We start from the raw sequence: 40,591 nt of genomic DNA, 5'->3' as shown, positions 1-40,591 counted from the left end.
CAAAATTTCAATCCACTCCCCTCATGCGAGGGGAGACCGCAATTTTAGACAAAACTTTGATTTCTCTATCATAAAATCTTATCTAAAAACATCAATGCACATTATAGATACCCTGCTATTTACACAAAACAATCGTTCTAATATTATGCACTTTATTCAAAAGACAATGTGCGAACCCTCCAGAGGATTCATGTGCACATTACCCTCGCCTTAAATAATAATAGTGTCTTTCATATCAATTTTTTCTTTTGTCCCATAATGTTCTATTCTTTTCTTGTAATTATTTCCAAGATAGTACAATCGCAAACTGTCCTTCTTTTCATCAATTATTTCTAAAAGACTTGCTTTCAGTAGTTCACTCTGGCTTGCGTCCACATTACATTCGAAAACGGAATTCTGAACACGAATACCATAGTTTTCACATGTTTTTGCCACCTTGCGCAGTCTTGTTCCTCCTCCTGATTCCGAAACATTAACATCATATGTAATTAGAATCAGCATAAACTACCTCCATAAAAAAGGGGGATAACCGTCTAAATCGCCTCTAATGTAACGAGCTAACAGCAGTGCCTGAATATACGGAACAATTCCCCATTGAACCTTTTCTTTTAAATAAGGATGGGTAATCACCTCCTTTTTGTGATTCTGCCACTCTGTTAAGAATAGTTTCCGGCCACTTTCTGTAAATGTCACAGCACCACCTTCATTTAACACAAAATCATCTTCTTTAATCTGACGATTGTTTATCAATGTAAGGACAAAACGATCCACCAATACCGGGCGAAGTTCTTCCATTAAATCTAATGCCAAAGATTTCCGTCCCGGTCGATCTCTATGCAAAAAACCAACATATGGATCTAATCCCACCATTTGAAGAGCATTAAAGCACTCATTTGTCAGAAGTGAATAACCGAAAGAAAGCAGCGCGTTTACGTTGTCTAATGGCGGACGACGATTTCTTCCTTGAAAGTGAAACGACTCTTTCTGATTCAGAATCAACTCATCAAAGCAAGAGAAATAAACTTGCGCAGCCTCTCCTTCAACTCCTCGGATTTCATCTAAGGAACCAATGTTCAACGCCTGTTTGACGCGCTCGCTTAGAATCTCTTTTGCTTTTTTTAGTTTGTCTAAATCTATGCGAAGTTCATGATCCCGCATGGTTCTGTCAAGAAGCCATTTACAGTTATAAATCTTTCCTACAATGAAGTTCTTTACAATTAGCACACTCTGGTCTTCATTATCCGAAACATGATATTGAGTCTTTCTCAACAGAACATTTCCATTTTCATTGTCAATAACACGAAAAAGAAATTTCCCATACGGTGAAAAAAACGAAACACCAATCCCGCGTTCTGCGCACTTTCCTAATAATTGCGGCGATGCTCCTCTGTATGAAAAACACACGATCTCTTCAAAATTGATCAGCGGGAACTGCCCTACTTTTATTTTTCCCACTTCAACAATCACAGTCTCCCCTTTCAAGGAAAGATATGCATCCTCATTCGTAACAAACAAGGTATTAAGTAGTTTTCTCATTGATTTTTCAGCATCTCACGGATATAACTGTCAACAGTTTTCGCTTTTTCCAATTCCGGAATACATATATCCTTTAAAGAACAATCATAGCAACTCTTATCATCTCTCCCTTTTGGTGTCCACCCCCGTTTCCAGTATCCCTTCATTTCCTCGATCGTACGAATAACATGAGTTCGTAATTCCTGTGTGAACTCTACTTCTACCCGGTGCTTTATTCTTCCATAATACAATGCACCAACCGTAATTCTACAGGCCAGCATTTCTTCTAAACACATTGCCTGACCGCATAATTGCAGCATATCTGCTTCGTTATCCTTTGGCGATCCGTTTTTATACTCAACAGGATATGGTTGCCACAAGCCATCGTACTTATTCAGATGTATCCCTCGCGGATCTCTTTTGAATTCAACCACATCGCATACGCCTACAACTCCAAGTTTATCGGATTTAATGCGAAGCCCTCTCATTACGATCAAATCGCCTCTTTTTTCGTTTTTGCTCTCATCATGAGCATTTTTATGCAGCAATAAGCCCTTCGTCGTATGAAGGTTCTCCGCCCATTGCTGCTCAATATGAATCAACGCCCATTGTCTTCGGCAAAAACAGAAATGCTGCAATCCGGAAAGCATCAGATAATCATCTTCCCTGTCCATATCAATCACGTACAGTGACAGAAACACCGTTCGGAAGGTGATCCTTATCGATCATAATCTCATAATCAGAGAACACTCTTGCCGGTGAATCCGAATCTGACCCCGTACGACTCACTTTAACTAAGTCAAACAGTTTATGCGCCGGTGCATTCCCAAGTTCGGAATCATGCTTAAAAATGATCAATTTGCGTACTGCCATCTTTCCTCTTGCTGCCGAATGATCATTCTCAAACATGTTATATATCGCATCCCAAAGAAGGCTTAAATCATCTTCAGTAAATCCTGTTGTTTTTCTGGCCAAATTTGCAGAAACAAATCCTTCACAACGATATAATCCATATGGAATAATATACTTCGTTCCCATTTCATTGTTCTTTTTTTCGGCATCCTTCTCAGTCGTGATCGCAACTCGAGTAATGGTAATTTCCTGTGGAACAACCGGTTCTACTGATCTTGCAAATCCGATCTGAACCGGTCCGCGAACCTGCCCGCAATTAAGCTTATTCTTTACAAACGACGTCATAACAGCGCCAAAGGTACGAATGTCAAAGAAATTCTTGCACATCCAGTCTCGGATTTTCAGATCTAAATCGGCATCTTTCTTTTTCTGTTCTGCGACTTTATCCGGCGGAATCGAAAGTGCTGCATATGCCTCCTCATCATTCTTATTCAAAACAGCATGATCTTTAACATAAATACGATATCCTGTTGTGTCTTCTTTTACCAGTTCTACATAATTGCGGATCTTCCTTTTCAAACATACATCCGTAATTAATCCAAACTGAGTTTCCGCGTCCACTCTTGGCATATTACCGGAATCTGGATCTCCATTTGGATTTCCATTCTCCACATCAAATAACACCACAAAATCATAACGATTCTTAATCACTTCGCTCATGTTTAGTTGTCCTCTCTTTCCTTTTTCTTAAAAAACTCCTGCATCTGATGATAATAGCCTAATTGAAATGCTCCTCTCTCGGGCATATTGAGTTTTCTTGGAAGACGTTCATCTAATTTATCAAGAATCTCTCCCAACAATTTATCAAAATATACTTTTCTTCCGGCTTCCAGTTTCCGTAAGTGTTTTTGGGCAAGATCAATCAGCTTAGGCATAATTGTCGCAGGAGTCGATGATGCACCACCAAAGAATTTGTCCTTAATCGTTGCATTCAGCCCCGGATTTGCCGCACATTGAATTCGTTCCAAAACCGCAAACAACCTTCCCAAATTATAGGGAATATCGTCTGTCTCCTTGTTAAGTCCCACTGTTAGTACCTCCTTTGGAATATATTTATTCTCATTTTTTAAATAATATGCTTTTATCATCGCCGCCCTGTTCGGATTGATTTGATGATCCGCACGAATCCTTAAATCTACTGCATTGATCATTGTTGCAGGATATCGGCTGTTCTCTATGATAGAACGAGTTAATTCTCCTGCCAAAACCGGAGACATATCACCTTTTTCTCTGCATGTCTCCTGAAGCAACTGCCATGTAGTAAGGAATTTCCCAGTTGATTTTTCATCATTAACAATCCTTAAACGATCCTGATGATGTTTTATATTCCTTACAAACTGTCCAAACGTTGCTCTCTCAAAGAAACGAATGGATAATCTTGCATTATTGGGAGCAATTCCCAATAAATAGAATTCCATATTCGGATCCAATTTTTCATCTTCAAAATCAACCATTTTTCCTTCGCATATATCTTCGGTCAGCCGTGACAAATCCTGTTCTGAATAGTAATCCTCATCTCCAAGGAAAATTGCACTAAATGCATCCTGATAGACGGTTTCACCGCTTAATGCATAAAAAAGAACGGCCGTATCTCCTATGTAATTCTTGTATGTCAATTTGTTAGTTAGATAATTCAGCGCTTCTCCGTAGGCAAAAACGGCGTATTGCCCTGTTTGAGCATTCCAACCTCGCTCCTTTCCATAGGACTCAAAAGCTGGTGCATTAAACGATACCAACGAAGCCCCTGCCATCTGTGCATTCCGAATATTCTTGATCTTATTATGCAATTCTGCCAACTCATCATACTTTCCGGTCACACTGCAAAGACATTTCTCTTTTGATTCGCTCTGATAGTTCTTATTCCATTGTTGCTTTACAGCCTCATAATCTTGCGCAAACTTTCCTTCGTAAAGAAAGACAAAATTACCGCTTTTTAAAAAATCCTTTTTGTATTCCTGCAGTTCCGGGCAGTTATCCGCCCTACCAATATCCCAATTATCAAAAAAATTATTGACCGCTGTTGTAACATCCTCACCAGCCGGCATATTTTTCTTGTGTATCTCAGCCGCAGCCATGAAGCAATTCTTTGATCGTTCCGCTTTTCCCTTGCTGTCTAATCCCAAAAAATAGGATGAATTCTCACATAGATAGTTGGAATTTATTCCACTCGTTTTATTAACCTGTTGAGGAACCAGCATTTTTCGCGGCGACATCTTACCGTTCTGATTCTCCTGTTTTAAACATACAACTTGTTTGAGTCGTCCATGTATATCAATATCCAAAGCGTAACTGACATCAACCCGACTCCACCCAGGTGTTGACAACTCTCCTTTTTCTGCCAACGCCTCATAATATCTCACTAATGATTCCAGGATCACCTCAACACCTCCTCGCTGTCCTTTTGGGGAATCCGAATCATCCCGTTTACCATTTTCGCCCGAAAATACATAGGTTTTATATCCTCAACATCACTATAATCCATATCATACAGCATAAAACCAAGATCCTTTTCTCCCAAAAGGCTTTCCGACACTATGGTTTCACCCGTAGCTTCTTTAAAAAACGCAGGAAATTCCCGGCATCCCATACACGGCTGATGATAATACTGTCCGCGCTGTAATCGGCGTTTCATAATATCCTGAAACTTTCCCGGATTGTCACTTTTCGCTGCCTTATCCGTCATTTCAAAATGTGCCTCGATCACATAACGTACATCTTTCAGTAAGAGCGACGCTCTTTGTTGGATATCGTTCGATGCATCCAGATATAATTTCCCTTTTCCGGAATTCATCACCGTCTTCACAATTTTGGCACTGATTTTCGACTTTACCTCGTTTCTACGAATATTAGTGAACTGGATGGGATTACATACCTGAATTGCATCAATCACCCACATCAAGCCCGGATGCCAATAAATTGCTTCCAGGATTCCTCTTGCAGCAGACGGTGTTATAACGTCATATGACACTCGTTCTACCTTCATTTCCGGTCGCGTGAATAACGCGTAATCCCCCCATATTTCAACCTTTACTGCCATCGTTTCCTCCTCATATCATGATAGCTTCACCATTTTTAAAGATAAGATTGAGTCCCACTTCATCACTATACAGACTGCTATCAATCAATACACAATTTCCATTTTCTAAATCATCAACTGCACAATGTTCCTTCAGTTTCAAATACTGGTATTCATAAATATTCACACCATATTGGCCCAACTGCCGGTAATCATTTTTTCCAGCCACCCCCAAACGAGCTTTTTCAATCAGTCGATCACTTTCATTAACATCGATATACAAAGTTCTTGTGTTATTTTCAATCAGATTAAACTGATCTGAAATGTCCTTAAATGGAAGATTATTATTCTTGAGCTGAGTTATTATTTCATTTTGATCAAGCGCATTACTTCCCTTGAGATAAAACAATTCTTCAAAGTACAGACTTACTGCATCTTTGCTTGTGATATCAGCATATTTCTCCAATACATGTTTTGATGCGGCTATCTGCATAGAGAACATTTCCGGCGAACCACATTCCAAATCAAACACATGCACTATACTCTCAGTTTTATTCCTTTTTCCTTCTCTGTTACAGCGTCCACCAGCCTGAAGTAACGAATCCAAGCCCGAAATTTGTCTATATACGCAAGGAAAATCAACATCAACTCCTGCCTCGATCAGCGATGTGGATACCACTTTGCACTCCATTCCCTTTTTTAATCGCTGTCTTATTTCATTCAAAACTCGTTTGCGATGCGCCGGATACATATTAGTAGAAAGATGAAAGCAGCCATCTCCACGCATCGATTCGTATATCAATTGTGCAGCCGCTCTTGAATTTACAATGCAAAGATATTGTTCATTATTATTTAAACACGATACTAATTTCTCAACGGAATACGTCTGATCAAATTCAAAAGTTACTCTTCGAAACAAATCATTTATATAGTATTCTTCTGGGCACAGCTCATAATGCTCATATTCCGGATAAAGCTCTTTTATAATCTTATTTAAGGACGGCTGTGTTGCAGTACACAACACAACAGATGCAGAATACCTCCTGACCAATTCCGTCAATAACAAAATGCACGGTCTCATATACGGTACCGGTAGCATCTGTGCTTCATCAAATACGATTACACTGTTCGCCACGTTATGAAGCTTCCTACTGGAAGATGATCTATTCTTGTAAAATGATTCAAAGAACTGTACGCTGGTTGTCACTATAACCGGCATGTCCCAGTTTTCTGTCGCTCTTGAATAGAAAAGAGAATCCTCATCTTCTCCATAGTCAACACTCGAATGATGTTCGAGAACCCGTTCTTTCCCAAGTATTTCTCTAAAAATATCTGCGGTTTGTTCTATGATGGAAGTATATGGAATAACATAGATAATGCGGTTTAAGTTATTACGTTTCGCATGTTCTATCGCGAATGCCAGTGAAGCTACTGTTTTCCCTCCCCCTGTAGGCACTGTGAGTGTATATAACCCGCGTTTTAATTTAATCCCTTCTGAAATTACATGGTCTAAAATCTCACATCTCAACTTATTTAATTCAGTCTTAGCCGGATACCACGGAGAAATATAGTTCTTCAACGCTGCTTCCATGGCGGTAACATCAAAATCTCTTCCCCGATCTGTTATCCCTGTCATAAATTGCTCTGTGTCCAAGAAATCGGCATCTACCAGACAGGAATACACCATCCGAATGTCATATGATAATTCCAATAAATCATTGGAGCAGGCATCACATTCCGGAAGAGTTATTTCCCTTTCCCATTCTTTATCCGGTTCCAAACGCTCCTTATTTGCCCTTTTGATTCTTGCGTTCAATGAAGATCCCTGAATATCTGCTCGCCCACCGCCATTCGGCAAACCAGAATGATGTCCTGCGACGCAGAATGATTCTATGAGCATCCTTCTTTTATAGGCTTCCATCGCACCTGCTGTAGAATGATCTACCTTCGCTCCTCCGTGAAGTCTTTTCTGGAATCCATCGGTATATTTTCCGACATCATGAAGCAATCCGGAAATATATGCGTGTTTCTCCAAATGAATTGGTTTCGCAAAATCCGAAGCCATCTTTGCGGTGTTTTCCAAGTGTTCTTTAACTGACTGCATTCTTCCATCTTCTGAAATGTGCGCAAGATACATATTGTTCTCCCGGATCGTCTTCAAAAAAACTCTCTCAAACGCAATTGACACCGATTCTTAAACTGCAAAAAATCATTCATCAGTCCCCATTTATATATCTTAATACGAAAAATATTATTTTTACAGGCCTAATATCATTCTAATTATGCAATCTGACAACTTATTCTTTCGGAAACAAATCACAGATCTTTATTTCCAAAATTCAGGCAAAAAAACCTGCTAACAAAAGTCAAGTAGCTCATTAAATATTTTGGGGATTTTCCATGAATTGGTTTTTGTGTACAACAATAAAGCCGGCAGAATCATCCGGCCACTCGAAGGTTTCTCAATTAACGATATACTGCCGTCACTCTTGCGTAATAAATCCGCAAAAACTTATTTAATCCAGCAATCTTTGCGAGTTTTTTGTCTTTTCCTTCACTTTCTTTCTTCAGGATATAGTTATAAACGGCACTATCCTTAGGGGCTTTATGGGTTTTAAGGACTCTCATTACTTCATATCCGACTTTTCTAAGGGTTGATGATCCACGCTTTGTTATTTTTCGTTTGGAGCCAATAAACTTCCCAGATTCATAAGGTGGTGGATCTATTCCGGCCCACGCTATAAGCGCTTTTGCACTATGTAGTCGTCGAACATCTCCTATCTCTGCAATAAGTTTAGGAGCAAGAATATCGCCTACGCCGCCCATCGCCCGTACTGTTGGGTATTCCGGCAAGGACTTCGCAAGCTCTTTCATTCGTGATATGATACGAGATAGAGAGTTGTCCACAGCTCTTAATACTGAAATGGCTTCCTGTACCAACATTTTGGTCGATGGGGTACCGGAAGATAATGTGGTGATGCCATCGGACGCCAGATTATAGACTGCCTCAGCCTTTGATCTGCTTCGATGGTATTTCTTTTCTTCAGCCCATGTGATATATGTCTCTACAAAATCCTCAAGATCTTGTTCTAAGATTATGTCAAAGTGCCAGAAACGCTCCACAAAATCACTCAGCTTATCCTTTCCACTGCCTTCGTCCCAACTGTTGAACAGTTTCTTTATACCAGGCATTGTATAATCCAGAATATGTGTTAATTCCTGCAATGCTTTTACATGAATTTCCATGTAGTATCGGTATCGACGGCCTAGGAGCTTGAGCTCGGCATAAACTTCTTCATCTCCCGAATGCCTTTGAAGCTTGAACCATTTTTCTATGCCATAATTAGCAATCATGGTGGAGTCCAACTTGTCTGTCTTTGCACCTCTGATGTTATTGTCCTTTGCAAATTCTTTCATCGCAAAAGGATTGACCACAGACACGAAATACCCCTTCTCTTCAAGGAAAGTCATCATGGGTAAGTGATAAATACCAGTGGCTTCCATTACCACCCGTATTTCACCATCCAATTTCCTCAGTAAGTCATCAAGGCCTTCAAGTTCCTTCTCTACATGGAGCACTTCAAATGGGCTGCATACAATCTCTCCATAAGGTTTAAGAATACAGACTGTACTTTTTCCTTTTGAAACATCAATTCCAACGCTTATCATCCTTTACCTCCTCAAACTGGTATTAGTAATTGTTACAACCACACTTATTACCACTCAGTTTAGTTCGTTACGCGGGAGTTGATCCCAACCTGCTTAATCGAATGCTTATAATAAGGGGTTGGTTAACGGTTTTTTTGACGGATGCTGTAATCCAAATAAGGCAACGTCAGACCAATTACTCCCCTTATTATAAAAAAATAAGTGCAGATGTCAGAGTTAATTACTCTCTAACAACTACACTTTTATGGTACTAAATAGGGTATCGATAACTTTCTTTACAATTATCGATACCCTATCGTTCTACATTATCCAATGGTCTGTACCTCGTAGAATTTGCTGTATTCAGTTTTCTCTTCGCAACTCCTTTATCCACATCGCCGAACTTTCGATTTATTTACTTTCCGGATTGCTCTGAATCGCTTCTTCCCACTAATACTTTCTCGTCATATTAATGAACCGAATCCTGTTCAGTATTCAATGCCTGGAATTGTTCGGTGTTCTTCTTCCTGTCTGCTGGAGTTGTTGACCTTGTCTTATCCTTTTTTGTTTATATTGGTCGATCTATGTAAATATATTTTAACGAAATATTTTTACTCTTCTTCCATCTGTCCTTTTCCAACTTCTGGGTTTTCTACCTGACCGTTATAAACAATGTTTTTAGGTAAGACGAACTTTCCTGTACTTCGGACTCACATCCTTTCTTTTTTAGTATGGTTGTTTGCTATCAACTCTTATCTTGACCTAAGTATATCGAATGCGCTTTCATTTGTCAATACTTTTTTCAAATATTTTTTCGATTTTCTATCTACTTGTTGTTGTGATAATTATATTTAAACAATTTATTTGAATTGTATATATTTTTGTGTCCGTCGCGAATCTATTTTCTGCAACGCATTTCCGGTTGTTTTCAGGTATCAAACATCGTTCGCCTTACACATTGACTTCTCTCATCCGGATGATATAGTTAGAATATCCGGCACCGTTCCGCGCCTGCCGGTGGCAGTTATGCCGCGTTTTCTTCCGCGCACTCAAACCTGTGCGCGTCGCACATTCTTTCGCGTGCCCCGATCTGCACGTATCACACGTTTCTTTCGCGTGCCCCGATCTGCACGTATCACACGTTTCTCTCGCGTGCCCCCGATCTGCACGCGCCTTGCTTCCTGTCTTTGGAGGTTCATCTATGAAATACGAATTCTTTCTCGATACTTTATTGTCCCTCGTCTCGGACCGCATGAAAGACCGCTGTGAAGTCCGGCCGATTCAGGTCCTCAAGAACAACGGCTGCCGGTTGGACGGCCTGTCTTTTCTGACACCGGGCTGCAGCATTTCTCCGACCGTGTATCTTACCCCGCTGTATCCGCTCTGCGAAGACGGAATATCCGTTGATGAGCTGGCTGACCGGATCGTACAGACTGCGGAAGAGACTCCGGCGCCGCTTCCGGTATCCATCCCGGACCTGACCAGCGAGAACACCATTCGGACCAATACCTGTCTTCGTCTGGTCAGCCGCGACCGCAACACCGAGTTTCTGGCAGATGTTCCGCACATTGATTTTCTGGATTTTTCCATCATTCCGTATCTCTGTCTCGGAGAGCACGAAGACCGGCGGATGACGGCGGTTCTTCACCGGAGTCATCTGCAGAATTTCAACATCACGGAAGAAGAATTGATGCAGCTTGCATTGGAAAACACGGTGCGGCTTTTTCCGCCGACGCTCCGCTCCATGGATGAGGAACTTCACTTTGAAAATGTCGCCGATCCGCTTCCTCTCTACGTGCTGGCGAATCCATGGGCCGCATCCGGTGCGGCCACCATCCTGTACCCGGATCTCCTGAAGAATTTCGCAGACTCTATCGGCGAGGATCTCATGATTCTGCCGTCGAGCATTCACGAAATCCTTCTTCTGCCAAGTTCAATGGTAATGAACCTCAGCGACGTGGACAAGATGATCCGCGAGATCAATTCCACACAGGTTTCGCCGGAAGAGCGGCTTTCCGATCATCATTATCTCTTCCACCGGGAGGACAATACGATCTCCGCACCGACCTGCCCGGAGCTTCCGGCACAGTCGCTGGATTTCTCGCGGATGACGCCGTGCGCGGTTGCCTGACCGATCTGCAATACCGCAATAGTTCCGGCAGCTGGAACAGTGCTGTACGAAATTCAACGGTCGAAAAAGCAGCTCTGCCGCATCATATCCAATGCGAGCAGAGCTGTTCCCAGTCACCATTGTATTCCGTTGCTTCCGTTCCGGCGCTGTCGCATGATCAACCGCCGTTTTCTAGATCCAGCAGCACTTTCTTGATCTCGACGATACGGTCGCGAAGGGCGGCGGCCTCCTCGAAATTGAGTTCCGCCGCTGCCTGACGCATCTTTTTGGTGAGCTTGTCGGCGAGTTTCTTCAGTTCGTCTGCACTCATGCTCTCCGGATCTTTCTCGACACGGTTCGTGATGCCGTCCGCCGCCTGCGAGATCGTGATCAGGTCGCGCACGGCCTTGCGGATCGTGGTTGGCGTGATACCGTGCTCTTCATTGTATTGTTTCTGAATCCTGCGCCGACGCTCGGTCTCCTCAATCGCACGCCGCATGGAATCCGTGATGGAATCCGCGTACATGATGACGTGGCCGTCGGCATTTCGGGCAGCACGGCCCACCGTCTGAATGAGCGATGTCTCGGAACGGAGGAATCCCTCCTTGTCCGCGTCAAGAATCGCCACCAGTGTGATCTCCGGAATATCCAGACCTTCCCGCAGAAGGTTGATGCCGACCAGAACATCAAAGACATCCATTCGCATGTCCCGGATGATCTCGGCGCGTTCCAGGGCGGCGATGTCCGAGTGGAGATATTTCACGCGCACGCCGGCTTCCCGCAGATAATCGGTGAAGTCTTCCGCCATGCGCTTCGTGAGTGTCGTGACCAGAACTTTATTGTGATGGTCGGTTTCCTTCCGGATCTCCCCGAGAAGATCATCGATCTGTCCCTTGGTCGGGCGGACTTCGATTTCCGGATCCAGAAGTCCCGTCGGTCGGATAAGCTGTTCGGTCCGGAGAAGCTCGTGATCGGCCTCATACTGCGCCGGCGTGGCGGAGCAGAACAGGATCTGATCGATCTTCCCTTCCCACTCCTCAAAGTTCAGCGGTCGGTTGTCCAGTGCGGACGGAAGACGGAATCCGTATTTTACGAGAACGCTCTTGCGGGAGCGGTCGCCGTTGTACATGGCGCCGATCTGTGGGATGGTGATGTGCGACTCGTCGATGATCGTCAGGAATTCATCCGGGAAATAGTCGATCAGCGTGCACGGCGGGTCCCCCGCCTTTCCGAAATTCAGCTGGCGGGTGTAGTTCTCGATGCCGGAGCAGAACCCGGTTTCGCGCATCATTTCAACGTCGAAATTCGTTCTCTCGGCAATTCTCTGGGCTTCGATGAGCTTGTCCTCACTCTTGAAAAATGTGACCTGCTCTTTCATCTCCTCCAATATGTTTTCCGTCGCCCGCATCATCTGATCGTGAGGTACGACATAATGGGAGGCCGGAAAGATCGCCACATGCTGAAGAAGAGACTTTATCTCACCCGTCGTGGAATCGATCGCTGCAATCCGTTCCACCTCATCGCCGAAGAATTCGATCCGGTACGCTTCGCCGGCGGAATATGCCGGATACACCTCGATAGTGTCGCCGCGGACGCGGAAGCTTCCGCGCTTAAAGTCCATGTCATTTCGGCTGTACTGAATCTCGATCAGCTTTGTGATGACCTCATCCCGGTCCTTTTCCATGCCCGGCCGCAGAGAAACCACCATCTTCTTATAGTCGATCGGCGAACCGAGACCGTAAATACAGGAGACAGAAGCAACGATAATGACATCATTTCTCTCCGAGAGCGCACTGGTGGCTGAATGACGCAGCCGGTCGATCTCATCGTTGATGGCGGAGTCTTTCTCGATATAAGTATCCGTCTGCGGGATGTATGCCTCCGGCTGATAGTAATCGTAGTAGGACACAAAATACTCCACCGCGTTTTCCGGGAAGAATTCCTTAAACTCGCTGTAGAGCTGCGCTGCAAGCGTCTTGTTGTGGGCAATGATGAGCGTCGGCTTGTTCAGCCGGGCGATCACATTGGCCATGGTGAAGGTCTTTCCGGAACCGGTGACGCCCAGAAGGGTCTGGGCCTGATTTCCTTCTTTGAATCCTTCTACCAGTGCATCAATCGCCTGCGGCTGATCTCCGGTCGGCGAAAAATCCGAGTGCAGAACAAAATGATCCATGGGAACCTCCCTGTCCTTAAGCGGACACTGTCATCGCTCTGCCGCATATCCCCTGTTTATTTCATGGTCTGCGGCATCCTGTCTCCATAAAGCCTGATCTGATGATTTTCAGAATTTCTGTTTTTTTATCAGGGAAACGCTGGTCCAAGCGTTATCCCGTGCCGAAACATTTGGCTTATCCTGCGTTCGGACCATCGGTTCTGCACACCGATGCCTTCCGGATCTCATCCACGGCATCCTCTCGGACCGAAAAGCCCGGTTTCACTGCGTCTTTCTCATCGTAGTCATCCAGGAAATTATACTCCCACTCGTCCGTATGATAACCGATCATAGTCTTCAGGCTGACATTGGTGGTGGCATGGAAGATGTTGCGGTCGACATTCGGGTCTTTTTTGCGAAGTTCCGCAACCAGTTCCTTCATGTCGTCTCTTCTGGATCCCTTTGCTCCGCCGCAGGTAGCACAGTTTTCGGTGAACCGGCACGCGCACTGGATAAAATGAAGGTTATTGTGATCTCTCCACGCTTTGATATCATGCTCATGCACAAAATACAGCGGTCGGATCAGCTCCATTCCCTCAAAGTTTTTGCTGTGAAGCTTCGGCATCATCGTCTCAAATTTGCCGGCAAACAGCATTCCCATGAGAACAGTCTCCACCACATCATCAAAATGATGTCCGAGGGCGATCTTATTGCATCCGAGTTCTTTTGCCCTCGAATAGAGATAACCGCGGCGCATTCTCGCGCAGAGATAGCAGGGGCTCTTCGGAATATCCGCAACGATATCGAAAATCTCTGAATCAAAGGTAGTCAGCGGAATCCCCATGATCTTCGCGTTGTTCTGCACGATGGACCAGTTTTCCTCATTGTAACCCGGATTCATGCACAAAAAGACAAGGTCAAAATGCACTTTTCCGTGTCTCTGCAGTTCCTGCATCAGTTTTGCCAGCAGCATGGAATCTTTTCCGCCGGAAATGCAGACCGCGATCCTGTCGCCCTCTTTGATCAGTTCGAAATCATGGACCGCTTTGGTGAACTGACGCCAGATTCCACGACGGTAGGTCGTGATAATGCTCTTTTCGATCGCCGCCGCCCTCGCAGTCAGCGCTTCCCGTTCCTCTTTTTCAACTTCCCGTTTCAAAAGAAGTCGGAGCCAGGACCGCCAGCCCCCTTCCACATTGAAAGAATCGTATCCATCATCTTCGAGGAGCTCGGTCACGCTTGTGCTCATCTGTCCGGTGTGGCAGAGAACGTACACCGGTTTATCCCGGTCTATCCCGTCCTTCCGGTCCCAGAATTCCTCCATAGGAATGTTGACCGCACCCGGCATGGTTCCGCGCGCATATTCATCCGGCTTGCGTACATCCACGATCGTCCGCATCTCTGCCGGAATCTTCTCCAACTCTTCTACTGTAATTGATTTCATCGACCAACCTCAATTCAACTGTTATTGCAAAAAAGGCCCCGGGACTGTATCCCGAGGCTCTCACTGGGCTAGAAGGATTCGAACCTTCACAATGACGGAGTCAGAGTCCGCTGCCTTACCATTTGGCTATAGCCCAATCTTCTGTTTCGCAGTGGGTGTGTCACCCGACTGCAGAAGTTATTATATCACTCTGCGAAAAAGTGTCAAGCTTTTTTTTAAATGATGTAATTTTTTGTTTTACACATACGAAAGCAACGATTTGCGTCCCATCCCCAATCCCGGGATCGGGATATTTCTCCTTGACGAATGGTAATGAATCAAATACAATCATAGCAATTATATATTACCTATTATATTTATAGTTATTATAGTGATTCCTTTTTCAAATATTCCACCGGTATCCCGGAAGTCTCCCGGCTTCCCACGGACAGACTCTCTGGTCTGCTGACCGCGCCGTTCCGATGGATTCCGCAAAACACCGCAACCGGTGAAGTCAGGAGGAGACAGCATGGCATATCATTTTGAGACACGATGTATTTACGGCGACAGATCCAATGTAACAGAGCACCCTTACCGCTCGATCCCGACACCGATCTTTCTGGCATCTGCCTTCGGTCATGAGCGAATTGGTGACTTTTCAAGTTACAGCTACAGCCGCGTCAGCAACCCGACACGAAGCGATCTGGAAGAAATCCTTTCTTCTCTGGAGGGAGCGGCGGATACGGTTGCCACCTCTTCCGGCATGGCGGCCGTCTCCATCGTTCTGGATCTGTTTTCCATCGGAGACCATTTTGTCTGCTCCGAGGATCTCTACGGCGGCTCCTTCCGTCTCTTCGACAACATCGGAAGACCGCACGGTCTGAACTTTTCCTTTGTCAACACTGCCGATCCTGCTGCCACGGAGGCGGCCATCCGTCCGGAAACCCGCGCACTCTACATTGAAACGCCGAGCAATCCGACCATGCAGGTGACGGATCTCCGCGCAATGCGGGAGATTGCGGACCGCCACCGCCTTCTCCTCATCGTGGACAATACCTTTCTGACGCCTTATTTCCAGACACCGTTTGATCTCGGTGCCGACATCATTGTCCACAGCGGAACCAAGTATCTGAGCGGCCACAATGATGTTCTCGCCGGATTCGTATGCACAAAATCCCCGGAGCTGGCCGAGCGCGTCCGATTCATCTATAAGACAACCGGTTACACGCTGTCTCCGTTTGACAGTTATCTGTGCCTTCGCGGTCTGAAGACGCTGCCTGTTCGCCTGGAACGCCAGCAGGAAAACGCCCTTGCGATCGCCAAATGGCTCCGCGAACAGCCGTGCGTGAAACAGGTCTATTATACCGGCCTGGAGGACCATCCGGGTCATGACATCCACTGCAGGCAGGCAAGAGGATTTGGCGGCATGATCTCTTTTCATGTGGATTCCGAGGAGACCGCCCGAAAAACTCTGCTGAATGTTCAGCTGATCACCTTCGCAGAGAGTCTCGGCGGCATTGAGTCTCTCATTACCTATCCGATGCTTCAGACACATGAAGACGTCCCGAAGGCGCAGCGTGAAAAACTGGGCATCAACGACACATTCCTGCGGATCAGCACCGGAATTGAAAATGCGGAGGATCTGATCGCGGATCTTGACCAGGCAATGAATTCCTGAGAAACTGAGAGCAGAAGATCTTCCTGACGGTTTTGCCGCCTCCGGAATACCGGTGCGGCGAATTCCGGCACGGAACAAAAAAACAGCGGGGATGAAACAGGCGGACCGGTTCCATTGAAAAAACCGGCCGGATCTGTGAAAGACCCGGCCGGTCCGGACGTGGACCGGAAAAAGATTGTATGGCAGAAAGAGGTGCGGCATGAACTATAACTTTGACGAAGTAATCGACCGGAGAAACACAAAATCCATCAAATATGATGTCTGGAAACAGCGCGGGCATCAGGCGGATGAGATCCCGATGTGGGTTGCGGATATGGATTTCCGGACCGCGCAGCCGATCATCGACCGCCTTGCGGAAAACGCTGCGCACGGAATCTACGGCTACAGTGAACCGGCCGATTCCTATTACGAGGCCGTCATCGGCTGGTTTACCCGGCATCACGGATGGACGCCGGAACGACGCTGGTTTATCAAGACGCCGGGCATCGTTTTCGCGATTTCCGCTGCCGTCCGTGCCTTCACGGACGAAGGGGATGCCGTCCTGATCCAGCAGCCGGTTTACTATCCCTTCTCCGAGGCCGTCTTAAATAACGGAAGAACGCTGATAAACAGCCCGCTGGTGGAACGGAACGGTCACTATGAGATTGATTTCGATGATTTTGAGCGAAAGATCACCGAGCATGACGTAAAACTCTTTCTTCTCTGCAATCCGCACAATCCGGGCGGCCGTGTATGGACGGAGGAGGAACTCTGCCGACTCGGTGAGATTCTTCTGAAACACGGCGTCAAAGTCGTATCCGATGAGATCCACTGCGATTTCACTTTTCCGGGGCACAAGCACCATGTGTTTGTATCTCTCGACGAACGGTTCGCCGGGATCACCATGACCTGCACTTCCCCTTCCAAGACCTTCAACCTTGCCGGCACACAGGTATCCAATATTCTGATCTCCGATCCGGAGATGCGCCGCGCATTCCGACGGGAGCTCCATGCCGACGGTTACAGCCAGATGAATGTGTTCGGCCTTACGGCGTGTGAAGCCGCCTATTCCGAGGGCGAGGAATGGTACCGGCAGATGACGGCATATCTTCTGGAAAACCTGAAATTCATGGAGTCCTTCATCGAAGAACGGATTCCGGAAATCCGGATCATGAAACCGGAAGGAACCTATCTCGTCTGGGTGGATTTTCGCAGACTCGGATTAAACGGGGACGATCTCGAAAATCTGATCCGGGAAAAGGCAAAGCTCTGGCTCGACAGCGGCGCGATGTTCGGACCGGAAGGGGAAGGATTTGAGCGCTTCAACATTGCATGCCCGCGCGCTCTGCTGGAAAAGGCGCTGAAGCAGTTGGAAGCTGCCGTGCAGACACTGCGTTCCTGAGCATTATCCCGTTCCCGCATAACGCCGGGCGGCGGGCGCATCACAAGATACCGCACGCGCCGCAAGATACCGCACGCGCCGCAAGATACCGCACACGCCGCAAGATACCGCACACGCCGCAAGATGCCGCACGCGCCGCAAGATACCGCACGCGCCGCAAGATGCCGCACGCGCCGTATAACAACGCAGGATAGGGGGGACGCCATACGACGTCCCCCCTATCCTGCGCAACCGGCAATTATTTTCCGCCCTGTCTGTCATTGTCTGTTTTTCCGATCGTTCCTCCCTGGAGTCTTGTCCAGGTCTGCTGCTTGACGTCCAGATATTCCTGACCGCCCTCTTTTCGGATCTCGGCCGCAACCTGATCGGCATTCCGGCTCCCGAATCCGTCGATAATCACATCAACAAACCGGTTCTCCCCATTCTCACTCTGCGAAAAAATATCTTCCAGTTCCCTATGGATACTGAGAAGATCCAATTCCCGCTTCGTGGCCGGAAATACGGTCGGAACGGAAGTGTACCATGGATTGCTCGTAATCTCCAGTTCCGGATGTTTGATCACGCCAAGCGAGATGGCTGCCGCGATCTGATCGGCGCCTTCTTTCCCGACACTGCTCAAACACTGATACTCAAACGCCTGACTCTTCTCAAAGCTCAGCGTGGATCCCAGATACCGCCGGCAGTAATCGGTATAATTTCCGCCTGAACGCGTCCACAGTTCAGTGTACGTCGCCTCGGAAATCTCCGGCATCATTTCACCCTTGAAAGAAAACAGCTTATAGCTTCCGTCCCCGTTCCGCCGGATAAACTCATCCGGTCCATAGGACATCAGAATCTTTCCTTCCGGACTATAGGCATAATCGATCAGCTTTAACGCTGCGTAAAGACGGTCCGGATGATCTTTTACACCATCCGCAGAGATCGCCCATCCAATCTGCTTCACGCTGCGCCAGGATTCCGTAAAACGCATATATTTGTTTCCGTTCATCCCATCCTGCCAGCTCGCAATGGGAAGCATCACCGCCTTGTATCGCTCCCCCTCCGTTTTCTGAAGCACGGTCTCATTGTAGACCGTCTGGGTCTGGTTATAATCATACTGCATGAATCCCTGATCATTCCGCAGCATTTCTTCACTGGTCATGGGGCTCTTGTTTGCAAAGGATTCCGACAGCAGACCCTCACACAGCAGATCATGCATCCGGCCGAGAGCACGGTAGGAATCCGGCTCCTGCCGTGCGTCGCGGAGCCGACCATAGACGTCTATATAAAGATAGTCCTGACAGGATTCCATACCTCTCACGCCGAAAAGCTGTCCCGCCAACCGGAACATATCTCCCCTTCGCTGATTGTTGCCATCATCGCGGGTAAAGATGCCCTGCACGGAGTCTGTTCCGTTCAGCGTATACGCATTGGCCTTTATGCACCGGAGCAGAGCGACCAGTTCGTCCGCATCCCAGGCTGCATTCTGTCCGGCGAACAGATCCGATCGTTTGCTTCCGTAATAACCGTGATATGTGCGGTCAATGTAACTGCGAAACATATTGACCGCCCGGACTCCCGACATCGATCCGACGGCGTTCATGCTCCGGATGATATTGCCGCCGGCTTCATAATCTTTGACCAGTTTCTCGACGTCTGATCCGTCCGGTGCCACGACGTAAACCACCTTTTTCCCGGAAAACGGCATATACGGCTGATAATAGTATTTCCCGGTCCTGCCGCAGATTTCCGCCTCAAAAGGCCCCTCACCGTCCAGCAGTTTCTCGATCCAGTCCACCCGCATCAGCGGCATCCGTTCCACGTCATCGTGACCGTCCGAATACGGCGCGACATAGAAAGATCCGATATCGGTATTTCCGGTTATGGAAAGACGCACGATCGGATTCTCTTCCAGATAGGTCCTCAGATTCGGCATCAGCGGAAGATACCCGGACAGGTCGACCAGCTTTCCGGCTTCACCGTATTCGGTCAGACTGTCCGTGGAGCCGCTGACCATATCGATTTCATTCATCCGGTCCTTCCAGAAAGCGAGTTCCATCCCGGAACTGTTCCCCTGATACTTATCCTCGATCCGGATATTCAGCCGTTTCTCCAGTTCTTTCCAGGTCGGCTTCAAATCGCCGGCATAATAGGTCACACCGTCCGCCAGCGTCACACCTTCCCCCGCCGTTTCCTTATCAAAACTGAGGCCGGTCTGCCTGGAATTATATCCGGTCGCCATCCGGAGAACGGTTCCCTTCTCATAGGTCAGATCCTTCGGAAGATCCTGGGAAATCTTTCTTCTCCCTGTCTGTTCCGGCACAAAGGACATGGTCATGTTCGAGGCCGGCGGATCCGGTGTGCCGTGACATCCGCCCAGTATGCCGGCCGCAAGAAGCATTCCGGCACATTTCAGCCATTTTCTCATCGCAAGACCTCCCTCATCTCAATATTCCATAATGAGCGGTTTCCCTGTGAATTCCGGTTCATCGCTCCCGTCAGCTGTGATCCCATTCTCCTTTTTCAAAGAAACGGTCCACCGAAGCGATGATATTCTCCTTGGACTGGGATTTCAGAAGATACCCGTTCGGTTTGAGACTCATCACCTTCAGCACGCTCTCTCTGTCATTTCGTCCGGTGAGAAAGATCACCGGGATACCGGCCGTATCCGGCTCACTGCGAATCATTTCCAGAACCTGCGGTCCCGATGTGACCGGCATGTCATAGTCCAGAAGGATCAGGTCCGGTTTGTTGGCAGCCAGAAAGGTAATGGCCTGCATGCCGGATTTTGTCGCACTGACTTTATAGGAATCCCGGAGCCAGTTCTGCATCGTCTGAAGGAACATGATATCGTCGTCCACAAGAAGAATCTTTTTTTCCTCCGTATGGATTTCGCCGGAAGGAAACAGCGCAAGGATGTCTCCGGCAACATTCCGGATGTTGAACGGACGTACGAATTCCTTCTGTATCATCTCTCTGGGGATGGTTTTCCTTACCATCGCGATCTCGTCCCCGCTCCCCAGAAGGCACAGCTGTTTGTTCTCATCCTGACAGAGCCCCTTCAGATACGTCGCGATCTCCATGGACTCCAGGACATAGATCCCCGTAACCATAATCACCAGCCCGACGCCTTCCGCCGCCGTCCGGATCCGGTCCACCTCCGGCGCCGCATGACGCACTTCTATGCCGGCATCTTTCAGCAAGTTTGTCAGCGTGTTTACGATCAGCGCACCTCCCTGGTGAATCACCAGTACTTTTTTATTCATCCGTTCTCTCCTCCTCGTTTCAGCAGTTCTGTCACTTCATCCCACTCAAAGCTGCTGACTGCTTCCCTGATTTTCTTCATACGATCACGCTCTTCCTGCGGAAGCCGGTATCCCACCAGAAAATCAAATACGTACTCCGCGCTCTGCACATCCATCGTCTCGACACAGCCGTTCAGCTCTTCATACGCTTCCTGCAGTTCCTCATCCGAGATCATCGGAAGCGATTCATCTTCTATTTCCTCCTCTGCCGGTTCACAGAGCGGAGAAAGCGAGCGGCAGACGCCGCGGATTCGTTCCAGCAGTCCGCCAAGTTCCGCACCCATGGTCTCCCGGTCGCCGGCCTTTCCGGCATACTCGAGTTTCTCGGCAAGAGCGCCGATCTCCGTCGCGCCGATCGTGCGCGACAGACTCTTGATCGCGTGAACCTTGACCGTGGTATTCGCCAGATCGCCGGAATTCCAGAAGTTTTCAATCTCTCCGGCCGAGGAAGCCGCGTTTGACGCATAGATTTTCAGTGTTTCCAGATAGGTCGCCTCATCTCCGCAATACTGAAGTCCGGTGTCCACATCAATCTCAGCGATACCGCGCAGCCATTCCGGAATTTCTGCTTCCGGGATGTCCTCCGGCTCTTCCGCCGTCTCTGCCATATAGTCATCCAGAGACCGCTCTGCCCTCTTCTGATCCTCCTCGACAGTCTGCCACAGCCGGTCGCTTCCTTTCCATATACGGATGTCGGCCGTCTTCTCTTTCATCACATAGTCTTTGTCCTCGTCGATCATGTCCAGCATGACTTTCGCGATCTCCGGATCAAACTGCGTTCCGGCACACCGCTCGATCTCCGAGCGGACCTTTTCCTGCGGTTTCGGAGTAGAATACGTTCTCGTCGAAGTCATGGCATCGTAGCAGTCCGCAATGCAGATGATCCGCGCCACCTCCGGAATCTCCTCGCCTTTCAGGCGGTCCGGATATCCCGTTCCGTCATATTTCTCATGATGCGAACGTGCACCGTCCGCAAGCCCCGGCATCTCCGTAATCAGCCGGAGAATGTCGCTTCCGATGGCCGGATGCTGTTTGATCGTCTGGAATTCTTCATCGGTCAGCCGGGAATTCTTATTGATGATTCCCTCTGATATTCCGATCTTTCCAATATCATGGAGAAGTCCCATCTCATAGATGTGTTCCTGCTCGCTGGGGCTCTTCCCCATCCTGCGGGCGATCTCCGCGGAATAAGCTGCCACACGCTCGGAGTGACCGTTGGTGTAATGATCTTTCGCATCGACCGCTTTACTGAGCGCGAGCATGATCTCGCGGGTCAGGCGCTCAGCCCGTCCGGTCTGGTGCCGGACCTCCCTCTGCAGATTCCGCTGCAGATGATCCAATTCAACGATTCTGCGGATTCTCTGCCGAAGCACTTCCGGCACGAAGGGCTTGCGTATAAAATCCGCCGCTCCTTCCCGGAATCCGCGGATCTCCGCGTTCTCATCGCTGTCACCGGTGAGAATGACCGTCGGGATTTCACTGGTGACCGGATTCTTCCGGAGGATCTTTATCACGTCAAAGCCCGTCACAGAGCCGAGATTGATATCCAGTAAAATGAGGTCCGGCTGAAGTGCCATTGCCCGGTCCTCCGCCTCTTCGCCCCGCAGGCAGGCTTCCACGCGGTACTCGCTGCCGAGAAGATTGGCGGCCAGTTTTGCGATCATCGGATCGTCGTCTACCACGAGAATGACGGTTGTTTCCGTCTTCCGGGACATTTCCCCGATCTTTTCCGTCTCCGCCGCTCTGTTCTGAGATGTTTGATCCGACTCCGCCGTCTGCATTTTCTCCTCCGGCAGATACCTCATAATCATGGATTCCAGATTCTCTGCCTTGATCGGTTTGGTCAGATAATCGTCAAACCCGGCCGCAATGTAGTTTTCGCGCGCGCCGGAGATGGCATTTGCCGTCAGGCAGATGGTAACCGTGTGCGCGTTCGGATTCTCTTCTTCCGCCCGGAGTTCCTGGAGCGTCTCAATACCGTCTTTATCCGGCATCATATGATCCAGGAAGATCAGATCATATGTTTTTTCCCTTGTGAGAGCCAGCGCCTCGTCTCCGCCGGTCGCCGTGTCAATGCGGATGCCGGTCCGTTTCAGAAGGTTTTTGAAAACCATCAGGTTCATCGGCGTATCATCCACAACCAGAACCAGCGCATCCGGCGCGCGGAACTGTTCTTTATATTTCTCCCGGCTTGCGATCGCTTCACGGTATGCCTTTTCATAATCACCGAGTTCATCCCACCGGACCACTTTCTGTTTCAGCCGGAAGGAGAACGTCGATCCTTTCCCGTACTCGGTCTCGACCTGCAGGGCACTTCCCATCATTTCCAGAAGGCTCTTGGTGATATTCATTCCAAGACCGGTACCTTCGATATTGCGATTCCGCTTTTCTTCAATACGGACAAACTCGGAGAACAGTTTCTCCACGTCTTCCTTCTTGATGCCGATACCGGTGTCTGTGACGGAAACGATAAGAACAATTTCCTCCGGATCCTCAGTCTTCTCGTAACCGACTCCGAAGGTCACACTTCCCTCCTCGGTGTATTTCACCGCATTGGTCAGAAGGTTGGTGATGACCTGTTTGATCCGCACCTCATCACCGTACAGCATTTTCGGCGTCTTTTCATCAAATGCAAGGTGAAGGACCAGGCCCTTGCTGTCCGCCCTTGTCCGTATCATATTGACCAGGTCATTGAGCACGGAAGAAAGATCATAATCCGCCGGCGTGATGACCATCTTCCCGGCCTCGATCTTGGAGAAATCCAGAATATCATTGATAATGCTGAGAAGCGTATTGCTCGCCATCTTTACATTTTCCGCATATTCCAGAACGTTGTCATCCTCGCTCTCGCGCAGTATCATCTCGTTCATACCGAGAACGGCATTGATCGGCGTACGGATCTCATGAGACATATTCGCAAGGAAATGTGACTTGGCCGTGTTTGCGTAATCCGCTTCCTCTTTGGCCTCTTTGATCTGTTCGTACTGCCGGCGGATGACACGCTGATAACTGTCGGATGTGCGGATCCCGACCGCAAGGGAAAAAATCAGGAATCCGGAGGCGATCAGTACCACGCGGAGCAGGAAATCACGGACGTAATCCCGCAGATTCTGCATGGAAACGTCGACTCCCGCGTACGCGATGCAGTTACCTTCGGCGTTATAAATCGGCTGATAGACCGTGAGCAGCCATCCGTAAGAGTCATTGCTCTCGATGGGCTCAACGTGGCCGCCGGCAAGGAGGGTCGAGATATGCGGCAAAAACGACGGATCAAACGGAATCACATCGCCCGGCTGATTCGTATCGTCTCCCGGCTCCGAGGTATCAAACACGACGTGACAGCCGTCCTCCTCGATCCGGTATACATAGACGTATTGCAGGTCAGGAGTGTTGTCCCGGATTCCCTGCAATACGTTTCGCACTTCCTCATAGCTCTGGGCTGACGTCCCCCGGTTCAGATAGACATCGATCAACCGGGGATCCACCGCATTGACAACCTGCTGCGCCGCGCCCCTCGCAACCAGAATGCGCTCTCTCCGCGCGTTCTGGGTATACAGCGACACACTGATCCAGGCGCAGGCCGCAACAAGTCCGATCGCCTCCACGGCAACAGAGATCAAAACCCGGCGGTACTGCCGGTTCATGTCAAAGTTTTCCGTCTGGTCGCTCCGTCCCCGAACCATGGAAAAATGATAGAACCGGATCGGATGTTTCCGGACCGCCGCCCAGACCGCCACTGTCGCAATCAGCTTATCTGCAATATTGATCAGAATATTGACCAGAAGGAATCCGATTATCTTATTACTATGTATTCCTGACAGGACTGAATCCACCATCGGAACCGACTGAAACGCAATCGCAATCTCCTTGTTCAGTATCCATCCGACACCGCCGCCGGCCACGCTGCCGATGAGAGTGATCGTTCCCCAGAAAATCAAAAACCAGTTTTTCCGTCTTACCACGCCTTTGTCAAACATTCTCGATGCACTGATGGCGATCAGCATGTTGACAAGCATGAAGTAGATGGACATCCTGCTGAAGGGCATGCTGAGGATACTGGAAATCAGGGCCGTCGCGATCGACGCCAGCATTCCGCACTCCCAGGCGGTCAGAATCGTGCCGATCGAATCGAGGTACAGCGGAAGTCCCATCTTCTGCGCGGCAAAGGAAAGCACAATATTCAGCGTGACGCCGCAGAGCACAATGAACTCGCGCGCCAGCATATCCCGATCAAAATGGATCTTTCCCGTTATCCCGTGTCTGTACAGCATGGTTCCTTCTCCTTTCCATATATCCGTATCATCGTCCGAATTATCGTAAAACGTTAGTGTTTTTTTATAAAAAATGATAACTTATGACGGCAGTCTCTCTGCCGGATGGTTCCGAAGACGGTTCATAACATGTATTTTTTTCGATACTTTAAAGATACTCGCATTTTCTTTTGAAAGCAAACTTGAAGCATCATGTTTCACGGTTTTCCCCGTTATCGCCGCAGTCACCGCGGTCTTGGGGAACAAAGTCCGCAAGCGGACTTCGGCTCCCCATCCCCTCAGTCCTGAGGGGATGGGGAGCCTGGCAGACTGGCCCCGCACATTACAGAAAGGGGCAGCCCCGGAAAGCCTGTGCTCTCCGGGACTGCCCCTCTATTCTCCGATATGATGTTATCTATGATATTATCGGTGCCAATGCGGAATGCCCGCTCTGATTTTCCGTGCTCCTGTGCCGGAAAAAGAAGGCTCTGCCCGACTCCTCTTTACTCGGACTCCGAGGAAGAATCCTTTGCTTCCTCCGACGAATCTTTTTCCGTCTCCGGATCCGTATCCGCCTCGGACTTCGCTGCGGAAGTCTTCTTTGCCGCCTTGGTTGTCTCCTCGGTGTCGTCCTCGGAGTCTTTCTCCTGTTTTTCCGATTCCTTCCAGGTATCCGGCATCGCTCCTTCGGCGATATCCGGCGTCTCAAACCGTCCGCTCACACTCGTATAACTGTGCTTTCCCCGAAGGCTGACACCCGCCAGCGAAAAGCTGCATTTCTTTCCGCCCGGAAGGCCGCTGACATCAATCTCGCAGTCATTGGCACTGGTATCGATCACGCGGGCGGAGTAACTGTCTCCGTCACAGAGAACGGATACCGAGGCATTCTTCCACTCAACCTTATCAGCAAAGGTGACGGTGATCACGCCGGATTCGTAATCCACGTAGTTCACATGAATCGTTCCGGTGTTGACCGGTTCTTCCTCCGTCGGAACCGTCTCCGCAGCGGTCGTTTCCTCCGCGGTGGTCTGCACCAAAGTGCCGCCGGCCGTCGATACCGCCTCCTGTGTCGTCTCCGCCGCGCTTTCCGTCGTCTCCTCCGCGCTTCCGGATTCTTCCGTGGATTCCTCCGTCACGGCTGCGGCGGTCACTTTCACAACGTCGGTCTTTTCCTCTCCGTCGCCCGATCCGCGGATAACCAGAGACTGATCGTTGATCTCTCCGGCGATTTTCCCCATCGACATTCCTGCGAACTTCTCGATATCACTCTCCTCGAGACCATTTTCCCGGATCAGTTCCTGAAGGAAATATGCCTTGCCGTAGGAAATGCCGTAGCGGTCGGCGATCTCCCGCACCGCGGCATCCTCTTTTTCGCCGGACTGCTGATCGTAAACCACCGCAGAAACATTGTGTTCCTGCAGGGAATCCGCAATCTCGTCCACAACGTTCTTCCGGACTTCGGTTGCCTTGTCTTTATCGCTGTTGGTCACCGTAACCAGAATCGCATTCTCGTCCATCTCATCCGGAATCAGGTATCCGTGCCGCACCATAGAACCGATCACGGCATTGACCGCGATATTCATGTCCACACGGCTGAGATCCATATCGTCCAGAATCTCTTCGCCGTCCCGGTTGAGCGGTTTGGCCTCCAGAATCCTGTCATTCCGATTGACCGAGAGCTGAATACTCGGATTGACATCCAGCCCGATGACGGAATCTACCCGGCTGTTCTGGTACATGTTGTAGCCGGCACCGCCGCCAATCAGAGCAAGACATGCGGCAGCTGCCACGGTAAATGCCCGCATCCGGCGGTACATTTTCAGGATCTTTCCGTTCTCTTCTTCCCGTCTGTCCGGTCCGTATGCGCTGCGTTCCGCTTCCGGCGGATTCACGTCAAACGGTCCCGGATCCTGCGGTGTGCTGAGATCCAGTTTATCGAAAATATCCGGAGTCAGGCTGTCCATTGCCGACTTCAGATGTGATTTAATCTCTTCATCGTCCCATTTGATATTCCGTGCTGGCAATGTCATCCCTCCTCTCTCAGATATTTCTGCAGTTTCTTCATCGCCCGGTTATACTTGGAAAGGACCGTGGAAAGCGGCAGTTCCATCGCATCGGCGATCTCACGGTGCTTCATGCCGGAAGCGGCATGAAGCAACACAATCTTCCTCTCATCTTCGCCGAGAATATTCAGTGCGGCGTTCAGCGCGTCCCTGTCCGCGGCGTCTTCCAGCTGCGTGCAGTGATCCACCAGCTCGCCCTCACTCAATTCCTCCAGATTCAGATCCGACTCCCGCTTTCTGGCCCGAAACGCCATGTAGCAGAAATTGCGGGCGATGGTAAACATCCATGCCAGCGGCTTTCCTTGCGGCTGATAGCTTTTCGCAGAGGTCCAGATCTTCATATAGGTCTCCTGAAGAATCTCGTCCGCCTCGGTCGGATTTTTCATCAGTGAGAGGATATAGCTGTATACTTTCCGGTATGTATTCCTGTAAAGTTTTTCAAAGGCAGTCCGGTCGCCTTCCGCTGTCTGGAGAAGGAGTTTTTCATCGCCCATTTCCTCCTGCGGATCCGTTTCCGGCACTGCCATCAGCAATCCCATAAAAAACATGAAGGAAGTTCCTTTCTATATTGGTAATGCGTAGGCGCGCGTGATTATTGCATTTTTTCCAAAAATATATTCAAGTCCCGCCGCGCCGGCCCTCAATGCCCATCATATTATACACGAAAAGCAGGAGCCGGGCGAGCACTTGTGCTCATCCGGCGACGCTACGTGAACGCAGGGTCGAAGATCCTGCGATACACGAAAAGCACGAGCCAAGCGAGTGCTTGCACTCAATTGGCGACGCTACGTGATCACAGGATCGAAGATTCTGTGATACACGAAAAGCAGGAGCCGGGCGAGCACTTGTGCTCATCCAAAATTTCTGTTTCCATGCGGAAAGGTCCGTGCTACAATAAGAAACCGTCAAAACTATTTCACTTATCTTCAGGAGGACTCATCATGGGTAAGCTTGGAAAAAAGAATAAGGCCAGCAAAGAGGCAGAGGTAAAGAAAATGGCGCAGCAGCTGGCAGCATTAAGCAAAAAGAACGCGGCAAAAAAGAAGAAATGACCCAAGAAAAAGAGCTCATCGGCATACACCGGTGGGCTCTTTTTCTTGCAATCAGGATTGATGTTACGCGGAGGACAAGGGATTTGAACCCTCGCGCCGGTTACCCGACCTAGCGCATTTCGAGTGCGCCCCCTTCGACCTCTTGGGTAATCCTCCGAGTGTCAGTATTATACTGCACGAGTGTCATTATACTAAAGATCGGAGGGTTTGTCATCCAGTTTTCGAGGAATTATCAGAATTTATCCGATTTTCCGGCCTTCCGCCGGCACCGGTCAGATATCCTTTCCTCTCGTCACGATCATGTGAATCACGAACGGTACAAACAGCGTGATGAATCCGGCGTATCCGAGATATTTGTATCCCTGGCGCACGATCGCCATCAGACCGAACTGGGAGATGGCAAATGCCGCAAACGTAAAGCACACGGCAAAGACCGCATTTCGTCCGAGATGACCGTGATCCCGCTTCGCCTCCGGAAGACGGCGTTCCACAGCGTTCACGCACCGCGCCACAATACCGGCGATCATATTGGTGCCGGTGGAAATCGCGCCGAGGATGATCAGAACGGAAATCAGCGGAGTCAGGATGCTGCCGCCGACGCCGTTCTGCACAAGAATCAGCATCGGAACAGATGCCCCCACAAGTTCCGGGCGGAAGGAAACCGCCAGAAGCCCGAGAATGGACAGTTCCATCGCAAAAAAGTTGCAGAAGAAGATCCAGAGTCCCGCCTTGTCGATCTGTTTTTTATCCGTCACCGCCGCCACATGCTGGTACATCACCGACACGGACGGAAGCTGGAAGAGGAAATACAGGAATGCCATCCAAAGCGCCGCGCCGAAGTCCGGCCTTGCATCCGGAGCCGCGAGAACCGGAAGTGCTCCCGCATTCATTCCTGCGATGGAGTCCGCGATCATTCCGGATCCGGAGAGGATATTCGGAACCAGAACCGCCACGAGCCCCGCAAGGATCAGAACCGACAGCGTGGAGGCCGCGGAGCGGACCATGCCGGTGCCGAACATGACAATCAGAAAGATGAACGCCGCGATGATCACGGTACAGATACCGTAATCCCAGCCCATCAGCGTGCTGATCGTGGATGCGCCGGTGGCAAATGCCGCCGAAGAGGCTGTTCCGATCATGATCAGGTAGCAGATCTCAAAGAGATTGGAAAAGACCGACCGGTATTTCCCGTAGAACACATCCGAGAATGTGCGGTAGTCATACGCCTTGTGCGCGTGGGCATAGCGCATGCCGTACCAGAAAAAGAGTGCATAAAGCCCCTGGGTGAATGCCGGAAGGATCAGGCACCAGACGCCGTAGTTGATAAAGTACTGATAGATCTGTGCTCCGCTCGCAAATCCGCCGCCGAACTGTGTCGTAAAGGCGACGAACGCAAGGCCGAGTGTCAGCGGCATCGCCGCCGTGTTGACGAGAAATTTTCCGGATACCGCTGCCGAAGATCCGCTGCTTTCCATGGGTCATGTCCTCCTTTTTTGTCCTGTTTTCGTCTTTTGAACCGCCTGTCTGCTTTTCTTCCGTTTTCTATCCCGGAAGCCGGATCATTTTCCCCGGATTCAGAATCAGATTCGGATCAAATGCCGCCTTGACCGACTGATACAGCCGGATCATGCGGCTCCCCACAAACTCTTCCAGATACTCGATCCGTCCGTTTCCGGTTCCGTGTTCACCGGACATCTGTCCGCCCAGTTCTTTGGAGAGCGCATAGAGTTCCGTCAGACAGGCCTTCGTCGCCGACTGCCATTCTTCGTCCGTCTGCTCCGCGCCACGGAGAAGTTCGGTGTGAATATTGCCGTCGCCGCAGTGTCCGCACGGCTCCACACGGAGACCGTGGGATGCTGCAATCCTCTTCGCCTGCTTCACGTAATTCGCGATCTCCGACCGGGGAACAACCACATCGCATTCCTCCTGCGAAACGGAGTCCGCTTTCATGCCCTCCAGAATCGCGCCGCGGACTTCCCACACAGAAGCAATCCGCTCCGGCGTATCCGCAATCGCCACATCCAGCGCGCCGTGTTCGAGGGCCGCCTCCGCGGCCGCCCGCACCGCTTCCTCCAGCTCGTCGGCGGATGCCGCGTCATACATGACGATCAGAACGGTGGTTCCTTCTTTCACCGGGAAATACTTGCGGAGCCTCCGCTCCACGATCTCGATCAGCTCCCGCTCCAGAAACTCGATTGCCGTCGGGACGGCGGAGAGCTTTAGGATCTCCGGCACCATGTCCGCACAGCCGTCCATGGTTTCAAACGGCATAACCAGCGTCGCTGTGTATTTCGGGGCCGGAATCAGCTTCAGCGTGACCTCCGTGAGAATCGCCAGCGTTCCCTCCGAGCCGATCATCAGGTCTTTCAGGGCATATCCCGTCGTGTTCTTCACGACATTGGAACTGAACCGGACGATATCTCCGTCCGGAAGCACACACTCCATACACCGCACAAAATCCCGGGTGAGACCGTACCGGACCGCCCTCATTCCGCCGGCGTTTGTGATGACATTTCCGCCGATAGATGCCGTCTTCTCTCCCGGATCCGGCGGATACATCAGCCCCTCCGCTGCCGCTGCCGCCTGAATATCGCAGAGAAGCGCGCCCGGTCCCGCGGTGATGGTCTGATTCTTGTGGTCAACCGGATCAATCCGGTTCATCCTCATAATGGAGAGCATAATTCCGCCGTACTTGCATGTCGCGCCTCCCGCAAGGCCGGTTCCCGCTCCGCGGCAGACCACGGGAATATTGTTCTCATTGGCATACCGCATGATTGCGGACACCTCCTGCGTGTTCAGCGCCTCGACATAGAGTTCCGGAACATAGCTTCCGTACTCCGGCATTTCATCATGATAGAATTCCTTCGCGATCGCCTCTCCAACGGCAACGCGGTCCGGCGATGTCAGATCCCGGATCTTCTGAATATCCGTCTCCGTCATTTTCTTGTATGGATATGCCATCTCTATGCCTCCTGTCTGGTTTTTCCGATCTGACGGATCATCTCCGGAACAACCGTGTACAGATCATCCTCAATACAGTAATGCGCCGTCCTGAAAATCGGAGCATCGGGGTCGCTGTTGATGGAAACGATGCATCCCGAGTTCTTCATGCAGGTGGTAAACTGAATCGCACCGCTCACGCCGACCGTCACAATCAGATTCGGACGTACCGTCCGGCCGGAAAGGCCGACCTGATGGGCCTGATCTCCGAAGCCTTCCTCAACCATCGGTCTGGTAAATGCAAGCTGTCCGCCCAATTCCTCTGCGAGTTTCCGGCACATTTCCACACCCTCGGCATTCCTCACGCCTCTTCCGGCCACCACCAGAACGTCTTCCTCTTCAATGGAGCGAACCTTATCCAAAACCTTCTGCGAGAGAATTTCAATCTTCGAGATCGTCATTCCGTCCTGAATCCGACAGCGTACAACCTTTCCCTGCGGGTGTTCCACCGGCTGCGCCTTGTCCATGACGCGGTAGCGGACGGTGGCAAACTGCGGTCTGGAATGTGTGATGGCAATCTGCGCCATGATATTTCCGCCGAACGCCGGCCGGATCTGGATCATATCGGTGTTGGGCCGGATGTCCAGCGAGGTGCAGTCCGCCGTCAGTCCCGTGTGGAACCGGGTCGCAAGGCGCGGTGCAAGAGACCGTCCGAGTGCGGTTCCTCCGATCAGCACGGAGTTTGGCTTTAGCGCGGAGATACAGTCCGCCATGGCATCCGTGTAACAGTCGGGCCGAAATCCCTCAAAGCCTTCATCTTCATAGACATAGACGCCGTCCACGCCGTAACGGAGAAGTTTTTCCGCGTTCCCGGCTGTCTCGTTTCCGCCGATAATGACGCAGTTGACTTTGTATCCTGATTTTTTCGCCATCTTCCGCGCTTCTCCGATCAGCTCGTAGGCAACCGGATGGATTTCTCCGCCTTCCTGCTCCACATAGATCAGGAAATCTCTCCATGTTTCCCGGTCAAAGGTATTCATGGTCTGCTCGAACGAGATCGCCTGTTCCGGACAGTTTCTCACGCAGAGTCTGCACATGCGGCAGTTCTCATTGACCTGAATGTCGTGTTTGCCCATGGTGAGTGCGCCGAAGGGACAGACATTGATGCATTTTCCGCAAAGATCACATTTTCCTGAATCAAATCGTAAAAATCCTGTGTTTTCGTTCATGCCGCCCTCCTCAGATCAGTTTTTCTTTTCTCAGAATGTCCAGCATTCTGCGTGCTTTTTCGGCGCCGTCCGCGCCCTCGATGTATTCCTGTCCCCGTGCCGCCGACGGTGCAAACATCCGCTCCACCGAAGTCGGTGAACCGATCAGGCCGTACCGGGTGAGATCCCGGACCGGAAGGTCGTGAAAGGAAAGAATCCGGACCGGACGATCCGCCGTCTCGCGTTTTCTGCGGTATGACGGAAGTCTCGGCACACACATATCCTTGTCAACGGTAATCAGACACGGAAACGGAATTCTTGAGATCTGCGTCACACCGGCAAAATCCTGCCGGACGGTGATATCTTTCTCCGTCACATCGATGATCTCCCGTACCCATGCGGCATGCGGGATTCCAAGATGCTCCGCGAGAGCCGGTCCCACCTGCGCGGTATCGCCGTCCGTTGTCTGCCGTCCGCACAGAATCAGGTCACAGCCGCCCTCCGCCTGAATCCCCTGTGATAGGGTGAAGCTGGTCGCCAGCACATCGGCTCCGGCAAATTTCCGGTCAGAGAGAATCACAGCCTGATCAGCCCCCATTGCGTACGCATCCTTCATCATCTCTTCTGCGGAAGGTGGCCCCATAGTGATGACGGTCACGGCGGAATCCTTCCCGTACTCTTCTTTTTCCTGATCCCGAATCTCCAGTGCCGCTTCCAACGCGAAGTAATCGTACGGATTGGTTCTGGTGTTGTCGGAACTTCGATTCATCGCACCGCTTTCCGGATCGATCTCAACTTTCTGCGTCGCCGGAACCTGTTTCATACAGACAAAGATTTTCATGATGCCGCCTCGTTTCTGCTTGTGCTTCGGAATACGTTTCGATGTTGTATCTTCCGGTTTTGCACCGGTATAACCATCTGTTATTTTCTCAATTCAGCAGTTTTATGTTTTAAACTCATAATGCTTTTAAGCGTTAAATCGTTCTGGGCAGATTATAACGCTGTATAAAATGATTGTCGACCTTTTTTTATATTTTGAAAGGACTTTCAGAGATCGTCTCCATACAGACGACATCGGCCCGCATTTTTTGCCATGCGCTCATCGGCATGCCTTTTTCGTCACGCATTCTTCGGCGTGCGCAGTCCCACAGAAGGTTCTGTTGCGTAAGACAAAGGCAGCCGGAGCACAACTTCCGTGCTCCGGCTGCCCGTCGGCAAAGTTCTTCCGTTCTCCTGTTCACTTTGCATTTTGTTTTTCTTCTGTCCGTTTTTCCGGACCGCCATTCCCGGACACGGCTTCCCCGGAACACCGTTTCCCGCTCACAGAATTGTTCCGCCGCCGGCGATCCAGTCGTCCTGATAAAAGACAGCCGCCTGTCCCGGCGTGATCGCGCGGACCGGCTCGTCGAAGATGCACTCGGCCCTAGTCTCATCGATACGGCGCACCGTCGCCATGGATCCCCGGTGCGCATAACGGATTTTCACCAGTGCACGCATTTCTTCTCCAATCGCCGGCTCCGGAACTCCCATCCAGTTGAGGCGGTCACAGACCAGACGGCCGGCAAAGACATCCTGTCCCTCACCGACGACGACTTCATTGGTCTCCGGCCGGACTTCCGTCACAAAAACTCTCCGCCCCATCGGGAGGTCCAGTCCTCTGCGCTGTCCGACCGTGTAATGAATGATCCCTCGGTGCCGACCAAGGACATTTCCGTCCTTATCGACAAAATTACCCGGAACTGCGCGGTAATCGCTATTCTCCTCGATATACGACGCATAATCCCCATCTGACACAAAACAGATTTCCTGGCTGTCCGGTTTGTTCGCCACCGGAATTCCGGCTTCGTCGGCGATCCGTCGGATCTCCGGTTTGGTGTAAGCCCCGTCCGGAAAAAGGGTATGCTCCAGCTGGAACTGAGTCAGGTTATACAGCGCATAGGTCTGGTCCTTCTCGGCAGTCACGGAATTGCGCACAGCGTATCTTCCGTTCGGCAGCTGCTCTTTTCGCGCGTAATGTCCGGTCGCGATGAAATCCGCGCCGATCTCCATACTGCGGCGGAGAAGTGACTCCCACTTCACATAGCGGTTGCACGCGATGCACGGATTCGGTGTCCTTCCCTTCCGGTACTCATCGATGAAATAATCAATGACGTTCTTCCGGAATTCATTCCGGAAGTTCATGACATAATAGGGTATTCCGATGGTCTCTGCCACGCGTCTGGCATCCTCGACCGCGCTGACGCCGCAGCAACCGCCGTTTTCCTCCACCGCACAGGCGTCCTCACTCTGCCAGATCTGCATGGTCACGCCGATCACATCATATCCCTGTTCTTTCAGCAGCCATGCCGCCACGGAGGAATCGACGCCTCCGGACATTCCTACTACTACTTTCTTCTTTTCTGACATGTATTCTCCTGTCTCTGTCTTCAGACGCTCTTCCGAAATGATCCGGGCAGTCCTGTCTTCGGATAGCACCGGCCACTGAGGTGTTCCGCCGGTCCTCTATCCGAGGTCACTGGCTACCGCTGCGTTCTGCCGGTCCTCTCTCCGAGGTCGCCGGCCGCCGCCATGTTCGGCCGTCCCTCTCTCCGGATATCATCGGTCTCCGCCGTGTTCCGCAGAACGCATTCTGCGGATTCTCGCCACGATCTCCTTCAGACGTTCTGCCGTGTAGTCCATCTCTTCCTCGGTATTCTCACAGCCCACGGTCAGACGGACGGACGCTCTCGCATCCTCCTCCGAACGGCCAATGGCCGTCAGAACATGGGACGGATCAAGGGATCCCGATGCGCACGCGCTGCCGCCGGATGCGCAGATGCCCTGCATATCCAGCATAATCAGGATCGATTCGGCGTCTGCGCCGCGAAATGTGACATTGATATTATTCCAAAGCCTTCCCGAATTCTTCTCCCCGGTCTCCGGCCCGTTCAGAACCGTATCCGGAATCTCTGTGAGAATCCGGTCAAGCAGATGGTCCCGCAGTTTCCGTTCCGTTTCCGCATGTTCCTCCAGCTCGGCAAAGGCAAGTTCTGCCGCTTTCCCGAAACCAACAATCCCCGGCGTGTTTTCTGTTCCCGCTCTCCGGCCATGCTCCTGGGCACCGCCGCGGATGAACGAACGGACTTTGACGCCGCGGCGGATATAGAGAAATCCGACGCCGCGCGGTCCGTTCAGCTTGTGCGCCGATGTGCTCATCATATCGATCCCGCATTCGTTCACGTCGATGCGCATATGTCCGTACGCCTGAACGGCGTCGGTGTGAAACAGGATCCCGTATTTGCGGGCCACCATTCCGATCTCGCGGATTGGTTCGATCGTTCCGATCTCATTGTTGGCTGCCATCACCGAGATAAGGCAGGTATCCGGACGGATCGCTTTCTCCACCGCTTCCGGTGAGATATAGCCCTGCTCATCCGACTGAAGATACGTCACGGAAAAACCGCGTTCCTCAAGATACGCGCAGGTGTGCAGAATCGCATGGTGCTCGATGGCCGTCGTAATGATATGTTTTTTTCCTTCTTTTTCCCCCAGTTCCGCCGCTGCGGTCAGCGCCCAGTTGTCCGATTCGGAACCGCCGGAGGTAAAAAAGATCTCCGAAACCGAAGCGCCGATGCTGTCCGCAATCGTCTTTCTCGCCGCGGCGATGGCCCGCTTCGGCTCCGCCGCAAAATCATAGACGGAACTCGGGTTTCCATAGAAATCAGTAAAATACGGCAGCATCGCGGCCACGGCCTCCTGCCGCGTCCGCGTTGTCGCCGCATGATCCAGATAAATCCGGTTATGATGCTGTTCCACCAATATTACTCCCTTGTTCAGATAAACACTTCCGGTTCTTTTCGCTTCGTATAATTCTGATCCAGCATCGCAATGTGCGACAGAAACGCCTCGTCCTCAAAGTATTTTGCCCGCTGCGGACATTTGCGCACGCAGGCCATGCACTTGATACAGACGCCCGGAACCGAATAGACATCCTTCGGGTCAATGGATCCGAGGGGACAGACTTCCGCACACAGACCGCACTCGTCGCAGCGCTCCGGGTTGGTCAGCGGCTTTGCCTTGAGGAAGACTGCCGGCTGGCCGTCTGTGCCCAGCGGACGGTAGTACGGGCCGACGGGATCATTTCCCTTCACCTGCACCGGACTTCCAAGATCCTCTGTCTTTCGCGCATCCTTCAGCTTCTGCGCCGCCTTTTCCGCAAACTCACTCAGAACCTTCATATCCGCCTGATCCGGACGGAGCATGTTGATCTTATTGGAAAATACATGTCTGCAGGAAAATGCCGCAGCCGCGAAGGTGCGGAAGCCATTGTGCTCCAGCTCGTTGCGGAGTTCCGCCAGCGAGTCATCGTAATTCCGGTTGCCGAAGGTGACAATCGGTACTGCCGGTGTCTCCTCGCCGTGGAACAGCTCCTTCACAAAAGGAAGAACCTTGTTCGGCACACGGCCCGCATAGGTCGGAACGCCGAATACGACCAGCTCGTCACTTCCGAAGGAGTACGAGTGTGTCCTCGCCGCCGGAAGGGTAAAATCCAAAACCTCCATCGGCACGCTGAGCTGGAATGCCATCACCTTTGCGGCCGCCTCCACCACTTTTTTTGTGTTCGCCACCGGACTGAAATATACTGCTTTCACTGTTTTGATCTGCATACTTATTCCTCCTGAATCCCGTATTATCACAAAATATTCGCTTTTCTCCGACTTCAGCTCTCCCGTTCTCACCCCGATCAGGTTCACAACGCAGAAATCCGGTCCATCACTTTCCAGAGTTCGTCCAGATCTTCTCCGGTCGTCGCCCAGTTTGTCGCGAATCGGTAAACCGTATGCTCTTCATCCGCCTTCTCCCAGTAGGAGAGAACGACTTCCTTCTGAAGCCGGTCCGCAAAGCCGTTTTCAAGCACGACAAACTGCTGATTGGTCGGAGAATCCAGCCAGAAGCGGAATCCTCTCTTCTCCAGCCCCCGGCGGAGATCCCTCGCTTTTTCAATCGCATTGGCGGAGATCCGTCCATACAGGCCATCGCGGAAAAGCGTCTCAAACTGGGCACCCATGATCCAGCCCTTCGCCATCAGCGCGCCGTGTTTTTTGAGCCGATGCACAAAATGGGACGGTGTGTTATGCTTCGTGAACACCAGTGCCTCCCCCAGCATCGCCCCGACCTTGGTGCCTCCGATGTAAAATGCATCGGTCAGCTCCGCGATGTCGCGAAGCGTCACATCGGTATCCGCGGCAAGTCCGTAACCGAGACGCGCGCCGTCCAGATAGAAAATCATGTGGTACTCACGGCAAACGGCGGCGATGTCCGCCAGCTGTTTTTTCGTGTACAGCGTGCCGTACTCCGTCGGAAAGCTGATATAGACCATGCCCGGAAAAACCATATGCTCATGATTTCCGTCCTGATAAAAGGTCTCAACAAAATCCTTCAATTCTCCGGCGTCGATCAGACCGTTGTGTCCCGGAACATGCATCACCTTGTGCCCCGTATATTCGATCGCCCCGGCCTCGTGTGTGTTCACATGGCCGGTATCGGCGGAGATCACGCCCTCATACTCTTTCAGCATGGTATCGATGGCAAGCTGATTGGTCTGTGTTCCTCCGCTGACAAAAAAGATATCCTCCGGATCGGTTCCCGTCTGTTCCGCAATTCGCTTTTTCGCTTCCGCGCAGATATCATCGGTTCCGTACCCGGTATGCGTCGTCGCCAGCGAATCCTGAAGTGTCTTCAGGATCTCCGGATGGCAGGTTTTAATATAATCACTGCTGAAATTTAGCATTGCTGTTTCTCCTCCCAAAATAAACATCCCACCTGCGGCAGTTCCTGCCGCTGTCTTTTTCATTATATCCCAACCGAAAGATACCCACAAGACCGCAGCCCGTTTCCCCTGCCCGGCGCATCACCCGATCCAGGCGGTCTGTCTTCCGCCGTGCGAACAGTTTCATTTTATTCCATTCCGGCTTATATCCGTCTTCCATATCCCGACAATCCGCATTTTTCTCCGGACCGTTTCGGACTCACAATGTCTTCCATATTCCGACAATCCGCACCTTCCTTCGGACTGTTTCGGACTCACAGCGCCGTCGGCACCGCTCCGTCCTCGATCGGGCATACATATCCCCCCGCAGTTCTCTCTTTAAATTCTTCTTTCGCCTTCGCCAGAACTTCCGGATCGCGCATCAGATCAATCGCCGTGCAGGCCAGCACTTTTCCCGCTTCCAGCAGCGCTTTGTGTCCGATCGTCGAACCGCCGCAGGAAACATTTTGCCAGCTGTGACCGGCCGCACCGCTGACAAACCCAGCACAATGAATCTGTGCGGTCGGCGTCTGCCAGCTCACATCGCCCACATCCGTGCTTCCGGCGCGGAAACCGGTGGAGTGATAAAGCGGCATCAGGAAGTCGTTGATGGCTTTTTTCCCGTGATCGCTCAGCTCCGCCGCCCGGCGCGCGATGGCATCGTCGAACTTCGACGCGGTACCCGGCGCCGGGTTCTCGTTGCAGGTTGCCCGAAGTGCCTGTGCAAAGGTCAGCTCCTCTTCCGTGTATTCCGGAAGTCCCACTTCCTCGAAATTCCGGTAGAGCAGTTCTTCCAGCGTAAAGTTCGGCACGAGATTCGCTGTGCCGTCGATGAACTGACGGGTAAATGTCGTCTCCGTCATCATAGCCGCTCCTGCCGCGATCTTGTCCACTCTTTCTACGAGTTTTACGGAATCCTTCACATCAATGGAACGGATCATATACAGAACGGACGCGCGGTCCTGCACCACGTTGGGCGAGACACCGCCGGCGTTCAGAAACGCGTAGTGCACCCGGCAGTCGCTGGTCATGTGCTCTCTCAGATACTGAACGCCGGTGTTCATCAGTTCCGCCGCATCCAGCGCACTCCGGCCGTCCCACGGATCTCCCGCCGCATGTGCCGAAACACCGTGGAAATCGTAGAGAATCTGAATGCAGGAATTGCAGGTTCCCGTGCGCACTTCATTGACGTCTTCCGGATGCCAGGTCAGCGCCGCGTCGAGTTCTGCCCAGACACCGTCTCTGGCAAAAAATGCTTTGCTGGCACCACCCTCTTCGCCGGGACAGCCATAAAAAAATACCGTTCCTTCCCGGTCCGGATTCTCCGCGAGATACGCACGGACCGCACAGGCTGCGGCAAATGCCCCCGCTCCGAGCATATTATGTCCGCAGCCGTGGCCGTTTCCTCCTTCCGTAATCGGACGGTGTTCCGCGATCCCCTTTTCCTGGCTCAGGCCGCTGAGAGCGTCATACTCACCCAGAATGCCGATATACGGCCGGCCGTGGCCGAACTTTCCCATAACGGCGGTCTCGATGCCAAAGGCGCCTTCCGTCACCTCAAATCCCGCATTCTTCAATGCCTCCGCATAGACTTTCTCTGCTTTAAATTCCTTGAGGCTCAGCTCGGGATTCGCCCAGATCTCATCGCTGATGCCCGTAAAAATCTTTTTATTCCTGTCAATATACTCCACTGCACACTGTTTAATGCTGTCCATATCTTCTCCTCTTCTGCTCTTTTTCTTTTGCCGGTCCAAAACGGAGCCCGGTATGTCCCTCCCCGAATTCCTTTTTTTTGTGTGGTATAAGGATTTTCGGAGAAATTTCCTATAAAAGAACAAAGTCCGCAAGCGGACTTCGGCTCCCCCATCCCCTCAGTCCTGAGGGGAGCCCCGCGGACTTTGCGCGCCGCCGCTGGTCACCGTTAGGTGACAGCTTCCTTACAGCGGCGTGCGCATCCTTGCGGAGCGTTTTTGTTTCATAGGGAATTTCGGAGAAATTTCCTATGAAACAAAAACAGCCGCCGGCCAGACACAGGCCGACGGCATCATCTTTACAGTACTTTACTCAGGAAATCCTTCAGTCGTTCGCTCTTCGGGTGATTGAAGATGTCGTCCGGAGTTCCCTCTTCGATCAGTCTGCCGTCTGCCATGAACAGGACACGGTTGCCCACT

At 50.7% G+C, this 40,591-nt stretch carries 27 protein-coding genes and 2 tRNA genes; 3 read left to right on the top strand and 26 right to left on the bottom strand.

Annotation, left to right across the window (positions count from 1 at the left end; all coding sequences use genetic code 11):
• Positions 1-210: 210 nt before the first annotated feature.
• The 8 genes from cas2 to BMW41_RS00115 form a co-directional block, all read right to left on the bottom strand.
• Complete coding sequence (gene cas2 / locus BMW41_RS00150; RefSeq protein WP_074647612.1) at positions 211-501, bottom strand: CRISPR-associated endonuclease Cas2; 291 nt, start codon at positions 499-501, stop codon at positions 211-213.
• 3 nt (positions 502-504) lie between these two features.
• On the bottom strand, positions 505-1,536 hold the full coding sequence (gene cas1c, locus BMW41_RS00145; protein ID WP_074647609.1) for a type I-C CRISPR-associated endonuclease Cas1c: 1,032 nt from the start codon (positions 1,534-1,536) through the stop codon (positions 505-507).
• Complete coding sequence (gene cas4 / locus BMW41_RS00140; RefSeq protein WP_074647850.1) at positions 1,533-2,189, bottom strand: CRISPR-associated protein Cas4; 657 nt, start codon at positions 2,187-2,189, stop codon at positions 1,533-1,535. The genes cas1c and cas4 overlap by 4 nt, the downstream gene beginning before the upstream one ends.
• 1 nt (position 2,190) lies before the next feature.
• Entirely contained in the window at positions 2,191-3,087 is an 897-nt protein-coding gene (gene cas7c / locus BMW41_RS00135; protein WP_074647607.1) for a type I-C CRISPR-associated protein Cas7/Csd2, read from the bottom strand.
• A gap of 2 nt (positions 3,088-3,089) precedes the next feature.
• Positions 3,090-4,805 carry a type I-C CRISPR-associated protein Cas8c/Csd1 gene (cas8c, locus tag BMW41_RS00130; protein ID WP_074647604.1) on the bottom strand — a complete coding sequence of 572 codons (1,716 nt, stop codon included), beginning with the start codon at positions 4,803-4,805 and terminating at the stop codon, positions 3,090-3,092.
• On the bottom strand, positions 4,802-5,464 hold the full coding sequence (gene cas5c, locus BMW41_RS00125) for a type I-C CRISPR-associated protein Cas5c (protein WP_074647602.1): 663 nt from the start codon (positions 5,462-5,464) through the stop codon (positions 4,802-4,804). The genes cas8c and cas5c overlap by 4 nt, the downstream gene beginning before the upstream one ends.
• A 10-nt stretch (positions 5,465-5,474) precedes the next feature.
• On the bottom strand, positions 5,475-7,580 hold the full coding sequence (locus BMW41_RS00120; RefSeq protein WP_074647599.1) for a CRISPR-associated helicase/endonuclease Cas3: 2,106 nt from the start codon (positions 7,578-7,580) through the stop codon (positions 5,475-5,477).
• A 329-nt stretch (positions 7,581-7,909) separates the two neighbouring features.
• The gene (locus BMW41_RS00115) at positions 7,910-9,112 is read right to left on the bottom strand and encodes an IS110 family RNA-guided transposase (RefSeq protein WP_074647597.1); all 1,203 of its coding nucleotides are present in this window, start codon (positions 9,110-9,112) and stop codon (positions 7,910-7,912) included.
• A gap of 1,180 nt (positions 9,113-10,292) precedes the next feature.
• On the opposite strand from BMW41_RS00115, the gene BMW41_RS00110 reads away from it, so the two are divergent.
• Positions 10,293-11,222 carry a DUF5688 family protein gene (locus BMW41_RS00110; protein ID WP_074647596.1) on the top strand — a complete coding sequence of 310 codons (930 nt, stop codon included), beginning with the start codon at positions 10,293-10,295 and terminating at the stop codon, positions 11,220-11,222.
• A gap of 157 nt (positions 11,223-11,379) precedes the next feature.
• Here the strand turns inward: BMW41_RS00110 and uvrB are convergent, their stop codons facing one another.
• The 3 genes from uvrB to BMW41_RS00095 all read right to left on the bottom strand — a co-directional run bounded on the left by uvrB (position 11,380) and on the right by BMW41_RS00095 (position 14,933).
• Positions 11,380-13,374, bottom strand: coding sequence for an excinuclease ABC subunit UvrB (gene uvrB, locus BMW41_RS00105; RefSeq protein ID WP_074647594.1), 1,995 nt, complete (start codon positions 13,372-13,374; stop codon positions 11,380-11,382).
• A 175-nt stretch (positions 13,375-13,549) separates the two neighbouring features.
• On the bottom strand, positions 13,550-14,797 hold the full coding sequence (locus BMW41_RS00100; RefSeq protein WP_074647592.1) for a PP-loop family protein: 1,248 nt from the start codon (positions 14,795-14,797) through the stop codon (positions 13,550-13,552).
• A gap of 63 nt (positions 14,798-14,860) precedes the next feature.
• Positions 14,861-14,933, bottom strand: a tRNA-Gln gene (locus BMW41_RS00095).
• 372 nt (positions 14,934-15,305) lie between these two features.
• Between BMW41_RS00095 and BMW41_RS00090 the strand changes: the two genes are divergently transcribed.
• Complete coding sequence (locus tag BMW41_RS00090) at positions 15,306-16,454, top strand: trans-sulfuration enzyme family protein (RefSeq protein WP_074647589.1); 1,149 nt, start codon at positions 15,306-15,308, stop codon at positions 16,452-16,454.
• A gap of 199 nt (positions 16,455-16,653) precedes the next feature.
• The gene (locus tag BMW41_RS00085) at positions 16,654-17,835 is read left to right on the top strand and encodes a MalY/PatB family protein (RefSeq protein WP_074647586.1); all 1,182 of its coding nucleotides are present in this window, start codon (positions 16,654-16,656) and stop codon (positions 17,833-17,835) included.
• A gap of 238 nt (positions 17,836-18,073) precedes the next feature.
• Here the strand turns inward: BMW41_RS00085 and BMW41_RS00080 are convergent, their stop codons facing one another.
• The 15 genes from BMW41_RS00080 to BMW41_RS00005 form a co-directional block, all read right to left on the bottom strand.
• The gene (locus BMW41_RS00080; RefSeq protein WP_074647584.1) at positions 18,074-20,242 is read right to left on the bottom strand and encodes a type 2 periplasmic-binding domain-containing protein; all 2,169 of its coding nucleotides are present in this window, start codon (positions 20,240-20,242) and stop codon (positions 18,074-18,076) included.
• Positions 20,243-20,312: 70 nt separating this feature from the next.
• On the bottom strand, positions 20,313-21,080 hold the full coding sequence (locus BMW41_RS00075) for a response regulator (protein WP_074647581.1): 768 nt from the start codon (positions 21,078-21,080) through the stop codon (positions 20,313-20,315).
• The gene (locus BMW41_RS00070; protein WP_074647579.1) at positions 21,077-25,390 is read right to left on the bottom strand and encodes a response regulator; all 4,314 of its coding nucleotides are present in this window, start codon (positions 25,388-25,390) and stop codon (positions 21,077-21,079) included. Before BMW41_RS00070 ends, BMW41_RS00075 begins: the two co-directional genes overlap by 4 nt.
• Before the next feature lie 482 nt (positions 25,391-25,872).
• Positions 25,873-27,393: an anti-sigma-I factor RsgI family protein gene (locus BMW41_RS00065; RefSeq protein ID WP_143050768.1), complete on the bottom strand. Its 1,521-nt coding sequence runs from the start codon at positions 27,391-27,393 to the stop codon at positions 25,873-25,875.
• A gap of 2 nt (positions 27,394-27,395) precedes the next feature.
• Positions 27,396-27,980, bottom strand: coding sequence for an RNA polymerase sigma factor (locus tag BMW41_RS00060; protein WP_074647573.1), 585 nt, complete (start codon positions 27,978-27,980; stop codon positions 27,396-27,398).
• A 572-nt stretch (positions 27,981-28,552) separates the two neighbouring features.
• Positions 28,553-28,640, bottom strand: a tRNA-Ser gene (locus tag BMW41_RS00055).
• 116 nt (positions 28,641-28,756) lie between these two features.
• Positions 28,757-29,959, bottom strand: a complete 1,203-nt coding sequence (locus BMW41_RS00050) for a YkvI family membrane protein (protein ID WP_074647568.1) — start codon at positions 29,957-29,959, stop codon at positions 28,757-28,759.
• Positions 29,960-30,026: 67 nt separating this feature from the next.
• The gene (locus BMW41_RS00045) at positions 30,027-31,445 is read right to left on the bottom strand and encodes an FAD-binding oxidoreductase (RefSeq protein ID WP_074647566.1); all 1,419 of its coding nucleotides are present in this window, start codon (positions 31,443-31,445) and stop codon (positions 30,027-30,029) included.
• Between the two features lie 2 nt (positions 31,446-31,447).
• Complete coding sequence (locus tag BMW41_RS00040; protein WP_074647563.1) at positions 31,448-32,653, bottom strand: electron transfer flavoprotein subunit alpha; 1,206 nt, start codon at positions 32,651-32,653, stop codon at positions 31,448-31,450.
• 10 nt (positions 32,654-32,663) lie between these two features.
• Positions 32,664-33,473, bottom strand: a complete 810-nt coding sequence (locus tag BMW41_RS00035; protein WP_074647560.1) for an electron transfer flavoprotein subunit beta/FixA family protein — start codon at positions 33,471-33,473, stop codon at positions 32,664-32,666.
• A 479-nt stretch (positions 33,474-33,952) separates the two neighbouring features.
• Entirely contained in the window at positions 33,953-35,038 is a 1,086-nt protein-coding gene (mnmA, locus tag BMW41_RS00030; RefSeq protein WP_074647847.1) for a tRNA 2-thiouridine(34) synthase MnmA, read from the bottom strand.
• A gap of 189 nt (positions 35,039-35,227) precedes the next feature.
• Positions 35,228-36,427, bottom strand: coding sequence for a cysteine desulfurase family protein (locus BMW41_RS00025; RefSeq protein ID WP_242870173.1), 1,200 nt, complete (start codon positions 36,425-36,427; stop codon positions 35,228-35,230).
• A gap of 17 nt (positions 36,428-36,444) precedes the next feature.
• A complete protein-coding gene (locus BMW41_RS00020) occupies positions 36,445-37,278 on the bottom strand; it encodes an EFR1 family ferrodoxin (protein WP_074647558.1) in 834 nt (277 codons plus the stop codon).
• Positions 37,279-37,361: 83 nt separating this feature from the next.
• Positions 37,362-38,402 (bottom strand): threonine aldolase family protein, encoded by a 1,041-nt coding sequence (locus BMW41_RS00015; RefSeq protein WP_074647556.1) that lies wholly within the window; start codon positions 38,400-38,402, stop codon positions 37,362-37,364.
• A gap of 293 nt (positions 38,403-38,695) precedes the next feature.
• Positions 38,696-40,135 (bottom strand): amidohydrolase, encoded by a 1,440-nt coding sequence (locus BMW41_RS00005; RefSeq protein WP_074647552.1) that lies wholly within the window; start codon positions 40,133-40,135, stop codon positions 38,696-38,698.
• Positions 40,136-40,591: the final 456 nt, after the last annotated feature.

It is taken from the genome of [Clostridium] aminophilum, assembly GCF_900101295.1.
Lineage (GTDB): Bacteria > Bacillota > Clostridia > Lachnospirales > Lachnospiraceae > Clostridium_R > Clostridium_R aminophilum_A.
This window is presented reverse-complemented; position numbering and strand designations above follow the sequence as displayed.

What these genes read in the sequence shown, in the direction of transcription:
- cas2 (WP_074647612.1), bottom strand. Translation starts at nt 501, where the DNA reads ATGCTGATTCTAATTACATATGATGTTAATGTTTCGGAATCAGGAGGA.
- cas1c (WP_074647609.1), bottom strand. Translation starts at nt 1,536, where the DNA reads ATGAGAAAACTACTTAATACCTTGTTTGTTACGAATGAGGATGCATAT.
- cas4 (WP_074647850.1), bottom strand. Translation starts at nt 2,189, where the DNA reads ATGGACAGGGAAGATGATTATCTGATGCTTTCCGGATTGCAGCATTTC.
- cas7c (WP_074647607.1), bottom strand. Translation starts at nt 3,087, where the DNA reads ATGAGCGAAGTGATTAAGAATCGTTATGATTTTGTGGTGTTATTTGAT.
- cas5c (WP_074647602.1), bottom strand. Translation starts at nt 5,464, where the DNA reads ATGGCAGTAAAGGTTGAAATATGGGGGGATTACGCGTTATTCACGCGA.
- BMW41_RS00120 (WP_074647599.1), bottom strand. Translation starts at nt 7,580, where the DNA reads ATGTATCTTGCGCACATTTCAGAAGATGGAAGAATGCAGTCAGTTAAA.
- BMW41_RS00115 (WP_074647597.1), bottom strand. Translation starts at nt 9,112, where the DNA reads ATGATAAGCGTTGGAATTGATGTTTCAAAAGGAAAAAGTACAGTCTGT.
- BMW41_RS00110 (WP_074647596.1), top strand. Translation starts at nt 10,293, where the DNA reads ATGAAATACGAATTCTTTCTCGATACTTTATTGTCCCTCGTCTCGGAC.
- uvrB (WP_074647594.1), bottom strand. Translation starts at nt 13,374, where the DNA reads ATGGATCATTTTGTTCTGCACTCGGATTTTTCGCCGACCGGAGATCAG.
- BMW41_RS00100 (WP_074647592.1), bottom strand. Translation starts at nt 14,797, where the DNA reads ATGAAATCAATTACAGTAGAAGAGTTGGAGAAGATTCCGGCAGAGATG.
- BMW41_RS00090 (WP_074647589.1), top strand. Translation starts at nt 15,306, where the DNA reads ATGGCATATCATTTTGAGACACGATGTATTTACGGCGACAGATCCAAT.
- BMW41_RS00085 (WP_074647586.1), top strand. Translation starts at nt 16,654, where the DNA reads ATGAACTATAACTTTGACGAAGTAATCGACCGGAGAAACACAAAATCC.
- BMW41_RS00080 (WP_074647584.1), bottom strand. Translation starts at nt 20,242, where the DNA reads ATGAGAAAATGGCTGAAATGTGCCGGAATGCTTCTTGCGGCCGGCATA.
- BMW41_RS00075 (WP_074647581.1), bottom strand. Translation starts at nt 21,080, where the DNA reads ATGAATAAAAAAGTACTGGTGATTCACCAGGGAGGTGCGCTGATCGTA.
- BMW41_RS00070 (WP_074647579.1), bottom strand. Translation starts at nt 25,390, where the DNA reads ATGCTGTACAGACACGGGATAACGGGAAAGATCCATTTTGATCGGGAT.
- BMW41_RS00060 (WP_074647573.1), bottom strand. Translation starts at nt 27,980, where the DNA reads ATGTTTTTTATGGGATTGCTGATGGCAGTGCCGGAAACGGATCCGCAG.
- BMW41_RS00050 (WP_074647568.1), bottom strand. Translation starts at nt 29,959, where the DNA reads ATGGAAAGCAGCGGATCTTCGGCAGCGGTATCCGGAAAATTTCTCGTC.
- BMW41_RS00045 (WP_074647566.1), bottom strand. Translation starts at nt 31,445, where the DNA reads ATGGCATATCCATACAAGAAAATGACGGAGACGGATATTCAGAAGATC.
- BMW41_RS00040 (WP_074647563.1), bottom strand. Translation starts at nt 32,653, where the DNA reads ATGAACGAAAACACAGGATTTTTACGATTTGATTCAGGAAAATGTGAT.
- BMW41_RS00035 (WP_074647560.1), bottom strand. Translation starts at nt 33,473, where the DNA reads ATGAAAATCTTTGTCTGTATGAAACAGGTTCCGGCGACGCAGAAAGTT.
- mnmA (WP_074647847.1), bottom strand. Translation starts at nt 35,038, where the DNA reads ATGTCAGAAAAGAAGAAAGTAGTAGTAGGAATGTCCGGAGGCGTCGAT.
- BMW41_RS00020 (WP_074647558.1), bottom strand. Translation starts at nt 37,278, where the DNA reads ATGCAGATCAAAACAGTGAAAGCAGTATATTTCAGTCCGGTGGCGAAC.
- BMW41_RS00015 (WP_074647556.1), bottom strand. Translation starts at nt 38,402, where the DNA reads ATGCTAAATTTCAGCAGTGATTATATTAAAACCTGCCATCCGGAGATC.
- BMW41_RS00005 (WP_074647552.1), bottom strand. Translation starts at nt 40,135, where the DNA reads ATGGACAGCATTAAACAGTGTGCAGTGGAGTATATTGACAGGAATAAA.